Raw genomic sequence first — 56430 nt, 5'->3', positions numbered from 1 at the left:
ACGAAGGCGAGGATCAGCGCCGGCTCGCCCATGCCGACCTGCACCGACTGCAGCGCGCCGACCATGGCGCCTGCAAGGCCGGCGAGCGCGGCACCCAGCGCAAACACCACCGTGTAGAGCGTGCGGATGTCGACGCCGAGCGCGCCGATCATCTCGCGGTCGGACTCGCCGGCGCGGATGCGCATGCCAAGGCGGGTCCGGGTGATGAGAAGATAGAGGCCGATGGCGACCAACGCGCCGACGCCAATGATGGCGAGGCGGTAGAGCTGGTAGCGCGAGCCGCCCGGCAGCGGCACCGTGCCCTGCAGCAGCGGCGGAATGTCGAGATAGAGCGGGAACGAGCCGAACAGCCAGCGCGTGCCTTCGGAGAATATCAGGATCAGCGCGAAGGTCGCCAGCACTTGATCGAGGTGGTCACGCTGGTAGAGCCGCCGGATGACGAGGATCTCGATGATCGCGCCCGCGGCTGCGGCGGCTGCCAGGCTGGCGACCAGGCCGAGCCAGAACGAGCCGGTTTGCGCGGCGACGATCGCGCAGGCGAATGCGCCGACCATGTAGAGCGAGCCATGGGCGAGGTTGATCAGGCCCATGACGCCGAAGATCAGCGTCAGTCCTGCGGCCATGAGAAACAGCATCACGCCGAGCTGCAGCCCGTTGAGAAGCTGTTCGATGAAAAGCGCGGTTTGCAAGGGTCGAATGTCCCTTCGACTGCAGGTCTCGTTTTTGTCGGCATCGCGGCGACTGGGTTAGACGCGGCGCCCCCCACCCCTAACCCCACCCCACAAGGGGGAGGGGGATCAGGTAGGTGCATGTCAGCCGCGATGACCGGTCAGGCATGTCTCCCAGTTCCCTCCCCCTTGTGGGGAGGGGTAGGGGTGGGGGTATCTGTCACGCGATATCCTTCGCGGATGACACTCCCAACGCCTGTACTTTTGTCAGCCCTCGCTTACTTCATCGAGCACTGGTCGACATAGGCGTCGCCGTGATCGGTGAAGGCGGTGGCGATGATCTTGTTGGTCAGCACGTCGCCGTCCTTCACAACCTCACGGACATAAATGTCTTGAATCGGGTGGTTGTTGGTGTTGAAGGAGAACTTGCCGCGGACCGACTCGAACTCGGCAGCCTTGAGCGCTGCACGGAAGGCTTCGGCGTCCTTGACACTTGCCTTCTGCGTGGCGGAGACGACGAGCAGGCCGGTGTCGTAGGCCTGGGCCGCATAGATCGAGGGCAGGCGGCCGTACTCGGCCTTGAAGGTGTCGACGAACTTCTTCGAAGCCGGGTTGTCGAGATCCTGCGACCAGGAAGCCGAGTTCTTCACGCCCAGCGCTGCATCGCCGATCGCCGGCAGCACGTCCTGGCTGAATGAGAAGCCCGGGCCGATGACCGGAATGTCGACGCCCGACTGCGCGTACTGCTTCATGAACGAGATGCCCATGCCGCCCGGCAGGAAGATGAACAGCGAGTCGGCGCCCGAAGCGCGGATCTGCGCGATCTCGGCGGCGTAGTCGGTCTGGCCGACCTGGGTGTAGACCTCACCGGCGAGCTCGTTCTTGTAGTAGCGCTTGAAGCCGGTCAGCGAGTCGGTGCCGGCCGGGTAGTTCGGCGCCATGATGAAGGTCTTCTTGTACGTCTGGTTGGCGTACTGACCCATCGCCTCGTGGAAGTTGTCGTTCTGGTAGGCGACGTTGAAGTAGTTCTGGTGGCACTGCGCGCCGGCGAGCGGCGACGGACCGGCGTTGACCGAGATGTAGAACTTGTCCTGCGCGACGGCGCTCGGCACGACGGCCATGGCGAGGTTCGACCAAATGATGCCGGTCAGGATGTCGACCTGGTCGGACTGGATCATCTTGTCGGCGATCTGGACCGCGAGTTCCGGCTTCTGGCCGTCGTCCTCGACCACGACCTCGATGTCCTTCGCAGCGTCGCCGGCGTTCTTCAGCGCCAGCAGAAAGCCGTCGCGTGCATCGACGCCGAGGCCTGTGCCGCCGCCCGAAAGCGTGGTGATGACGCCGACCTTGATCGGATCAGCGGCGGCCACCCCGGCGACGCTGATGGCAAGCGCGGCTACGCTTGCGGCAAGAAACTTTTTCATTCTCAACTCCCGTTGTTACCTGGCACCCTCTGGGGTCCCACACGATGCTCAAAATTTGGCCGCAACGCCAGTCTGCGGCAGTCTTTTTGTTGGGCTGTTATGCAGCCAGGTTCCCCTTGTCCAGCTTCATGTTCCGCCCAGCTCGCGCAGGCGGAAGCGCTGGATCTTTCCGGTTGCTGTTTTTGGCAGCGCGTCGACGAATTTTATCGACCGAGGATATTTGTAGGGCGCGATGGTCGCCTTCACGTGCTCCTGCAGGAGCCGCATCGTTTCGTCGGTGCGCGGCGCCCCTTCCGCCAGCACCACATGGGCCTGGACGACCTGCCCGCGCTCCTCGTCCGGCGCGCCGATCACCGCGCATTCGACCACAAGGTCGTGCGAAAGCAGCGCGGCCTCGACCTCGGGGCCGGCGATGTTGTAGCCGGCCGAGACGATCATGTCGTCGGCGCGCGCGGCGAAGTGGAAGCGGCCGTCCTCGTCCTGGTAGAAGGCATCGCCCGTGAGGTTCCACCCGTCGCGGACATACTCGCGCTGGCGCTCGTCTGCGAGATAGCGGCAACCGGTCGGCCCGCGCACCGCGAGACGCCCCACCGTGCCGCGCGGCACCTCGTTCATGTCGAGATCGACGATCTTTGCCTCGTAGCCGCCGACCGGGCGACCGGTGGTGCCGGGCGCGTGGTCGTTCAGCCTGTTGGTGATGAAGATGTGGAGCATCTCGGTCGAGCCGATGCCGTCGAGGATCGGCTTGCCAGTCTTGCGGGTCCATTCCTCGTAGACCGGGGCGGGCAGCGTCTCGCCCGCGGAAACCGCGATGCGCAGAGACGACAGGTCCGCTCCTTCGTCCATTGCCTTCATCATCGCCCGGTAGGCGGTCGGCGCGGTGAAGGAAATCGTCGCCCGGTACTTCTCGATGATCTCGATCATGTTGGGCGGTGTCGCGCTTTCGAGCAGCGTCGCGGCGGCGCCGAAGCGCAGCGGAAAGACGGCAAGCCCGCCGAGGCCGAAAGTGAAGGCAAGTGGCGGCGAGCCGACGAACACGTCGTCCGGCGTCACGTTCAACACTTCCTTTGCGTAGCCGTCGGCGATGATCAGCACGTCGCGGTGGAAGTGCATGGTCGCCTTGGGAACGCCCGTGGTGCCGGAGGTGAAGCCGAGCAGGCAGACGTCGTCGCGTCCCGTCTTCACCGCCTCGAAGGTGACCGGCTTGTCGAGAGCGACGCGGTCGAGCTCGGCGTCATGGTTGGCGGTGCCGTCGAAGCCGACAACCTGCTTCAGGAAGCGGCTTTCCTTGGCGCAGGCGATCAGCTCGTCCTTGATGCGCGTGTCGCACAGCGCGAGCGAGATCTCCGCCTTGTCAACGATCTTGGCGAGTTCGCCGGCGCGCAGCATCGGCATGGTGTTGACGACGACCGCCCCTGCCTTGGTCGCCGCCAGCCAGCAAGCCACCATCGCCGGATTGTTGGGTGAGCGGATCAGCACGCGGTTGCCGGGCTTCACGCCGTAGTTCTCAACCAGAGCGCGGGCGAGGCGGTTGGTCCAGTCGGCCAGCTCCTTGTAGGTGCGCCGGCGCCCGTTGCCGATCAGCGCGGTGCGGTCGCCAAAACCCTTCTCGACCAGACGGTCGGTGAGCTCGACGGCGCAGTTGATGTATTCCGGATATTCAAACCCCGCCGGCGGCAGCTCCGGCCACTGGTCGAATGGCGGGAGGTTGTCGCGACAGAAGGTGTCTACGTGCGCGCTGGGGCCAAGGTTCATGCTCGCCCCCCTGCTGAGGCGTGCGAGCGAGGCGACCCCCACCCCTTACCCCTCCCCACAAGGGGGAGGGGGATTCTGGGATGCCGAACCCGATTCTTCAGCGTTGTGAGAGGTGCTACCTCTCCCAATTCCCCTCCCCCTTGTGGGGAGGGGTAAGGGGTGGGGGTATTGCCGCGCACGTGCCGCCCCAAAAATCTCCGCCCTGTCACCCGCCGACCGCCAAAGCGAGGCGAGGCTTCTCCAGTTTCCCCTCCCCCTTGTGGGGAGGGGTAAGGGGKGGGGGTATTGCCGCGCCCAMCCGCCGCCGTCTCGCGCAACCCGTCCTCGGTGATGCAGCCTACCTGGCTGCCAAACTGGCTCATTTCGTCATGCTCCCATTGTTTGCCGGGCGATCACCACCTTCTGGACGTCTGACGCGCCCTCGTAGATGCGGAGTGCCCGGATTTCCCGATAAAGGCTCTCGACGATGTGCCCCTTTTTCACACCGTCGCCGCCATGAAGCTGTACCGCCTTGTCGATCACGGACTGGGCCCGGTCGGTGGCGTAGAGTTTTGCCATTGCCGCCTCGCGGGTAACGCGCGCAGCCCCAGAATCCTTCGTCCACGCGGCGCGGTAGACGAGAAGTGCCGCCGCATCGACGTCGAGCGCCATTTCCGCGACATTGCCCTGCACCATCTGCAGGTCGAACAAAGGCGCGCCGAACAGCTGGCGCTGGCTGACGCGCGCCAGCGTCTCGTCGAGCGCGCGGCGGGCAAAACCGAGCGCCGCCGCGCCCACGGTCGAGCGGAACACGTCGAGCACCGACATGGCGATCTTGAACCCTTCGCCCGGCTTGCCGATCATCGCGGAGGCGGGAAGGCGCATATCATCGAAGACGAGCCGCGCCAGCGGATGCGGCGCAATCGTCTCCAGCCGCTCGGCGATCTTCAGGCCGAGCGTGTCGGCCGGCACGAGGAAGGCGGAAATTCCCTTCGCACCCGGGGCTTCGCCGGTGCGGGCAAAGACGCAGTAGAGATCGGCGATGCCGCCGTTGGAAATCCAGGTCTTTTCGCCGGAAAGGATGTAGTCGCCGCCATCGCGTGTCGCGGTCATTTCCATGTTGGCGACGTCCGAGCCCGAGCGCGGCTCGGTCAGCACGAAGGCGGAGATCGCCTTGCCGGTGCGGGTCTTTTCCAACCACCTCTGCTGCTCGGGCGTGCCGAACAGGCTGATCGCGCCGGTGCCAAGTCCCTGCATGGCGAAGGCGAAGTCGGCGAGCCCGTCATGCCGCGCCAGCGTCTCGCGCGAGATGCAAAGGGTGCGCACGTCGAGCGGTTGCGGATTGCTGGGGTCGATCGCCGTCGGCAGCAGGAACCCCGCCTCGCCGAGGGTTTCGACCAGCTTGCGGCAGGCCGCATCAACGTCATGGTGATCGACGGGAAGATTGGCCGCACACCATTCCTCCAGCCTTTCGGCATGCTCGCGATGGCGCTCCTCGAAGAACGGCCAGGAAAGGAAGCTGCGATCAGCCATGGGCAAGGCTCCTCGGGACGCCTGTGCGCGCTTGCCGGCGCTGGATCCTCCCCAGTTTACGGGGGAGGGGGACCATGCGCAGCATGGTGGAGGGGGCGAGGGTGAGCGCCAACGTGTCCGCTATCTCTCGTGCATTGCACGCCCCCTCCGGCGCTTCGCGCCACCTCCCCCGCTGCGCAGGGGAGGATCCGGGCGTCGCGCATGTGAGCATCGTCCGTGCCCATGTCATCGGCGTTCCGGCATGGATGCCCCGGTCAAGCCCGGGCATGACGAAGAAAGTCCGGTGCTCAGCCCAATCGCGACGCCCTTCGTTGTTCCGCAAACCTTCCCGCCTCGTCATCCTCGGGCTTGACCCGAGGATCCAGGCCTGACCGTTTCCGGCTTCGCGATTTCCTTGCCACCAGCGCTGGATCCTCCCCCGTTTACGGGGGAGGGGGACCATGCGCAGCATGGTGGAGGGGGCGGCGGTTCGCATCTCAGTTCCCTTCGAACACCGGTCGTTCCTTGGCGACGAAGGCGTGGTAGGCGCGCTCAAAATCCTTGGTCTGCATGCAGATCGCCTGCGCCTGCGCTTCGGCTTCGATCGCCTGTTCGAGCCCCATCGACCATTCCTGGTTGATCTGGGTCTTGGTGATGCCGTGCGCGAAGGTCGGGCCAGCGGCGATCTGCCTAGCCAGCCTGATCGCCTCGGCTTCGAGCTCGCCTGCCTCGATCAGCCGGTTGTAGAAGCCCCAGCGCTCGCCTTCGGCCGCGCTCATGGTGCGGCCGGTGTAGAGAAGCTCCGCGGCGCGGCCCTGGCCGATGATGCGCGGCAGCATCGCGCACGCGCCCATGTCGCAGCCAGCAAGGCCGACGCGAGTGAATAGGAATGCCGTCTTTGCCTCCGGCGTCGCGAGCCTCAAGTCCGAGGCCATGGCGATGATGGCGCCTGCGCCGACCGCCACGCCGTCGACCGCCGAGATTACCGGCTTGCCGCAGGCGATCATCGCCTTGACGAGGTCGCCGGTCATGCGGGTGAAGGCGAGCAGGCCCTTCATGTCCATGCCGACCAGCGGGCCGATGATGTCATGCACGTCGCCGCCCGAGCAGAAATTGCCGCCGTTCGGCAGGAAGACGACGACGTCCACATCATCCGCATAGGCCAGCGCGCGAAACGTGTCGCGCAGCTCGGCGTAGCTGTCGAAGGTCAGCGGGTTCTTGCGTTCCGGCCGGTTGAGCCGGATCGTCGCGGCACGGTCCTCGACCTGCCAGATGAAATGCTGCGGCTTGAGGCCGGCCATGTTGGTCAATGTTCGCTCTCCCAGTTGCTGCGGAACGCCTTCAGCATCGATGACAGCTCGCGCGCGTCGTCCTCGCTGATGTCGTGCAGGAGTTCCTCCACCCAGCTGCGGTGGGCTTCCGCCATTGCGGCAAAACGTTCGACGCCGGCATCGGTCAGCCGTACGATCGAGGTGCGGCGGTCGCCCTCGCGGCTCGAGCGGACAACGAGTCCCTCGCTCACCAGCCGGTCGACGATGCCGGTCACGTTGCCGTTCGAGACGAGCAGGAAGCGCGACAGGTCGCTCATCAGCATGCCCTCGCGTTCGCGGTAGAGCGCGGACATGACGTCGAAGCGCGGCAGCGTTGAATCGAACTCGCGCTTCAGCCGCTCGCGCAGCTCGCCCTCGACGATGCGCGCAACGCGCAGCAGCCGGATCCACAGGCGTAGCCGCTCGCGGTTGTTCTGCTGGGCAGCCGGCTCCGCAGCGGGTGCGTCCATCACTGCTCGCCTCCGGTGATCGCGATGGTCTGGCCGGTCACGGAGCGCGCGCCGTCCGAGCACAGCCACATGACGGCGTCGGCAACTTCCTGCGGCTCGATGATGCGTCCCTGCGGATTGCCGCGGGCGACTGCCTCCCGCGCGGTCTGCTCGTCGCGGCCGGTCTTCTCGATGATGTTGGCGATGGTGCGCTCGAGCATCGGCGTCTCAACATAGCCGGGGCAGACGGCGTTGACGGTCACCGGCGTGCGCGCGAGCTCGGCAGCCATTGAGCGCATCAGCCCGACGACGCCGTGCTTGGAGGCGGTATAGGCGGCGATGTACGGCGCGCCCTTGAGCCCGGCGATGGAGGCGATGAACACGATGCGTCCCCCACCAGCCCGCTTCATCGTGTCCATCGCCGGACGGACGGTCAGAAACGCGCCCGTCAAGTTGACCGCCAGTGTCTGCTGCCACATCGCCAGCGAGGTCTTGCCCACCGGCGCGCTGGTGGCGATGCCGGCATTGGCGATGATGACATCGAAATTGCCGCGCGCCGCCTGTGCGGTTTCGTAGAGCGCGGCAACGGAGTCTTCGTCAGTGACGTCGCAGGTGAGCGTATGGATGCGCGGATTGCGCGATGCCACCTTTTCGAGCGGCTCTATGTTGCGCCCGCAGATGGTGACTTCCATTCCGGCGCCCGCAAGGCTTTCCGCGATCGCCTGCCCGATACCGGTACCGCCGCCCGTTACCAATGCGTGCTTGAATCTCGTCATGCGGAAATCTCCGAATTGGGGCGGCTGGCCATCATCACACCTTCCCCGTCATCAGCTCCGGCCCGCGTTCGGCGAGGCGGTAGAGCTGGTCGCGGCCGGGCAGGTACGGGTTCGGCCAGGTCACGCCCTTGTCGCCGAGCTTCGCGGCCGCATGCAGCGTCCAGTAGGGATCCGCGAGGTGCGGGCGGGCGAGGCAGACGAGGTCGGCGCGGCCGGCCATCAGGATCGAGTTGACGTGATCCGGCTCGTAGATGTTGCCGACCGCCATGGTCGCCATGCCGGTCTCGTTGCGGATCCGGTCGGAGAACGGCGTCTGGAACATGCGGCCATAAACGGGGCGCGCGCGCTTCGAGGTCTGGCCGGCCGAGACGTCGCAGATGTCGACGCCGGCAGCCTGCAGCATCCGGGCGATCTCGACCGCCTCCTGCGGCGTCACGCCCTCGTCGCCGACCCAGTCATTGGCCGAGATGCGCACCGAAATCGGCTTGTCGTCGGACCAGACGGCGCGCACAGCGTGGAACACCTCTAGCGGGAACCGCATGCGGTTTTCCAGCGAGCCGCCATATTCGTCGGTGCGCAAATTGGTGAGCGGCGAGATGAAGGACGACAGCAGGTAGCCGTGCGCCATGTGCAGCTCCAGCATGTCGAAGCCGCAGCGGTTCGCCATCTCGGCGGAAGCGACGAACTGGTCGCGCACCATGTCCATGTCGGCGCGGTCCATCGCCTTCGGCACCTGGTTGCCTTCCTGCCACGGTGTCGCCGAGGCTGAGATCAGCGGCCAGTTGCCTTCGGGCAGCGGGCAGTCGGCATCTTCCCAGCCGACCTGAGTCGAACCCTTGGCGCCGGAATGACCGAGCTGCGCGCAGACTTTTGCGGTCGTCTCGTTATGGACGAAGTCGACGATGCGCTTCCACGCCGCCTCGTGCTCCGGCTTGTAGAAGCCGGGGCAGCCCGGCGTGATGCGCCCCTCGGGTGACACGCACGTCATCTCGATGGTGACGAGGCCAGCGCCGCCCTTGGCCCGCTCGCCATAATGGACGAGGTGCCAGTCCGTCGGCGTGCCGTCGACGGCCTTGTACTGCGCCATCGCCGAGACGACGATGCGGTTCTTGAGCTCCAGCCCGCGCAGCCGGAAGGGTGCGAACATCGGCGCGCGCTGCGTGCAGTGCGGGGCACCGGCCTTCTGCTGGAACCATTTTTCGGCGTCGCCGAGCCAGCTGGCGTCGCGCAGGCGCAAATTCTCGTGGCTGATGCGCTGCGAACGCGTCAGCAGCGCGTAGTTGAACTGCACCGGGTCGAGGTCGAGATAGCGTTCGACCTCCTCGAACCACTCCATCGAGTTGCGCGCCGCCGACTGCAGCCGCAGCACCTGCGTGCGCCGTGCGTCCTCATACTTGGCGAACGCTGCCTCGAGCGTGGGCTCCGAGTGGAGATAGTCGGCAAGCGCAATGGCTGATTCCAGCGCGAGCTTGCTGCCCGAGCCAATCGAGAAATGGGCGGTCGCTGCCGCGTCGCCCATCAGCACGACGTTCTTGTAGGACCATCGCTCGCACAGCACCCGCGGAAAGTTGATCCAGGCCGAACCGCGAATGTGGTTGGCGTTCGACATCAGGCTGTGGCCGCCGAGGTGGTCCCTGAAGATCCGTTCGCAGGTGCCGATCGACTCTTCCTTGGTCATCTCGCCGAAGCCGAACTTCTCCCAGGTCTGCTGCGTGCACTCGACGATGAAAGTCGCCGTGTCGGCATCGAACTGGTAGGCGTGCGCCCACACCCAGCCGTGCTCGGTCTTCTCGAAGATGAAGGTGAAAGCGTCATCGAACTTCTGGCGCGTGCCGAGCCAGACGAATTTGCACTTGCGCACGTCGATGTCCGGCCTGAAGTGCTCGGCAAAGGTGGCGCGGGTTTTTGAGTTGAGGCCGTCGGCGGCAAGGACGAGGTCGTAGCGCGCCATCAGCTCTTCGTGGTCCTCGACCTCCGTCTGGAAGCGCAGGTCAACGCCGAGCTCGCGGGCACGCTCCTGCAACAGGATCAGCAGCCGCATACGGCCGATGCCGCAGAAGCCGTGGCCGGTCGAGACCGTGCGCACGCCCTTGTGAACGACCGCGATGTCGTCCCAGTAGGCGAAGTGTTCGCGGATTGCTGCTGCGCTCTTTTCGTCGTTGGCGGCAAGATTATCGAGGGTCTCGTCGGATAGAACCACACCCCAGCCGAAGGTGTCGTCGGGCCGGTTTCGCTCGAAGACTGTGACCTCATGCGAGGGATCACGCAACTTCATCGAGATGGCGAAATACAGACCCGCAGGCCCGCCGCCAAGGACGGCAACCTTCATTCTCCGCGTTCCCCAATATTGTGTTTTTTATTCTGTAAGGCAGGATGACACTGAAAAGGGCATCCTTCAAGCATAAAACTTCAAGGTTGAAATATTTCTGGCTGGACAGGAATGCGGCGTCTGCGCGATTGGTCTTGCGGTTCAAGGGGAGCAGCGCCGCATGATCTTTCACCGCATTACCGACTGGGATGACGCCTACGCGAATGCGCCCAACATTCCGCGCGGCGAGGAATGGCCGCAGCGCTGGGCCGACCTCTCCGGACCCTTCCGTACCAAGATGGAGGAAGCAGGCCGCGCCAAGCTCGCGCTGAGCTATGGCGAGCGTCCACGCAACCTGTTCGATCTGTTCCTCCCGGAAGGAGCACCGAAGGGCCTGGTCATCTTCATCCATGGCGGCTTCTGGATGAAGCTCGACGGGACGATCTTTTCGCATCTCGCTGAAGGGCCGATGGCACATGGCTTTGCGGTGGCGGTGCCCAGCTACACGCTCTGTCCCGACATCCGCATTTCCGGCATCGTCAAGGAGATCGGCGCGGCGGTGGAAGCTGCGGCGGCGCTGGTCGAAGGTCCCATATATCTTACCGGCCATTCCGCGGGTGGGCATCTTGCAACACGGATGATCTGCACCAATTCGCCGCTCGGCGAAGAGACACGCGCGCGCATCGCCGACGTCGTCTCGATCTCGGGCGTGCACGACCTTCGCCCGCTCCTCAACACGAAGATGAATGCGAGCCTTCACCTCGACGCGGCAGAGGCGCGGGCCGAAAGCCCGGTGCTGCTCGAGCCGGTCAGCGGCGCAAAGCTCTGCTGCTGGGTCGGCGCGGGCGAGCGCTCCGAATTCATCCGCCAGAACGCGCTGCTTGCGAATGTCTGGACTGGCCTTGGTGCGACGGCCATGACGGTGGAGGAACCCGACCGCCATCACTTCAACGTCGTTGATGGTCTTGCCGACCCGGAGCATGCGCTGACGCGCACGCTGCTGATGGGGTGACGGCGCACGTCAACTCTGGCAGATAGGACTGAGCAGTTTTTACCGGAGCAGGTTTGATGAGAGCGGTTTTCGTGCAGCTTCAGGTTTCGCCGGGCCGGACCTACGAGGTCGCCGACGAATTGTTCAAGCGCGAGGTCGCGTCGGAGCTTTACTCCACCAGCGGCGACTACGACCTCCTGATGAAGATCTACATCGAGGACGGCGTCGATATCGGCAAGTTCATCAACGACAACGTCGCCAACGTGCCGGGCATTGTCCGTTCGCTGACGACGCTGACTTTCAAGGCCTTCTGACGCGTCAGGCTGGCAGCCGCTGCGCAGGTCGTCCGCGGAGGCGAGCGGACGGCCGGATGCCGCGCACCCGGCGGCAGTTGCGGCAACGATCGCCGCATTCGACGGCGCAATTGAGCCGTCGGGCAGCCAGAGATTGTTCTCGAAGCCGACGCGGGCATTGCCGCCGGCATGCGCCGCGCGGATCATGAACTGCGTTTCCTGCGGCCCGAAGGCGCACATCATCCACTGGTGCCGGGAAATGTTTGCGGCGATGTAGGCGTTGAGCTCGGCGTCGGTCGCGCCCTGCTCGGTGTAGCGGCCGGCGACCGCCAGCACCGCGAGCGGCCCCTCGGGGAGGATGCCGCGCGCGGCCAGCTGATCGAGCCGCGCCAGCTCGGCCGCCTCGTAGATGATGATCTGGTAGAGCGTGCCGGCCTTTTCGATCCGTTCGAACAGTGCCGCCGCCTCGCGCTCATCCTGACCTTCGGGCAGGATTTCGCGCAGTGCGATCGATACTGATTCCGGCGTCAACGCATCGATCACCGCAATCTGCTCCTGCGGCGTGTAGCGGCCGACGGCTTCTGTGGTGATCTGGATGACGAGACGGTCGCCGACGGTTTCCTTCACCGCCGCCACCGCCTCGCGGTAGAGGTCGGCATCCAGCGTATGGGCACCGTTTGTGTCGCGCACATGCAGGTGGATCATCGCCGCCCCTGCTTCCAGCGCTTCGGCGGCGTCGCGCGCGATTTCTGATGCAGTCATCGGCAGTCGCGGGTGATCGGCCTTGGTGCGGCGCGCTCCGTTGGGCGCAACGGCGATGGCAAAGGGCTTCGTCATCGGGACGTTCCTGTATTTCTGTTTGGTAACTTCAGGCGGTGGCGGCGCGAGGCAGGCGCGTGCGCCACAGGATCAACAGCATGATCGCGATGTTGAGCACGTTCCAGCCAATGCCATTGAGGAAGGCTGCGGCATACGAGCCGGTGACGTCGTAGATCCAGCCAGACATCCAGCCGCCGACCGCCATGCCGACGATGGTGGCGAGGATCACCAGACCAACGCGCTGACCAGCCTCGTGCGCCGGCAGATATTCGCGAATGATGATCGCATAGGCCGGAACGATGCCGCCCTGCGACAGGCCAAACACCAGCGAAACGATGTAGAGCGAGGCAAGCCCGTCGAATGGGATGTAAGCGGTGAGCGCCAGGCACTGCAGCACCGAGCCGATCAGCAGCGTCTTCACGCCGCCGATGTAGTCGGCGAGGAAGCCTGAGGCGAGGCGGCTGAACACGCCACCGACCAGCATCAGCGCCAGCATCTCAGCGCCGCGCGCGACGCCGAAGCCGAGGTCGACGCAGTAGGCAACGATGTGCACCTGCGGCATTGCCATAGCCATGCAGCAGCCGATGCCGGCAATCGCCAGCAGGAGCTGCAGCGCGCGCGGCGAGAGGTCGATCTGCCGTGGCGGTGCAACCTGAGGGGTGCCAGCCGGGGCGCCGACATGCGGCGCGCGCCGGCGCAGCATCAGGGCAAGCGGCAGCATGCCGACGAGGCAGGCAATGCCGATGACCGCATAGGTGAAGCGCCATCCCTCGCTGGTTATTGTCATCTGCATCAGGATCGGCCAGATGGCGCCGCCAAAATAGTTGCCGCTGGCGGCCGCCGCGACGGCAACGCCGCGGCGCTTGTCGAACCAGTGCGAAAGGTCGGCCATCAGTGGGCCGAAGGTCGCGGCAGCACCAAAGCCAACCAGCGCCTGCAGAATGGCAAACAGCCAGATGGAGGTGACGACCGCAGCAGCGATGTAGCCAAGGAACAGCGCTGCGGTTGCCAGCAGCAGCGGCACGACAATGCCGGCACGGTCGGCGAAGCGGCCAAGCCAGACATTGCCGATCGCGAAACCCACCATCGTCATCGTGTAGGGCAGCGAAGCCGAGGCGCGGTCGACGGCAAATTCCGCCTGCACTTCCGGCAGCACCACGACGACGGACCACATGCCGACGCTGCCGATGGTGCCGATCAGGATCGACAGGATGAGTCTAAGCCAGGCGTAGCGGCCGTCGATGTCCGGGTGGCGGGATGACTGAGGCATGAGGTTTCCTGTCGCAGCCTTAAACTGCTTCACAAATTTTCTGCTTTGATTAGGGCCCATCAATCCTGAGCTCGACAGCGCCACAGAAGGCTATCGACCGCGCCAGAAGGGAAGCGCTATTGCGGGTTCTTCCATTTGATGGAACAGCCGATCGAAGGGATTTGCTCCGCCGGGCCCTTGCCCGTGCGGGCGATTTCGATCATCGCCTCGACGAGGTCGCGCCTGAGATCCGCCGGCGCGTCGCGATGGCGTGAGGCATCCAGCCGTCCGCGATACTGCAGCCGCATGTCGGCGTCGAAGCCGAAGATGTCGGGCGTGCAAACCGCCCCGTAGGCGCGGGCGACCGACTGGTCTTCGTCGTAGAGGTAGGGGAAGCGCATGCGGTGTTCGCGTGCGAACAACTTCATGTTTTCAAAGGAATCTTCCGGGTAGGCGGTCGCATCGTTCGAGTTGATGGCGACGAAGCCGACGCCGTGTGCGTCGAGAAATGCAGCGTCCGCGACCATGCGTTCGATCTGCCCCTTCACATAGGGGCAGTGGTTGCAGATGAAGGCGATGACGAGACCGCCCGGACCGCAGTGGGCGGAAAGCTGGTGATCGTTACCGTCGACGCCGGGCAGGATTGCGTCGATCCCTTTCCAGCCGATGTTGCCGGCTTCTGCCGTCACTGCCATCTCGTCCTCCCTCCGGATGAAGTCGGACGCATCTTAGAGAAAAACGCGCGGCTGCGAACCTCTCCGCGGCGGGAAATCCCCGGCATGCAACCGGGCATTGCACGGCCGCAATGTAACATTGTGACTCGATAATTGTCCGGCAGGGTCCGATCCCTGCCTGATTCCCTTTCTACGCGCGGGTCCAGGTTCAACAATCAGGAGCACCCCGGCGCATGAAGGCATCAAAGGCCGTTACCCTCGCAGCAGCATTTCTCTCTCTCTCGGTGGTTCAAGCCGCGGCCCAATGTGGTGGTGCATCCTGGTATGCGCTCGGGTCCAAGACGGCTTCCGGCGAACGCATGAACCCCTCCGCCATGACGGCGGCGCACCGCTCTCTCCCCTTCGGATCAAAAATCAAGGTCACCAACCAGCGCAACGGCAAGTCGGTCGTGGTGCGGGTCAACGATCGCGGCCCGTTCATCAGCGGCCGGGTGATCGATCTGTCGAAGGCAGCCGCGGCGGAACTCGGGTTCATCCGGGCCGGGCACACGAAGATCTGCCTGCAGAAGGTCGGCTAGGGGTCAGACCGCAATACGGGAACGTTTCTTGACGCCATAGACTTCGTGAAGGAAGGCCATGGTGAGTTCCGAGTTGTTCGGTTTTCCGAACAGGTAGCCCTGCCCGCCGGTGCATCCGAATTCCGTCAGCCGCGCAGCCTGGGCATCGGTCTCGATGCCTTCGGCCACTACGTTCATGCCGAGCCCCTCGCACATGGCAAGAATGGCGCGGATGATGTGCTCCGACGGCTTGTCCTCGAGGATCGACGAGACGAAGGCGCGGTCGATCTTCAGCTTGTCGAACTGGAAGTCGCGCAGGCGTCCGAGCGAGGACTGACCGGTGCCGAAATCGTCGAGCGAGATGCGCATGCCGACGCCGCGCAATTCGCTGATGATCTTCTCGGCGGAGCTCGCGTCGGTCATCAGGCCGGTCTCGGTGATCTCGATCTCGAGCCGGCGCGGGTCGAACTGGTTGCGGGCGAGCATCGACAGCACCTGGTAGGCGGTGTTCTGGTCGACCAGCTGCGAGGGCGACAGGTTGAACGACAGGAATAGCTCGTCAGGCCACTGATTGGCGGCGCGCGTCGCCTTCTCCAGGAGCAGCTGGCTCAGCGATCCGATGATGCCGCGCTCCTCGGCAATCGGGATGAATACGTCCGGCGGCACGAAGCCGAGGTCGCGATCGGTCCAGCGTGCAAGTGCCTCGAAGCCGATGACGCGGCGGCTGCGCAGATCGACGATCGGCTGGAAGAACGGCTCGACCTCGCCGGCGGAAACGGCGCGGCGCAACGCCTGCTCGATGCGGGTGATGCGCTTGGCGGCTTCTTCCATCTCACGGGTGTAGACCACCACCTTGCCGCGCCCGGAGCGCTTGGCGTGGTAGAGAGCAGTTTCCGCCTTCGAGACCAGCGTCTCGGTGTTTTCATCGCACGAGAACAGCAGAGAGCAGCCGGCGGAGGCGGAGAGCCGCGCGGTGCGGTTGCCGACGTCATAGGGAGCCGACAGGATCTCGATCAGCATGTTGGTGCGCTCGACTACCGCTTCCTCGCTGAACACCATCGGAAACAGGAAGGCGAACTCGTCCGCGCCCACGCGCGAGACCGTCGAGTGCGGGTCCATCGCCGCGCGCAGGCGCATCGCGACCTGCTGCAGGATGTCGTCGCCCGCCTTGCGGCCGAACAGGTCGTTGATCGGCTTGAAGCCGTCGAGGTCGAGGATGCCGATCGCAAACGGCGCCGGATCGTCGGCGCGCTCGACGATGAGGCGGTCGATCTTGTCGAAGAACCGCCGCAGATTGCCAAGACCCGTCAGCGGATCGGTGAAGGCAAGATCTGTACCCTCCGAAGCAACTGGTCCTATGGCAAACGGGTTCGGCATTGTCTCCCCTGACGCTAGGTACGTTTGGTTTTCCCCAGTAAGACCCTCTCACAAAAGTGTTTAGGAAGCGTATCGTTGCCGCAGATTTCCCTTTATTACCTGTCGCTTACATGAACCTGCCATATCAGCAGGGGTCCCGTTGCGGCAGTTTGGAGCCAGTCGGGAACCTGCCCGCCCGCAAGGCGCGCAACGAGCCCCTCAGGCGCCCATTTCACGAGCGCATTCGTCTCCGGATTGCCGGGGCAGAGCGCGACGTAGTCAACGCCCGTTTTCAGCGCCAGCTCCGCTGCTTCGTCAGCCTTCGCCATCATCAGGTCGAGATTGGCGACATTGCCCTGCTGGTTGCGATGATAGGGGCCTGCAAGTACCCGGTGCGGAGTGTTGGCAAGCACCGATGAACCGAGATTGGAGATGACGGCGATGGTTCCCGGCGGCAGCGCGGCAGCGGCCGCATAGTCGGCATGGGCATAGCATTCCGACGCGGTTTCCCCGGCGGCCGCTTCTTCTTCCGACAGAAACGGCATCGCGACCAGCTGCCAGACGAGGTTCGCCGAGACGATCCACGACAGCGCCATTGCGAACTGCGCCATTGGCGTCTTGTCCCGCTCGGCGCGGGCGCGCGCTTTGCCGATCCACGCGGCCAGCGCGATGGTTGCGAGGGGCACCGAGAAGGTCGAGCCTCGCACCTGCCAGATGCTGACCGCAAACGCCATTGCGAGGAATGCTGCGACGATCATCGCCTCGCGCCGCTTCTCAGCCCGCAGGATCATCGCGGCAAGCACCAGAATTCCAAGCAAGGGCGTCACATAGACGGTCAGCAGCTTTGCCGGTTCGTCGTGCAGCAGCGCGATGAACGACTGCGCCTCGACCACAGATCCCAGCCAGAATTCCTTCAGGCGCGGATCGAGATCGGCATAGGGCTCGCCAAGGCACTGCGGAAATCCAATGACGAGGATCGCGCCGCAAATGGCGCCCAGCGCTGCCAGCGCAATAAGCCGGCCAATCCACCGCGACTGCAGTGCCGGCACAGAGGCAATGGCCGCGAGTCCCGCCCCGCCAAGGACGCCCAGCAGCGCCTGCGGCAGCGAGAAGGCGTCGCATGCTGCGGCGAAATAGGACTGCGGGGCGATGGTGGCGAAGAAGACGGCGGCGCAGGCAGCTGCAAAGCCCGCCCCGAAACGTCGGGCAATCCGTGCGCCGCTTTCTCCATCAAACAGGAACCATACCGCCGCGATGACGCAGGCCGCGGCCGCGTAAGGTGCGGCCTCCATGCCGACCGCGAGCATTCCCGCCGCACAGATTCCTGCCCATGCCGGGCGCTTGCCGTCGATCAGGCAGGCGATCGCGGCAAGGGTCAGCACCAGCTGAACGTTGTGATGGTCGAGCGCGCCGGGCCGGAACACGCCAACGAAATAGAGCGAAAGCCCGCCGAGGATGAAGCCAGGCAGGATCGCAGCTTCCCCGCCGAGCGCGCGGGCGGCACGAAAAATCAGGTAGAGCGAAGCCGCGAACAGGAGGCTCGGCCAGATGATGAGCGCCACCGTTTCGCCGAACAAGGCGACCAGCAGCGCAATCGGCGCGTCGACCAGCCGCGACCAGTGCATCGCAAAGCCGCTCTCGAGCCCCATCCGGTACTGCGTCGGGTCATACCAGCCTTGTCCGCCAAGCAGGTCGCGGACCTGCACCAGCCGCAGCACGCTGTCATTGTCGCCGCCGCTGTCAGCCAGCGAGGGAAATCCGCGTGCTGTATGGAAGGCTAGCATCGCGGCTGTGCCGGCAAGCGCCATCGCGGCATGGCCGAGGGCATTCGAGCGGGAATTCCCGCCTGCACAGACATTGGCAATATCCATACTGCTCCCCCACCTTTCCCGCTGCGAAGCCTAGCCCGCACCGCTTCAGAAAGGGTAAAGCCGCCGCCCGCCGTTTCCCGCCGGTCTAGGCAAGAGCGCCGCAAGCATCTAAATGCGGAGAACGTCAGGAACACGGGAAGGTCACATGTCGCTCAAGGTCGCGGTCCAGATGGACCACATCTCTACGGTCAACATCGCCGGGGATACCTCGTTCGCGCTGTCCCTTGAGGCGCAGCGCCGTGGCCACAAGCTCTATCACTACACGCCTGACCGCCTGACCATGCAGGACGGCCGCGTCTTCGCCCGCATCGAGGAGATGGAAGTCCGCGACGTGAAGGGCGACCACTACACGCTCGGCGAGCCGGTCCGCACTGACCTCTCCGAGATGGACGTGATCCTGCTGCGCCAGGACCCGCCCTTCGACATGAACTACATCACCACCACCCACATGCTGGAGCGCATTCACCCGAAGACGCTTGTGGTCAATGACCCGGCCTGGGTGCGCAACAGCCCGGAGAAGATCTTCGTCACTGAGTTCCCCGACCTGATGCCGGAGACGCTGATCACCAAGGATCCGCGCGAGGTCATGGAGTTCCGCGAAAAGTACGGCGACATCATCGTCAAGCCGCTCTACGGCAATGGCGGCGCCGGCATCTTCCATCTGCCGGAGGCCGACCGGAATCTCTCGTCGCTGCTCGAGATGTTCGGCCAGATCTTCCGCGAGCCGTTCATCGTCCAGCGCTACCTCAAGGACGTGCGCAAGGGCGACAAGCGCATCATCCTGATCGACGGCGAGCCGGTCGGCGCCATCAACCGCGTCCCGGCCGAGCATGATGCGCGTTCCAACATGCACGCCGGCGGCCGCGCCGAGCCGACCGAACTCACCGAGCGCGAGCGCGAGATCTGCGACCGCATCGGCCCGTCGCTGCGCGAGCGCGGCTTCATCCTCGTCGGCATCGACGTGATCGGCGACTACATGACCGAAATCAACGTCACCTCGCCGACCGGCGTGCGCGAAGTGAAGCGCTTCGGCGGCGCCGACATCGCGGCTCTCTTCTGGGATGCGGTCGAAGCCAAGCGCTGATCTTTTCTCTTCCGCGCAGGCGCGCCGCAAGGCGTCGCCCGCCGCCGTTCTTCCGCATCTCCCGCGCTGACCAGTAGAAATGCTGGAGACGTTGCTGTTCCTAGAAGCAACGCATCAATAGGCGCGGCCAAATTTCCGAATGCATCAGGAACAAACGTTCCGGAACTGCAACCTTTTGCAACCTTCAAGCAAATTGTTCTGCAAATGTTCTTGTAAATTGGTTGTGCTTGTGCTTCTCTGAAGGCGTAAGGTTCCGTTCGGGGACACGCCGCCATGCGGCGGGGCAGGGGGCAGCATGATCGCACGCGTCACCACTGTCGCCTTCGAGGGCATCGAGGCCATTCCGGTCGATGTCCAGGTCATGGTCGCGCCCGGCAAGGTGGGCATGCAGATCGTCGGCCTCGCTGACAAGGCGGTGGCCGAAAGCCGCGAGCGGGTGCAGGCGGCGCTCCATGCCTCCGGCCTTGCCATGCCGGCCAAGCGCGTGACCGTGAACCTTGCGCCTGCCGATCTGCCGAAGGAAGGCAGTCATTATGACCTCCCGATTGCACTCGGCCTGATGGCTGCGCTCGGCGCGATCCCCCCGGATGCGCTGGCCGACTATGTCGTTGTCGGAGAACTCGCACTCGACGGCACCACCGCCCCGGTCGCCGGCGCTCTGCCTGCCGCGGTGGGCGCCAATGCGCTCGGCAAGGGGCTGATCTGCCCGCATGCCGTCGGTGCGGAGGCCGCATGGGCCGGCGCCGACATCGACATCCTCGCCCCGCGCAGCCTGATCGCGCTTGCCAACCACTTTCGCGGCCTGCAGGCGCTCTCGCGCCCCGAGCCCGCGATCCAGCCGCCGGCATCGAACCTGCCCGACCTTGCCGACATCAAGGGGCAGGAGAGCGCCCGCCGCGCGCTGGAGATTGCGGCCGCTGGCGCGCACAATCTTCTGATGGTCGGCCCTCCCGGTTCCGGCAAGTCCATGCTGGCTCAGCGGCTGCCGTCGATACTGCCGGCGCTGTCACCGCGCGAACTTCTGGACGTGTCGATGATTGCTTCAATGGCGGGCGCCATTCCAGGCGGGCGGCTGTCGGACCGCAGGCCGTTCCGTGCGCCGCATCATTCCGCGACCATGGCAGCCCTTGTCGGCGGCGGCATGCGGGTGCGTCCCGGCGAGGCCTCGCTTGCCCATCACGGGGTTCTCTTCCTCGACGAACTGCCGGAATTTTCGCCGCAGACGCTCGATGCGCTGCGCCAGCCGCTCGAGAGCGGCGAGTGCGTTGTCGCGCGCGCCAATGGCTGCGTCAGCTACCCGGCAAAGTTCCAGCTCGTCGCGGCGATGAACCCGTGCCGATGCGGCATGGCGGGCGAGCCCGGCCATCGCTGCGCGCGTGGCGACCGCTGCCGGGCCGATTATCAGGCGCGGCTGTCCGGCCCGCTGCTCGACCGTATCGACCTCAGGATTGAGGTGCCGGCGGTGACCGCCAGCGACCTCATCGCTCCGGGCCGCGCGGAATCAAGCGCGGTGGTTGCCCAGCGCGTCGCCCGCGCCCGTGAATTGCAGGCTGCGCGCTACCAGGCGCTGGGCATCAGGGATGTTACGGTCAATGCGCATTGCCCGACGGGACTGATTGAGGAGATCGTCAAGCTCGACCAGCCGGGATCAGCGCTGCTGCGCGATGCCAGCGACAAGCTCGGCCTTTCCGCCCGCGCCTACCATCGTGTGCTGAAGGTCGCGCGCACCATTGCCGATCTCGACGGCGCAGACAGCGTCGGCCGTATCCATCTGGCAGAAGCGATTTCCTATCGCATGGCGGGCGAGCGCATGCGCCAGGCTGCGTGAGGGGGAGACAGGGTACTCGCGACCGTTAGCGGGCAGCTCGAAGCCGCTCCGCCCGCGGGCAGAGGAAATGCGGAATGCTCAGTCCACCGAGCCGACCAGCATGTTCTGGTCGTCGTAGATCGTCACCCAGCGGCCGGTATGATTGGCGGCCTGCCGCTTGAGGAACTGGTAGCCCGTCTCGTTCCAGGCGCGCAGCTCGTCATTGAGGTTGTCGAGGATGAAGTCGCCGCGGTTGGTGCGAACCGTCAGCACTGCATGCCCCTCGCCGTCCGGCTTGCGCAGCACGGTGATCAGCAGGTTGGACAGCGAAATGCCGAGCGCGTTGAGCTGGCGACGCTTCTCGAGGACATAGTCCTCGCAGTCGCCGACGGACTGCTCCGGATACGCCCAGTATTCGTCCTGGCCGTAGACGTCATAGTCGCTCATCGGCTTCACAGCCGCGTTGACCGCCTTGTTGACTTCGCTGATCTGGTTCCACAGGGCGTCGGTGACGATCACCGGGCCGCTGTCGCGCGGACGGATCGAGCATTCGGAAGCGAAGCGCTTGCAGAATTCGTAGTGGCCAATCGGCTGGGAGGTGAGGCCGCCGGTGATCATCGCGCCGGCGCCGGACGCCTGCGTCGTCGATCCTGTCGCTGCTGCGATGAGCAGGAGAGAAGCCGTGAAAATCCCCGGCTGCCACCTGCGAAGCGTGGCCCACATACGCCCTAACCCCAAGATCACTGCGTGTTTTAGTCGTTAATGAACTGTTAACGACTGAACGGGGCGGAAGTCAATGAACGGAAGGGCTGGATTGAGCTTATGGTTACTGAAGCCACGTTACTGTTGCGCAAGGCACACAGTGGCATTCGCCATCAGCTACCTTTAGCGGGACGCTTGCGGCTTGTCGACGTCGTTGAGGTCGCACCTTGCGTCTGAGCGGCCATGAAGTCGACGATGCGAGGCACGATTTGCGAGCGGAAGCGCGAGCCGTTGAACACGCCGTAGTGGCCGACCTGCGGCTGCACATAGTGCGCGCGCTTTTCCTGCGGAATGTTGATGCAGAGGTCGTGCGCGGCCTGCGTCTGCCCGAGCCCGGAAATGTCGTCGTTCTCGCCTTCGACGGTGAAGAGCGCGACGTTGCGGACGGCGGTGAGGTCGACCTTCTCGCCCCGGTGCATCATCTGGCCCTTGGGCAGGTCATGGCGGACGAAAACAGTGTCCACTGTCTGAAGATAGAATTCTGCCGTCAGGTCCATCACGGCGAGATACTCGTCGTAGAACTCGCGGTGCTTCTCCGCCGAGTCGCCGTCGTTCTTCACAAGGTGCATGAAGAAGTCTTTGTGCGCGATCAGGTGACGGTCGAGGTTCATCGACATGAAGCCGGTGAGCTGCAGGAAGCCGGGATAGACGTCGCGGCCCGCGCCCGGGTTCGGCCACGGCACCTGCATGATGACGTTCTCGCGGAACCAGTCGATGCCCTTTTCCTCGGCGAGCTTGTTGACGGCTGTCGGGTTGCGGCGCGTGTCGATCGGCCCGCCCATCAGCGTCATGCTGGCCGGCGCAAACTTGTCGCCGCGCGCCTCCATGACGGCCACCGCAGCCAGCACCGGTACCGATGGCTGGCACACGGCCATCACATGCGTGTTCGGCCCGAGGTGGTGCAGCATGTCGATGATGTAGTCGACGTAGTCGTCGAGGCCGAAGCGCCCGTCCGAGGCAGGCACCATGCGCGCATCGGCCCAGTCGGTGATGTAGACGTCGGCATGCTCGGCCATTGAGCGCACCGTGCCGCGCAAAAGCGTGGCGTAGTGGCCCGACATCGGCGCGACGATCAGCAGTTTCGGATCCCGCTCCGCGCGCGCAGCCGGAAGGTCGCGCTCGAAGTTCAGCAGGCTGCAGAACGGCCGCGTCCACACCGTCTTCTCGCGGATCGCGACGCTCTTGCCGTCGACCGTCACGCTCTCGATGCCGAAGGCGGGCTTGGCATAGCGGCGCGTGGTGCGCTCGAACACTTCCGCCGCCGCCGCGACCGACCTTCCCATCGGCGTTGCCGCAAACGGGTTGAGCGGGCTTTGCGAAATGACGCGCACGGCGTCCGCATAGGCCCTCAGGGGCTGGAGGGCGGCATGGTTGAGTTCGTAGAGCTGATAGTACATTCGCGACGACCTCGGGGCCTTTACCGCGGCCGGCATGCACGAAGGCGGCCGGTCAGGAAAAATTTTGCCGCAGAAGCTAACAGGCTTTTGCTGCGATGCAATAGAGTTCAGACGTTAAACACCGGGCGGACCGGCAGGTTGCATACAGCATCCGGCTTTTTGCGGCAGACTACCCAGCGGCAAGCCGCAACATGCAAAAAGGGGCGCCGCGGCGCCCCTTCAGGATACTTTCTTGAAAAGAGGGTTCAGCCCTCGAAGCCGTCGATGATCACCATGTCGGCATCGGCGACGGTGACGCGAATGGCCTTGGCGGCCTGGTATTCGGGGCTGTTGTAGCAGTCGATTGCCGCCTGCATCGACGGGAACTCGATGACGACGTTGCGGGACCGGCCTGAGCCTTCCATCACCTCGTAGGTGCCGCCGCGTGCAAGGAACCTTGCGCCATAGCGCTCGAATGCAGGCTTAGCCGTTGCAACATAGTCCTTGTAGCGCTCCGGATCGCGGACATCGACATGCGCGATCCAATATCCCTTGGCCATGCTTTTCCCTCCCTTGGTTGATGGTGTCAGGCGGCTTGCATCTCGTCGAGGATCGCCTGTGCGGCAGCGCGCCGGTCCGGTGCGCCGATGATCGGACGGGCGACGACAAGGTGGGTCGCGCCGGCGCGCAGCGCATCGGCCGGCGTCATCACCCGCTTCTGGTCGCCCTTTTCCGCTCCGGCTGGGCGAATACCCGGAGTGACGATCGCCATGTCGCCGCCGAGGATCTCGCGCACCGCGGCGGCTTCCGCAGCCGAGCAGACGATGCCGCCCATGCCGGCCTCGCGCGCCTGTGCGGCGCGCTTGCGCACCAGCGTCGCCGGATCGTCGGCGTAGCCTGCTTCGCGCACGTCGTCGGCATCCATCGATGTCAGCACCGTCACGCCGAGGAGGCACAGGTCAGAGCCCTTCGCAGCGGCGACCGCCGCGCGCATCGCCTTCGGATAGGCATGCAGCGTCAGCATCGACACGCCCATCTTGGCGATGTTCTCGACGCCTTCGGCAACTGTGTTGTCGATGTCGAGCAGCTTCATGTCGAGGAAGACCTTCTTGCCTTCCGCCGCGAGGTCGCGGGCGAATTCCAGGCCGCCGCCAAAGACCAGCCGGTAGCCGATTTTGTAGAAGTCGACGACCCCGTCGAGCTCGCGCACCGCCTTCTCGGCCTCGGCTACGGTTGGAAGGTCGAGGCCGACAATCAGGCTTCCATTCATCAGCGTTCTCCTCGCGACTGCGCGGACAGAAGCCACGCATGTTCGGTAAGTGTCTTGCAGACCGTCTGCATCGATCTCAGCATTCTCTCCTCGACGAAATTGCCGTGTTCGTCAAAGGCATTTGCCCCGTCAGGCACAAGGCATTGCGGCGTGATGAGGTCTGCCTGCATGTGCGACAGGATCTGGCGCAGGTGCGAGACGGCGCGGATGCCGCCCCAGCGCCCGTCGGAGGAGCCGCACAGGGCGATGATTTTGCCGTTGAAGGGTTTCACCTTCTTGCCGTTGTCGGTGCGAATGCGGCTTACCCAGTCGATCGCGTTCTTGAGCAGCGGCGGCACCGAGCCGTTGTATTCGGGCGTCGCGATCAGCACGCCGTCATGGGCGATCATCAGCCGGCACAGCCGGTAGGCGTTCTCCGGAATGCCGTGCTCAGCCTCGTAGTCCTGGTCCATTATCGGCAGCGGGTAGTCGCCGAGCGAGATGCGGGTCACTTCCGCGCCGAGCAGCGCCAATTCCTTCTGCGCGACGTCGGCGGTCTTGCCGCTGTAGGCGCCGGTCCGGGTCGAGCCGGCGAAGACGAGTATTTTCGGATTCATGTGGCTGGCGATCCCGTTGCGTGTCCTCTCGATATAACCGAGGCAACGGGACCGTCAAAGGTGTGGCCCCCGGAAGGGTCAGGACGCCATCGGACGGCGGTAGACCCATAGCTGTGCGGGCGGAATGTTGCGCAGCACGAGGTCGAGATGCTCGACAACATAATTGCCCTTGTGAGCGGGCACCGGCGAGCGGGGCGAATAGGTGATCTGGACCACCGGCCGGCCGATCGGCAGACGGTCGAGCAGGGCTTCGACATAAGCGATCCGCTGGGGAACAGGGAAGCTCAACAGCGGCACGGCGGAAATCACCGAATCGAAGCGTTGGTCGTGCTTGTCACCGAGCGTCTTGTCGAGGTTGAACGCGTCGCCGTGGATGATGTTCACGTCCGGAAAGTGCTCGCGCAGGTGTTCGACGAAGTCGGGAGAATATTCGACCGACCAGAGGTCCTGCGGCGCGACGCCGGCCTCCAGAATCGCCTTGGTGATGACGCCTGTTCCGGGTCCCAGCTCCAGTACCGGCAGGCCCGAGGCGGGGTTGATGACGCTCGCCATCTTGCGGGCGGTAATGCTGCTGGTTGGCAGGATCGCGCCGACCGCCTTGGGCATCTCAATCCAGGTCCTAAAGAACTTCAGCTCTTCGTCGAATCGCTCAGCCAGAGACCTGCGGAGATTGCCTGCCATTTCGATGTCGCCTCCAGAACAGAAAATGTCGCAGGGCGTAACCTATGCGCAAGGCTATCCTTTGGGAACCCTCTGCGGGGATTTTTACCGGCCGATTTTACCCAGCGGCATGCTTGCGTTCAGGAGCCGCCGAGCGCCAGAAGACAGCGCCCTAAAGAAATTGAGCCCCTTGCGGGGCTCAAAACGTGTCTTGCTTAGGCGCTGGAGGAATCGAAGAATTCCTTCATCCGCGCGAAGAAGCCGGTCGACTGCGGGTGGTTCTCCTTCGAGGAGATGCGCTCGAATTCCTCGAGCAGTTCGCGCTGGCGCTTGGTCAGGTGTTGTGGCGTCTCGACCGCGACCTGAATGTAGAGATCGCCGACTGTCGACTGGCGCAGCACCGGCATGCCCTTACCGCGCAGGCGGAACTGCTTGCCGTTCTGCGTGCCTTCCGGAACCTTCACGCGCGTCTGCGTGCCGTCAAGCGTCGACACCTCGAACGAGCCGCCAAGCGCCGCTGTCGTCATCGAGATCGGCACCTTGCAGAAGAGATCCGCGCCGTCACGCTGGAAGATGTCGTGCGGCTTGATGGAGAGGAAAATGTAGAGGTCGCCGTTCGGCCCCCCGCGCAGGCCCGCCTCGCCTTCGCCCGCCAGGCGAATGCGGGTGCCGTCCTCGATGCCTGCCGGAATGTTGACTGAGAGCGTACGCTCCTCGGTAACGCGGCCCTGGCCGGAGCATTTTGGGCACGGATCGGCGATGATCTGGCCCTTGCCGTGGCAGCTCGGGCAGGCGCGCTCGATCGAGAAGAAGCCCTGGGTGGCGCGCACGCGACCCGCGCCGCCGCACATTTGGCAGGTCACGGGCTGGGTTCCGGGCTTGGCGCCCGAGCCGGTGCAGTCGTCGCAGACCACCGAGGCAGGAACGTGGATCTGCGCCGTCTTGCCCGTGAAGGCTTCCTCGAGCGTGATCTCCATGTTGTAGCGCAGGTCGGCCCCGCGCTCGCGGCCGCCCGACGAGCGGCCGCGCCGGCCCATCATGTCGCCGAAGATGTCCTCGAAGATGTCAGCAAATCCGCCGGCGCCAAAGCCGCCACCGCCGCCCATGCCCGCGTTCTCGAAGGCTGCGTGGCCGTAGCGATCATAGGCTGCCCGCTTCTGCGGGTCCTTGAGGCACTCATAGGCCTCGTTGATTTCCTTGAACTTGGCTTCGCATTCCGCATCCCCCGGGTTCCGGTCAGGATGATACTTCATTGCGAGCTTGCGGAACGCACTCTTGAGTTCCTTCTCGTCCGCTCCCTTCTGAACGCCGAGGATTTCGTAGTAATCCGCCTTCATGTTCGCCTTGGTCAACCTGCCTGGATTGCGCTGAGGTTGCGCTGTCTCGCGGGAAGCCCGCCGGAAATGCTTGCTCCCATTTAGTGAGCCCCGATGGCGTATGCTAGGGGAGGGCTCTCGTACAAGCAGCTTTTTGCCGGAACTGGGACGAAATGCGACTATTCTGCAGCAGAAAGGGACTGCTTGCGCTGCGTCAGCACACCCTCATGCCAGCCCACAACGGCCTGTCCGACGGGCCGCTCGAACCAGCGATTCGAGGCGAGGGCGACAAGAAGCACCGTCCCCATCGGGAAGAGCCAGTACACGAAGAAGGGCATGACGTCCTGCGGTTCGAGCACCATGCGCCAGATCACTGAAAACAGCCCGACCTCAAGCACTGGGTGAATGAGGTAGATGCCGAACGACACCTGGCCGAGCCCGTGCAGCGGCTTGAGGAAGTTCGCCCCGTCCGGATTGTTCTGTTCGGCAAGTGCGGCAAGAAACACGGCGCTGGCGAGCAAGGCGAGGGAGAGGTGGCCGTTCGCGCCGAAGTACATCGTGGCCAGCGACACGAAGAACAGCGTCCACGCAGGCAGGTGTGAACGCAGCATCCAGCGCGACCTTCTCACCAGCACAGCGATCAGCGCACCGACGGAAAAGTCGGCGAAGGCGCGGAACGCCGCCCATGAATTCGTCTTCAGCCAGGATCCTTCTGGGATCAACCCTGCGGCGCTGATCGCTTCGAGGGAGAGGATGGCGAGTGCAGCGATCACTGCGAGCCCGATGGCGCCGGAGAACTTGAATGCCGCCACCAGTAGCGGGAAGACGAGGTAGCAGAACCATTCCGCCGACAGCGTCCAGGCGACATAGTTGAAGGTCAGGTATTCAACGAGGCCCCAGCTCTGGATGAGCAGCAGGTTGTGCGGCAGGKATTCGAAGTCGAACCGGKGSGCCCATCCGGTCGTCACGTAGCCGAGCTGGACGGCAATGCCGATACCGATGAAGAAGAGAAGCGTCGCGAAGTAGAGCGGGTAGATGCGCGCAAAGCGGCGGACGATGAAGCGGCGAACCGAGCCGGCGCCCTCCAGCACGCTGTCGCCGTGATGCAGCATGATGAGGAAGCCGGAGATCATGAAGAACATGTCCATGACCGGCAGCAGCCGGTGGAGCGATTCCTCCATCCAGCGGAATTCGGCCGGCGCATAGCGCAGGAAGTGGAAGCTCATCACCCCCACTGCCGCAAACAGCCGCCAGAAATCCAGCACCCGAAAATGCTGCAAGCCCACCCCCGTCTTCGCATGCCGCGCGGGCGGTACCCCCGGGACATGCGAACCTGTTGCCTCTTGATGAGGATAGCAGGTTCGGTGACGGCCGCAGCCGTTACCTTTTATTAGCCTTAACGGCGGCGGGCCGGAAAAGAAAAACCCGGCATGAGGCCGGGTTCTTCAGGTTGATGGCGTTTGACCGGATCAGGCCGACTTCTTGTCGTCGTCGTCCTTGATCTCCTCGAAGTCGGCATCGACGACATCCTCGCCGTCCTTCTTCGCGTCGGCGCGGGCGTCAGCCTCTGCAGCCTCGGTCTGGCTTGCCTCGTACATCGCCTGGCCAAGCTTCATCGAAGCTTCGGCAAGGGCGTTGGTCTTTGCCTTGATGTCCTCGACGTCGTCGCCCTCGGCTGCAGTCTTCAGCGCGGCGATGGCATCCTCGATGGCCTTGCGGTCATCGGCCGATACCTTGTCGCCGTAGTCCTTGACCGACTTCTCGGACGAGTGGATCAGGGCTTCTGCCTGGTTGCGGGCCTCGACCAGCTCGCGCCGCTTCTTGTCGGCTGCGGCGTTGGCCTCGGCGTCCTTGACCATCTTCTCGATGTCCTCGTCGGAGAGGCCACCCGAAGCCTGGATGCGGATCTGGTGCTCCTTGCCGGTGCCCTTGTCCTTGGCCGAGACGTTGACGATGCCGTTGGCGTCGATGTCGAACGTGACTTCGATCTGCGGCACGCCGCGCGGTGCGGGCGGGATGCCGACGAGGTCGAACTGGCCGAGCAGCTTGTTGTCGGCAGCCATCTCGCGCTCACCCTGGAAGACGCGGATCGTCACGGCGGACTGGTTGTCCTCTGCCGTTGAGAAGACCTGGCTCTTCTTGGTCGGGATCGTGGTGTTGCGCTCGATCAGGCGGGTGAACACGCCGCCCAGCGTCTCGATGCCCAGCGACAGCGGGGTCACGTCGAGCAGCAGCACATCCTTGACATCGCCCTGCAGAACGCCCGCCTGGATCGCCGCGCCCATGGCCACAACCTCATCCGGGTTGACGCCCTTGTGCGGCTCCTTGCCGAAGAACTGCTTCACGACTTCCTGGATCTTCGGCATGCGGGTCATGCCGCCGACCAGAACCACCTCGTCGATCTCGCCAGCCTTGAGGCCAGCATCCTTGAGCGCTGCCTTGCACGGCTCGATGGTGCGCTGGACGAGGTCATCGACCAGCGACTCGAACTTCGCGCGGGTCAGCTTCATCGTCAGGTGCTTCGGACCGGTCGCATCCGCCGTGATGAACGGCAGGTTGATCTCGGTCTGCGAGGCAGCCGACAGCTCGATCTTCGCCTTCTCGGCAGCTTCCTTCAGGCGCTGAAGTGCGAGCTTGTCGTTCTTGAGGTCGATGCCCTGTTCCTTCTTGAACTCGGTGGCGAGGTAATCGACCAGGCGCAGGTCGAAGTCTTCACCGCCGAGGAAGGTGTCACCGTTGGTCGACTTCACCTCGAACACGCCGTCACCGATCTCGAGCACCGAGATATCGAAGGTGCCGCCGCCAAGGTCGTACACGGCGATGGTCTTGCCGTCCTTCTTGTCGAGGCCGTAGGCGAGCGCGGCAGCGGTCGGCTCGTTGATGATGCGCAGGACCTCGAGGCCGGCGATGCGACCGGCATCCTTGGTTGCCTGGCGCTGTGCGTCGTTGAAGTATGCCGGAACGGTGATGACGGCCTTCTCGACCTTCTCGCCGAGATAGGCTTCCGCCGTTTCCTTCATCTTCTGCAGGATCATCGCCGAAATCTGGCTCGGCGACTGCTTGCGGCCGCCAGCCTCAACCCATGCGTCGCCATTGTCGCCATTGACGATGCGATACGGGACAAGCTCCTTGTCCTTTGCGGTAACCGGGTCGTCAAAACGGCGGCCGATGAGGCGCTTGATCGCGAACAGCGTGTTTTCCGGGTTGGTGACCGCCTGGCGCTTGGCCGGCTGACCGACAAGGCGCTCGCCGTCGTCGGTGAACGCCACCATGGAAGGCGTGGTGCGCGCGCCTTCGGCGTTCTCAATCACCTTGGCGTCCTTGCCGTCCATGACGGCGACGCAGGAGTTGGTTGTTCCGAGGTCGATGCCGATAACTTTCGCCATGTTCAATCTCTCCATTAGCAGGCCGTCAATGGACCCTATGAGGCGTTCCTGGGACGGCCCCTTACACGTAAATTTCACGGCGAGCCTCATGGTCGATGACCTCCCCGTGATGATGTCGCGTATATAAGAACCGTCATGTTGCGCTGCAAGCACTTGCGCCGGTCAGTTCTGTGTTTGATCTGCGTTAGTTGGCGCAGTTGACAACTGGCAACACCGGGCGCCCTGACTGGGCCCGTCGACACGAGACGGACATGACGATGACGAACCGCTTTTTCATCTTTGCCGGCGGCATTTCCGGCGCAACCGGCGTCGCCCTTTCGGCCGCAGCGGCGCATATCGGCGGCGGCACGGTCGAGACCGCCGCGCACTTTCTCTTGGCCCACGCGCCTGCCTTCCTTGCCCTCGGCTTTCTTGCCCGCATGAAGATCCTGACCGCCGGTGCCTGGCTGCTCCTGGTCGGCGTTCTGGTCTTCAGCGGCGACCTTTTGATGCGCAACTACGTCGGCACGCGCCTCTTCCCCATGGCCGCCCCTACCGGCGGCACGGCGATGATCCTCGGCTGGCTGGTGATCGCCGCCGGCGCATCTTTCGCGCGAACGGAGGGGTGAGCAGGCTCGGATGGCGAGGCTTCTTTGACAGAACGTCCTGGGAGGCCTGCTGCTCAGCTGACCTGTGCGAGCGGCCTTCTGTCCGTCCCGTTTATGTTTCGATCGAATTGATCCCGCCGCGCTGGCCGGAACGGTTCCGGAWTGGATGCCACGGTCAAGCCGTGGCATGACGAAGGGGTTAGGCGGCAGCGCAACCGCAGGGCACTCCATTGGCGGATGCGCCGCCGGAGAAGCATATGACCGGAGAAGGATATGACGGTGCCTATCCACCTCGTCATGCCCGTGCTCGACACGGGCATCCATGCCTGAACAGCGAAGAAGCCACGACGGTGGAGAATTTGCGCGTCGCTTCTGGTTCCTTCCCAGCGCAGTGCACTTCACGCCCCCTCCGGCGCTTCGCGCCACCTCCCCCGCTTCGCAGGGGAGGATCCACGTTGGCGCGTTTCATGGGCGCAGCGCTTGGAAAGCGATTCACAGCCGCATGGGCCTAAGTGCACACGCCCAAATAGTGCCTCAAAACTGAACCGAGCGCGGATGAAGGCCTCGGCCTTAGGATCCTCCCCCCACTCCGTAGGGGAGGGTCCACGTTCGCGCGTTTCAGGAGCGCAGCGCTTCGCCAGCAATGCACTGCCGCATCGGCCCAAGTGAACACTACCCAAACAGCGCCTCAAAATTGAACGCGAACGCGGATGAAGGCCTCGGCCTCGGGAGTCCTCCCCTACGAAGTGGGGGAGGGGGACCATGCGAAGCATGGTGGAGCGGGCGGGACGGGCGCTACATTGCAAAAATCTCTGGGGCGAACGTGGCGCACCATTCAGGCCGGCGTCACGGTGTGCGAGGCAGCTACCAGCTCGGCACTCCTCCCAAACCGCCATCTGTTCAAAGGTTGGCACGTTCCCACATCGCTCCGGTAGCTCCCCCAAAACAAAACCGCCGCCTCGGGGAGGCGACGGTCGTATTCAATGAGCAGTAACGGACAGAAAATCAGCCGCGCAGGACGCCGCCGGTCTGCTTAGCGACGTTCTCGACGATCTTCCGGGCGAGTGCCTCAAAGTCCTCGTCGGTGAGCGTGCGCTCGACCGGCTGGATCGCGACCTCGATTGCGACCGACTTCTTGCCCTCGCCGAGGGACGAACCCTCGAAGATGTCGAAGACGCGAACGCCGGTCACCAGCTTCTTGTCGGCGGCGCCGGCCGCCTTGCTGACCGCGGCCGCCTCCACCGTCTTGTCGACCACGAAGGCGAAGTCGCGGCGCACGGCCTGGAACGGCGACAGCTCAAGCCGCGGCTTGGTGCGGGTGGGCTTCGCCTTCGCTTCCGGAATTGCGTCGAGATAGACTTCGAAACCGCAGAGCGGGCCGGATGCGTCGAGCGCGTCGAGCGTCTTCGGATGGAACTCGCCGAACGTGCCGAGGATCACCTTGGGCCCGAGCTTGATCGTGCCCGAGCGGCCCGGGTGGTACCAGGACGGCCCGCCGGCCTCGACCTGCAGGCGATCGACTGGAGCACCCGCAGCTTCCAGCGCGGCAAAGGCGTCGGCCTTGGCGTCGAACACGCCAACCGGGCCCGCATTGCCACCCCAGTGGCGGCCGTGGCCTTCCATCTTCGCGGTACCGCGGCGCACGCCGCCGGCAACGCGGCGCTGAAGGTCGGGCGTATCGCCCTCATAGGTGCCGGAGACCTCGAACAGGGCCACGTCGCCGAAGCCGCGGTCGGCATTGCGCTGCGCGGCCGCGATCAGGCCCGGCAGCAGCGACGGGCGCATGTCCGACATGTCGGCCGCGATCGGATTGGCGAGCTTCAGCTCCTGCTGGCCGCCGCCGAACAGTTCCGCGTGCTTGGCCGGGATGAACGACCAGGTGACGGCCTCCATCATGCCGCGCACGGCGAGCGCGCGCTTGGCGTTGCGGGTGCGGATCTGGATCGGCGTAAGGATGCGGCCGTTGACGGCGTCGTGACTGGTCAGCGGCTGCGGCTCGATGCGGTCGACGCCGTGAATGCGCATGACCTCTTCAACCAGATCGGCCTTGCCCTCGACGTCGGGGCGCCAGGACGGAACCGAAACTTCCGCCGTCTCGCCGTTGCCCTTCGCGGCAAAGCCGAGGCGGGTGAGGATGGAGCGGCTCTCGTCGGCCGAGACCTCGATGCCGGTCAGGCGCTTCACTTCCGAGAACGGGAAGGTGATCGTCTTCGGCGTGTAGCCGGCATAGCCGACCACTTCGGCCTCGCTCGGCGTGCCGCCGCAAAGGTCGAGCACCATCTGGGTGGCGAGCTCGAGGCCCGGCACCATGAACTCCGGATCGACGCCGCGCTCGAAGCGGTAGCGTGCATCGGTGATGATGCCGAGGCTGCGCCCGGTGCGGGCGATGGTGATCGCGTCCCACAGCGCCGATTCGATCAGCACGTCGGTGGTGTTCTCGTCACAGCCCGAGTGCTCGCCGCCCATGATGCCGGCGATTGACTCGACGCCGTTGTCGTCGGCGATGATGTAGTGCGACGAAGCGAGCGTGTACTCGCGCCCGTCGAGCGCCAGCACCTTCTCGCCCTCCTTCGCGGCGCGGACGACCAGATTGCCGGCCACCTTCTTCAGGTCGAAGACGTGCAGCGGGCGGGCGCGGTCGAACGTCATGTAGTTGGTGATGTCGACCAGCGCGTTGATCGGACGCAGACCGATCGAGATCAGGCGCTGCTGCAGCCACTTCGGCGACGGGCCGTTTTTCACGCCGCGCACGAGGCGAAGCGCGAAGCCCGGGCAGAATTCCGGAGCCTCGATGACGACCTTGGTCGGGCAGGGGCCTTCGCCCTTGATCGCCGGAAGCGGACGCTCCTTGAGCGTGCCGAGGCCGGAGGCGGCGAGATCGCGCGCGATACCGTAGACGCCGGTGGCGTCAGGACGGTTCGGCGTCAGGTTGATCTCGATGACCGGGTCATCGAGCTTCGCCCAGCCGGCGTAGCTCTGGCCGACCGGCGCGTCTTCCGGCAGCTCGATGATGCCATTGTGCTCGTCGGAAAGCTGCAGCTCGCGCTCCGAGCACATCATGCCGTGGCTTTCGACGCCGCGGATCTTGCCGACCGACAGGGTCACATCGATGCCGGGCACATAGGTGCCGGGCGCCGCGAAGGCGCCGACGAGGCCGGCGCGTGCGTTCGGTGCACCGCAAACGACCTGAATCGGTGCGCCCGCGCCGGTGTCGACCGACAGCACCTGCAGCTTGTCGGCATCGGGGTGCTTCTGGGCGGTCAGCACCTTGGCGATGATGAACGGCTTCAGCACCGACTTGTCGTCGACGCTCTCGACCTCGAGGCCGATCATGGTGAGACGCTCGACGATCTCCTCCAGCGAGGCATCGGTGTCGAGGTGTTCCTTGAGCCAGGAAAGTGTGAACTTCATCGTGGTCTTTCCTTGGAAATTACTGGCTCAGGCCGCCGAACAGGGTCGGCAGGTCGAGCGGACGGAAGCCMTAGTGCGACAGCCAGCGGACATCGGCGTCGAAGAAGGCGCGCAGGTCCGGCATGCCGTACTTCAGCATGGCGATGCGGTCGATGCCCATGCCCCAGGCAAAGCCCTGGTACTCGTCCGGATCGAGCCCGCCGTAGCGCAGCACGTTCGGGTGCACCATGCCGCAGCCGAGGATCTCCATCCAGTCGTTGCCCTCGCCGAAGCGGACTTCGCCTGGACGCGAGCGATCGCACTGGATGTCGACTTCCAGCGACGGCTCGGTGAACGGGAAGAAGGACGGCCGGAAGCGCATCTTGACCTGCTTGACCTCGAAGAAGGCCTTGCAGAACTCCTCCAGCACCCACTTCATGTTGGCGACGTTAGCCGTCTTGTCGATGACGAGGCCCTCGACCTGATGGAACATCGGCGAGTGGGTGGCGTCGGAATCCTGACGGTAGGTCTTGCCCGGGATGACGATGCGGATCGGCGGCTTCTGCTTCTCCATGGTGCGGATCTGCACCGGCGAGGTGTGGGTGCGCAGAAGCTTGCGCTCGCCGTTCTCGTTCGGGTTGAAGAAGAAGGTGTCATGCATCTCGCGCGCCGGGTGCCCATCCGGGAAGTTCAGCGCGGTGAAGTTGTAGTAGTCGGTCTCGATATCCGGACCCTCGGCGATCGAGAAGCCGAGATCGCCGAAGATCGCGGTGATCTCGTCGATCACCTGGCTGATCGGGTGGATGCGTCCGCGCTCCGCCGGGGCGTCGCGGACCGGCAGCGTCACGTCGACGGTTTCCGCCTTGAGGCGGGCGTTGATGGCGACGTCGCGCAGCTCGGTGCGGCGGGCGGTCAGCGCCTGGGTGACCCGATCCTTGAGGCCGTTGATCGCCGGGCCCATCACCTGCCGCTCTTCGGGGCTCATTGCACCCAGCGACTTGAGCTTTTCGGAGATGCTGCCCTTCTTGCCGAGCGCGGCGACGCGGACCGCTTCAATAGCCGCTTCGTCGGAGGCCGCAGCGATGGCATCGCTTATCGAGCGTTCCAGTTGTTCGAGTTCACTCATGTGGGCGTCCTGATTTCATCCGTTGGCATGCGGACGGCGCGCGGCCGCTGTCAGTTCTGGAGTTTCAACAAGGAAAAACCCGCGCCAGCCCTGCCGGCGCGGGTTTCCCAATTCAGATTGCGAAAGCTTGGGAAGCGCGGCGGCCTTAGGCTACTGCGCTCTCAAACTGGTTCGGCGTGGTGTCCTTGAGATACTCAAGCGCGGTCTTCGACTTCGCGACGAGCGCGGCGAAAGCCTGCGGCTCGTGGATCGCGATGTCGGACAGCACCTTGCGGTCGATCTCGATACCAGCCTTGTTCAGACCATCGATGAAACGGCCGTAGGTCAGGCCGTGCTCGCGGACAGCCGCGTTGATGCGCTGGATCCACAGAGCGCGGAAATTGCGCTTGCGGGCCTTGCGGTCGCGGTAGGCGTACTGGAGCGACTTCTCGACTGCCTGCTTGGCAATACGAATGGTGTTCTTACGGCGGCCGTAGAAACCCTTAGCCTGGGCAAGAACCTTCTTGTGCTTGGCGTGGGCGGTAACGCCCCTCTTCACGCGTGCCATCTGATGATCTCCTTAAACTCGTTACCAGCCGGCTCTCAGAGGCCGCCGCCGTTAGGCAGGAAGTACGTCTTGACCTTCTTGGCATCGGGTTCAGCGAGAACCATCGTGCCGCGAGCGTCGCGGATGAACTTGTTGGAACGCTTGATCATGCCATGGCGCTTGCCGGCAGCGGCGGACAGAACCTTGCCGGTGCCGGTGATCTTGAACCGCTTCTTCGCGGCAGACTTGGTCTTCATCTTGGGCATTTTGCTTTCCTTTCTCTGCGCTCCGTTGCCGGAGCAGGTCTGCTTCAGGCCGACCAAAGCCTGAGAAGCATAAGAAACCGCCACGGCATGCCCTGCCGGGCGGCTCTTCGAACGCGCGCTCTATAGCGGAGTGCCCGCAAAAGCGCAACCTGACTCCGTTTCTTACTTCGGGGCCAGAACCATCATCATCTGCCGGCCTTCGAGCTTCGGCTCGGCTTCGACCTTCGCGATCTCGCTGACCTCAGCCTTGACGCGGTTCAGAAGCTGCATGCCGAGCTCAAGGTGCGCCATCTCGCGGCCACGGAAGCGCAGGGTCAGCTTGACCTTGTCGCCATCGTCGAAGAAGCGGCGGACCGCCTTCATCTTCGTCTCGTAGTCGTGGTCGTCGATGTTCGGACGCATCTTGATCTCCTTGATCTCGATGGTCTTCTGACGCTTGCGCGCCTCCGCAGCCTTCTTCTGGCTTTGGTACTTCATCTTGCCGAGATCGGTGATCTTGCAGACAGGCGGCTGTGCGTGCGGAACGATCTCCACGAGGTCCATGCCTGCATCTTCGGCCAGGAGCAGCGCCTCGTTGATCGACACGACGCCTCGGTTCTGTCCTTCAGCATCGATGAGCTGAACCTGGGGCACGCGGATCTCAAGGTTGGAACGGGGGCCTTCCTTGACAGGCGCCGTGGCTTTGAATGGTCTGCGAATGGTCGTAGTCTCCTCGAATCGTTGATATGCCGGGATGAAATCTCGCCGCGCTCGCCGATTCAGCGCGCTGCAGCGCATGTGCATTTATCACAAGAGCTGGAAAGAATCACGCGCTCGCCGAAGAATCAGGGTGTACGCGACTACATTTTTTTGCAGATTTCACTCGCCAACAGATAGGAAAGTACCGAACGAATGTCCACCACGCCGGCTGAGCCAGAGTTCATCGACGTCGACGGAGAGCGCATCGCGCTGCGGCAGGTCGCGGGCGCGACCCCCGGCGTGATGTGGCTGGGCGGCTTCAAGTCGGACATGCTCGGCACCAAGGCGGAGACGCTTTCAGACTGGGCACAGGAGAAGGGCCACGCCTTCATCCGCCACGACTATTCCGGCCATGGCGAGTCGGGCGGCCGCTTTGTCGATGGCACCATTTCGCTGTGGCTCAAGCAGAGCCTCGAGGTGCTGCGCCGGCGAACGGAAGGCCCGCAGATTCTCGTCGGCTCGTCGATGGGCGCGTGGATTGCACTGCGTATGGTTCAGGAGTTGCACAGGGCAGGCGAGGGCGGCCGCCTTGCTGGTCTTCTTCTTCTCGCGCCCGCGCCTGACTTCACCACGGACCTGATGGAGCCGCAGCTCACCGACGAGCAAAAGCGCGACCTCGAGGAGAAAGGTTATTTCGAGGAGCCGTCGGAATACTCGCCGGAGCCGAACGTCTACACCAAGGCGCTGTTCGATGACGGGCGAGCCAACCGCGTCATGACTGGCCTCATCGACACCCACTGTCCGGTGCACATCCTGCAGGGCATGGCCGATCCGGACGTGCCCTACCACCACGCGCTCCGGCTGGTCGAACATCTGCCCGCCGATGACGTGACGCTGTCGCTGATCCGCGACGGCGACCACCGCCTGTCGCGGCCGCAGGACCTGGCGATGATCATCTCGGCCCTGGAGGGGCTGATCGAACGGACAGGGCAGGCCTGATGCGTTTTTCGGCGGCGGCTTCGGCCTTTGTTGCAGCGGTCGTCGGGTTCGGCGGCACGCTTGCGTTGATCATTGCGGCCGCCGATGCGGTTGGCGCAACGCAGGCGCAGACCGCAAGCTGGGTCACCGGCATGTGCATTGCCATCGCGCTCGGCTCGCTGATCCTGTCATGGCACTACCGCACGCCGATCATCACAGCCTGGACGACGCCGGGCGCAGCGCTCATCGGCGCAAGCTCGGGTTTCACGATGGCGGAGGCCGTCGGTGCGTTCATTGCGGTTGCGGTGCTGCTGGTCATCACCGGCATGTTCCGTCCGTTGACGCGGCTGATCTCGCGTATCCCCTCGTCGGTATCTTCAGGCATGTTGGCCGGCATCGTCGTCAGCTTCGTCATGGCGGCCGCTAAGAGCGCGACGGTTGATCCGGTGCTGATCTTGCCGCTTATTGTTGCCTTCTTCATCTTCCGATTGATCAATCCGGCCATGTCGGTGCTGTTTGTTCTGATCGGCGGCGGCTTGGCAGCATGGCTGACGGGACGCGTTGGACCATTGCCCGCGCCTGAAATCTCGACCCTCGTCTGGACGACACCGGAATTCACCGTCGGGGCGTTTTTCGGCCTCGCGATTCCGATTTTTCTTGTCACCATGGCCTCGCAGAACCTTGCTGGCCTCGCGATCCTCCGCGCCGCCGGCTACGAGCCGCCGGCAGGCAGGTTGGTTGCGCTGACGGGGCTGTTTTCACTCCTGACCGCGCCGTTCAATGCGTTGACGACCAATCTGGCCGCAATATCGGCCGCGATCTGTACGTCGCCCGATGCGCATCCTGATCCAAAGCAGCGATGGCTGACGGCACCGTTCTACGCGCTTACCTATTCTGTCTTTGCGTTCTTTGGTGCCTCGCTTGTGGCGATCTTTGCGGTCCTGCCGGCGAACCTGATCATTCTTGTGGCAGGTCTTGGCCTTCTCGCGCCACTGACCAACGCGCTGACGCTGGCCATGAACGATCCGCAGGAGCGCACGGCGGCGACGGTTGCGTTTGCGGTCACAGCGTCTGGCCTCGCCGTCTTTGGCGTCGGCTCCGCCTTCTGGGGGCTGGTCGCAGGCATTGCAGTTCTGGGCCTTGAACGGGTCAAGTCCCGCAAGACGAACGTCGCTCTCGCGGAAGCAACTGCGAAGTCTTCTTGAATCGCCGTTTTCGCGTTCCCATGTGTTTTTCATGCAGCCATAGGGGCTGACTGGAAGACAAGGAACGCAACGCAATGACCAAGACTGCCCTGATCCGTCCCGCGTGGACACCGGCAACCATCGCGCTGATGGTCGTGGGCTTCATGGTTTTCTGGCCTCTTGGCCTTGCCATGCTTGCCTACATCCTGTGGGGCGACCGCCTTGAAGACGTCAAGGGCGACCTGAGCAAGGCCCGCGACAAGTTCTGCTCCTTCAGGAAAGGTTCGGGTATGCACTCACACCAGCGTTTGGGACGTACCGGCAACGTCGCTTTCGACGATTGGCGCGAGGCTGAACTCGCCCGCATCGAGGAAGAGCGCCGCAAGCTCGACGCGATGCGCGAAGAGTTCGACAGCTACCTGCGTGAGCTTCGTCGCGCCAAGGACCAGGAAGAGTTCGATCGCTTCATGGCGGAGCGTTCGAAGTCGGCTCCGGCTTCCGACGCGCGCAAGCCGAGCAACGGCGACAATCTCCTCGACGACGTTTGATCACACCGCGCCACGCGCGCGAAATGAAGAAGACGGCGCTGGACCACCGGCGCCGTTTTTGTTTGCCCGAATCAATCTAAGATGGCCCGCATGGCATTCGGCTTGTTCTCCAGCCCGAGGAAGAAAAAGGCGCCGCGCTCCATCACAATGGAGGAGCGCACCCATGTCGTTGCCGATCGCGAACTGCCGCTCAGGATCTTCGAGAACCACCGCGCCAAGCGCCTGACCCTGCGCATCGACGCCGGGGGCAGGGGGCTGCGCATCACCGTTCCGCCGGGTCTAGCTCGCGGTGAGGTCGAACGCTTTCTCGACCGTCATCAGGGCTGGCTCGAAACAAGGCTCGCAAAGCTTCCCGATCAACCGCAGGTGCGCCCGGGCGTGAAGATGCCGCTGCGCGGCCGCCCGCATCTCATCATCCATGAGGCCGGCAAGCGCGGTACCGTCTCAGTGGGCGAGTTTGAGGGGCAGGATGCGCTGTTCGTGCACGGCGATCTGCAGCACCTGCCACGCCGGCTGGCGGATTTCTTGAAGCGCGAAGCCAAGCGCGACATCGAGGCGCTGGTTGCGAAGCACACGCAGGCGGTCGGCCGCAAGGCAAAGGCAATCCGCTTCAAGGACACAACCTCGCGATGGGGCTCGTGCACCTCGGACGGCACGCTCTCCTTCAACTGGCGCATCATGATGGCACCGTTGACGGTGGTCGACTATCTCGTCGCGCACGAAGTCGCGCATCTGAAGGAAATGAATCACGGCCCGAAATTCTGGGCGCTGTGCCGGGAGCTTTGCCCGCGCACCGACGAAGCGCGCGCCTGGCTCAAGCGCAATGGCGGCGCGCTGCAGGCAATCGAGTTCGGCTGAAGTCAGTCGTCGTTCGTCGCGTTGAGGTCTTCGGGCCGTATGCTTTCTTCTTCCGGCTTCGGCCAGGGCAGGAAAGCCGGGTCGAAGTGGTCGCTGTTAAAATATTCAAGGGCGCGCTTGCCCTCGCCACCGAGGACGTCGTCCTTGCCCGTCAGCTGGGCGATGACCGCCGCCGCCTGGCGCAATTTCGCCTTGAGTATCTCAACATCATCTTCCATACCGCCATAACGCGGCTCGCCTGCAAACGTTGCGTGCCTTGATGTTCGCGCAATTTTGTGCGGTTAAGGACGCATGACCCTCGATATCAAGATTTGCGGCCTCTCGACGCCCGAAGCCATTCGCGCAGCCATCGACGGCGGGGGGAGCCATGTCGGCTTCATCTTTTTCGCAAAGAGCCCGCGCAACATCGCGCCCGCGCACGCGCGTGAATTGAAGAAGGTGGTCGACGGCAGGGCGAAGACGGTCGCGGTCGTGGTCGACGCGGACGACGCTTTCCTCGACGAGATCGTTGCCGAGCTGTCGCCGGACATCGTCCAGCTGCACGGCAAGGAGACGCCGGAGCGGGTGGCGGAGGTCAAGGCGCGCTATGGCCGCCCGGTGATGAAGGCGTTTTCGATCAGCGAGGCGGCGGATCTTGCGAAGATCGAGCCGTTCCGCGGCGTCGCCGATCGCTTCCTTTTCGACGCCAAGCCGCCGAAAGGATCGGAGCTTCCGGGTGGAAACGGTGTTTCCTTTGACTGGCGGCTGCTCCCAGCCCTTGACCCCGGCATCGATTACATGCTTTCCGGAGGATTGAACGCCGCCAATATCGGCGATGCGCTGCGTCTTTCCAATCCGCCCGGAATCGACATCTCGTCGGGAGTGGAAAGCGCGCCGGGCATCAAGGATACGGCGCTGATCGAGGAATTCTTCAAGGCAGTCCGGACCGCGCAGGCAATGGCGGCCTGATGCCCTATCGTGCAGGAGACCGGCCGTGAACCAGCCCGTGGCACCGAATTCGTTCCGCACCGGACCCGATGAACAGGGCATGTTCGGCATCTATGGCGGCCGTTTCGTCGCCGAGACGCTGATGCCCCTGATCCTCGACCTGGAAAAGCACTGGAACGAGGCCAAGAACGACCCGGCCTTCAAGGCTGAGCTCCAGGCGCTGTCGACGCACTATGCCGGCCGTCCGTCCAAGCTCTATTACGCCGAGAACCTGTCGAAGCACCTCGGCGGCGCAAAGATCTATTTCAAGCGCGAGGACCTGAACCACACCGGTTCGCACAAGATCAACAACTGCCTCGGCCAGATCCTTTTGGCCAAGCGCATGGGCCGCAAGCGCATCATCGCCGAGACCGGCGCCGGCCAGCATGGCGTCGCTTCCGCGACCGTCGCAGCCCGCTTCGGCTTCCCCTGCGTGGTCTACATGGGCGCGACCGACGTCGAGCGCCAGAAGCCGAACGTCTTCCGCATGAAGCTCCTCGGCGCCGAGGTGAAGGCGGTTTCCGCCGGCCACGGCACGCTCAAGGACGCCATGAACGAGGCGCTGCGTGACTGGGTCACCAATGTCGAGGACACCTATTACCTGATCGGCACCGCCGCCGGCCCGCACCCGTATCCGGAGCTCGTCCGCGAGCTGCAGTCGGTGATCGGCCGCGAGGCGCGCGAGCAGATCCTCGAGCAGGAAGGCCGCCTGCCGGACGTCGTGATCGCCGCTGTCGGTGGCGGCTCGAACGCCATCGGCATCTTCCACCCGTTCCTCGATGACAAGGACGTGCGCATCATCGGCATCGAGGCCGGCGGCCGCGGCCTTGATGGCATCGAGCACTGCGCGTCGATGAATGCCGGCAAGCCGGGCGTGCTGCACGGCAACCGCACCTACCTTTTGCAGAACGATGACGGCCAGATCCTCGACGGCCACTCGATCTCGGCCGGCCTCGACTATCCGGGCGTCGGTCCGGAGCATTCGTGGCTGCGCGACACCGGCCGCGTCGAATACCTGCCGATCCTCGACGACGAGGCGCTGGAAGCGTTCCAGCTGACCACGCAGAAGGAAGGCATCATCCCGGCTCTCGAATCCTCCCACGCCATCGCGCATGCGATGAAGCTCGCCCCCACCATGAGCAAGGATCAGATCATCATCGTCAATCTGTCGGGCCGCGGCGACAAGGACGTCCATACCGTCGCCGGCATGATGGGCATGGAAATCTGAGACCGCCGGACGACACCGCCAAGAGACTTCCCGGAGACACCGCATGACGACCCGCATCGATCGCCGGATGGCGAAGCTCAAGGCCGAGGGACGGCCGGCGCTCGTGACCTATTTCATGGGCGGCGACCCCGACTATGAAACCTCGCTGCGCGTCATGAAGGCCCTGCCGAAGGCCGGCTCCGACGTCATCGAGCTCGGCATGCCGTTCTCCGACCCGATGGCGGACGGCCCGGCGATCCAGGCCGCTGCGCTGCGCTCGCTCAAGGGCGGCCAGACGCTCGCCAAGACGCTGCAGATGGCCTCCGAATTCCGCAAGGAAGACGACGAGACGCCGATCGTCCTGATGGGCTACTACAACCCGATCTACATCTACGGCACCGAGCGCTTCCTGGCCGACGCCAAGGCCGCCGGCATCGACGGCCTGATCGTCGTCGACCTGCCGCCGGAGATGGACGAGGAGCTCTGCATCCCGGCTGTGCGCGCAGGCATCAACTTCATCCGCCTCGCAACGCCGACCACTGACGACAAGCGCCTGCCGAAGGTGCTCGAGAACACGTCGGGCTTCGTCTACTACGTCTCGATGACCGGCATCACCGGTTCGGCCCTGCCGGACACCAGCAAGGTCGCAACCGCCGTCGACCGCATCAAGCAGCACACCGACCTGCCGGTCTGCGTCGGCTTTGGCGTCAAGACCGCCGAGCAGGCCCGTGCCATCGGCGCCTCGGCTGACGGCGTCGTCGTCGGCACGGCAATCGTCAACGCTGTTGCAAATGTGCTCGGCCCGGACGGCAAGACCGTTGCCGATCCCGCCGAAGCAGTCGCCACCCTGGTGACCGGCCTTGCACAGGGCGCGCGCAGCGCCCGCCTTGCTGCGGCCCAATAGCTCCTTATCTTCTCCCAGAACGAGAGCGGAGAACGCCATGAACTGGATCACCAACTATGTCCGGCCCAAGATCAATTCGATCCTCGGCCGTCGCGATATGCCCGAGAACCTCTGGATCAAGGATCCCGAGACCGGCGAGATGGTGTTTCACACCGACCTCGAGAACAATCAGTGGGTGATTCCCGGCTCCGGCTATCACATGAAGATTGCCGCCAAGGAGCGGCTGAAGCACTTCTTCGATGACGGCGCCTACGAGCTTCTGGAGAACCCGAAGGTTCCGGTCGATCCGCTGAAGTTCCGCGACGAGAAGCGTTACATCGACCGCCTCAAGGAATACCGCACCAAGACCGGCCTCGAGGACGCCGTCCTCTCCGCCCTCGGCAGCATCGAGGGTCTGCCGATCGTCGCTACCGTGCAGGACTTCGCCTTCATGGGCGGCTCGCTCGGCATGGCCGCCGGCGAGGCGATCATCAACGGTTTCGAGACCGCGATCGCGAAGAAGCGCCCGCTGGTACTGTTCTCGGCATCGGGCGGCGCGCGCATGCAGGAAGGCATCCTGTCGCTGATGCAGCTTGCCCGCACCACCGTTGCGGTCGACCGCCTCAAGGAGGCGGGTCTGCCCTATATTGTCGTCCTGACCAACCCGACCACCGGCGGCGTCACCGCCTCGTATGCGATGCTGGGCGACGTCCACATCGCCGAGCCAGGTGCGGTCATCGGCTTTGCCGGCGCGCGCGTCATCGAGCAGACGATCCGCGAGAAGCTGCCGGAAGGCTTCCAGCGCTCCGAATACCTGATGGAACACGGCATGGTCGATATGGTCGTCTCGCGCCTCGAGATGAAGCAGACCGTCGCCCGCCTCCTGAAGATCCTTCTCAAGCAGAAGGAAGCATCGGTTCAGGCTGCCGCCTGAGCGGCAACCGGCAAGGTTTGGAAGCTTGGTCATGAGCACCGGAACGCAGGCGGCTGATCGCGAGATCGAACGGCTGATGAGCCTCCACCCGAAAGGGTTCGATCTCTCGCTGACGCGCATTTCCCGCCTGCTGGAACGCCTCGGCAACCCGCAGGACCGCATGCCGCCGGTGATCCACATCGCCGGCACCAACGGCAAGGGCTCGGCTTCCGCCTTCTCGCGTGCTCTGCTCGAGGCCGGCGGTTATACCTGCCACGTCCATACCTCGCCGCACCTCGTCAACTGGCACGAGCGCTATCGCCTCGGCGCCGAGGGCGGCGGTAAGCTGGTCGAGGATGCGGTGCTGGCCGATGCTGTTGCCCGCGTCGCCGCGGCCAACAATGGCGAGACCATCACCGTCTTCGAGATTCTCACCGCGGTGATGTTCCTGCTCTTCTCGGAGCACCCGGCAGACGCCGCGATCGTCGAGGTCGGCCTTGGCGGCCGCTTCGACGCGACCAACGTGATCGCGAAGCCCGCCGTTTCCATCATCATGCCGGTGTCGCTCGATCACGAAGCCTATCTCGGCGACCGCGTCGAACTGATCGCTGCCGAAAAGGCCGGCATCATCAAGCCCGGCTGCCCGGTGATCGTCGGCGCACAGGAGCACGATGAGGCACTTGAGGTGCTGGTCGAGACCGCGGAGCGGCTCGGCTGCCCGTTGCAGGTCTATGGGCAGGACCTCGTGGCCTACGAGGAAAACCGCCGCATGGTCTATCAGGACCAGTTCGGCCTCTATGATCTTTCGCTGCCGCGCCTGCCCGGCCGCCACCAGTACGCCAACGCCGCCGCGGCAATCGCGGGTGTGCGCGCTGCCGGCTTCCGCATGAGCGAGGAGATTGCCGAAAAGGCGGTGACGTCGGTCTCCTGGCCCGGCCGCATGCAGCGCCTGACCGAGGGCCGCCTCGTCGAGCTTGCTCCCGAAGGTGCCGAGATCTGGATCGACGGCGGTCACAATCCGGGCGCCGGTATCGTCATTGCCGAGGCGCTCGCCGAGCGCGAGGACAAACGGCCGCTGCCGCTGTTTATGATCGCCGGCATGATCAACACCAAGGACCAGACCGGCTATTTCCGCAACTTCGCCGGGATGGTCCGCCACGTCTACACCGTACCGGTCAACGAGAGCGACGCGGGCGTCGCGAACGACGAGCTCGCGGCCCGCGCCGCTGCGGCCGGACTTTCAGCCGAACCGGTCGCCTCGATCGAGAACGCGCTGCTTCTCTTGCGTGACAGCTGGGTGGACAAGGCCCATCCGCCGCGCATCCTGATTTCCGGCTCGCTCTATCTGATGGGCGAAGTGCTGCGCAAAAACGAAACCCCGCCGACCTGAGCCGGCGGGGTCTTTGTCCCGACTATTTTTTGACGTTTAAGAGGCCGTGGCCGTTGCCGGCTGAGGGATCGGGCACGACACGCCCGTGCCGCGCAGGCCGCAATAGCCGTTCGGCACCTTCGACAGGTACTGCTGGTGATCGGCCTCGGCGAAGTAGAAAGCCGGCGCCGGCGCGATCTCGGTGGTGATTCGCGACAGGCCCTTTTCCATCAGTGCCACGCCATACGCTTCACGTGAATCAAGCGCCTCCTTCAGCTGCTCGTCCGTCGTCGTGAAGATCACCGAGCGATAGGTCGTGCCGACATCGTTGCCCTGGCGCATGCCTTGCGTCGGGTCGTGGCTCTCCCAGAAGATATGCAGCAGCTTCGAAAAGCTCACCTTGGTCGGGTCATAAACCACCATCACCGTCTCGGCGTGGCCGGTCAGCCCGGTGCAGGTCTCCTGATAAGTCGGGTTCGGCGTGATGCCGCCCTGGTAGCCGACGGCGGTGACGATCACGCCCGGCGTCTGCCAGAACAGGCGCTCGGCGCCCCAGAAGCAGCCCATGCCGAAATAGGCGATCTCGGAACCTTCAGGGTATGGCCCATGCAGCGGCAGGCCCGAGACGTCATGATGCGTCGCCGTCGGGATCGGCTGCGCGCGGCCGGGCAGGGCTTCCTCGGGAGCCGGCAGCTTCAGCTTCTTGTTCAGCATGTCGCTCAGGAAGAACATTCATCTCTCCTTTCCCCCTGACGGGGTTCAGCGTCCGACAGCAAACCTGCTCGGAGCAGCGGGCCGCCTGCCGATCATCGCGAACAGCAGCGCAAGCACCGTAAAGATCGCAAAGCCGGGCTGGCTCAGGATCGTCGTCATCACCGGGTCCCATAGGAACGGCGGCAGCGAACGCGTCATCGACTGCTCGAGACCTTCAAGCAGCGAGGGCGCAACGTCGCGCCATGACGAAATCAGCGGTGTCATCACCAGCGTCTCGGCGGCAACCGAACGTGTGGCGTCGATCACGGCCATGATGACGGCAATCGAAAGCGCAATCATCGACAGCAGGCGAAACAGAGCTCTGAACATCGTGCGCCTTCGCGAAAGCAGGTTCTGGCGGAGGTTTTCCTTGCCAAGAGATAGGCGTCGCGCGGTTTCTTGGCAATGATCGACACGACAAGTTGAGCCTGCGGCACCTTATTCCAGAAAGCGCCACAAGGCGTCTTGGCATCCGGCGCGAGATCGACTAAGTGAGCGCATCAACCTGTTTCGCTTCGGCGAAACATGGCTGCGGAGAGGTGGCCGAGTGGTTGAAGGCGCACGCCTGGAACGCGTGTATACGGGAAACCGTATCGAGGGTTCGAATCCCTCTCTCTCCGCCATTATCTTGTAGCGAACCCGAGATGAGGCTCCCGCCCGGGGCCTTTTTCTTTTTGTTCCAAAGGCGCTTAGCCGAGACGCCCGAACCTCGGAGACTGGCGCCGGGTCCAATTTCCGTCTCGAACAGCCCTCCGTCTCTAACCGAGCGAACCTCGTCCGGCCCGGTTCGGCTTCGCGAAGGCCAGCGTTTTCAGCCAGTTCCGCCATTCGAACGGCGCATCTTCTGCTGGGGTTCTCCCAGCTGGGCGTCTTCACCCAGAGAACGCGAGGTAGGCGTATTTGGGGAAGCCGTGGGATGAGTCATCCGGGAAAGGGGAACTACGGCCAGCAGGCGATTTGCGCAACGGAGCCAAGGGGAGTGTCAAGGCAATTCAGTCTGTGCCAAGCTTGATCAGATACGACCTTACAGTTTTGATCTTTGCTGTCTTTGCTCCGCCAGTAAAAATTAGAACATGGCAAAAGGCGTAGGACTGACCGTCCTTGGTGGTAAACTTTCCATCAACGCCGCAATCTGTCCCATGCGTGATGATTTTATCGATGCAGAGGCGCTCGACCTCAGCGTTACGGAGCAGATGTTCCCGAACCATGGCTTTACCGGTGGCGGACCATGACCCAACCATCTCCCAGTGTACTGCGTCACTTAGATAATTCAGGGCTGTATCAAGTTCCTCGTATAGAGCGATAACAAATTCCCTGATGGTGCGTTTTCGGGGAGCATTGCCACAATCCTCAGGAGCGTCGACAATTATCAACTCGCTACCTCCGGTCAGAGATCTAAATATGCGTACGGAAAGCGCACTATACTGCGTTGCTAACGTCTACGTCCATTCGTCACACCGCAACACGATTAATGCGTTCCGGCAGACGAGTGAGCGACGATGGAGGCGGCCGGGCGCGCTGATTTCGCGCGGAAGGCCCATTGGGTGTCCGAGGGGATGGTGAAGGCTACGATATCGCGAGTTTCACGCCAGACGGTCAGACACGCTTGATCGAGGTGAAGACCACAAACGTGTGGGAACGGACGCCCTTCCACATCACCCGCAACGAGCTTGCGGTGGCAGACGAGCGCCGATCCGAATGGCGCTTGTTCCGGCTTTGGAACTTCTCGCGTGAGCCGAGGGCCTTCGAACTGTATCCGCCGCTCAATGCCCACGTCACACTCACGGCCACAGCATTCGTGGCAGGCTTCCATTGATGGCAGGGCGCCGGCGCGCTCAGTCAAAAACCATGTCCATCTGCTCCGCCCACGGCCGATCGGCAACTGTGACGAGGTTGTTCAGCGAAAGCGCCGGTGGTACGCGCCTGATGACCGCAGGGACATCTGGCTAGAAATCTCGATCCGGTGAACCTTGAATTTTCCGGCAATGGCACTTGCGGCCTCGGCCACCTTGGGATGGCGGATCATCGGGACATATGCGGCGTCTTCGGCGACCAGCGATAGCACCGACATCAAGTGCGACTTACCGGTCCCGTAGTTGCCGACAACCAGCACGCCCTTGTGGTCTACAGCCTCGTCGAACGAGAGCTGGGGGATCATTTGCTTGGCGATCCGCTCGGCCATGTCGTCGGAAATGACGTAGGTCGAAACAAGCTTCTTGGCCTCATCCGGACGATTGGCGTCCAGAAGCTGAATGACCGACTCGATCGGTTCAAACTGAATGAGATCGCCATAATGCATCGGCATCCCGAGTTCCCCCTTCAATGAATTTTGAACGGGACCAGGCCGTCGATGCCGTAGTCCTGATGTTCTGGATGTCCTGTCGTGGCATAGGAAAGCCGGCCTTCCTGCAGCTCTCCTGGCCACACTGCAACGACGCGACGTGCGTGAGCATGCCGCTTCAGTAGATCTAGCGGGCTGAGTTGAAGTGTCCGATCGAACAGGAGTTCGATGTTATCAAGGAGCAAGAGCCCCTGACTGGCACATCCATCCGCGAGCTCTTTCAGTCGATCAGCCGCCTGTAGGTGTCTTCGGGTGCCAGGCACCGTGAGCAGTTCACGACCGAGGGCAGCGCCAACGCTCAAGACGCGCGCCTGCCGCCGCTCGGCCAACTGCCCAAGCAGATTGCTTTTCCCTGATCGCGGCGGACCGATCAGAAGGATCAGCTTGCTGTTCAGGCCGGATACATCCTCGACCAGTTGATCCAGCTTCTCGATCATCTCAGCCCTCCATCCGAGACTCGGCTGACCTGGCCTGAGTCTTGGTGCTGAGTTCGGCCGCGTTAAGCAGCACGATTTGCTGGTCTTGGGGGCGCCGCGCTGTGGGGTCGGTGTCCAGCCCCAGCCGCTTGAGCGCGTAATAGACAAGCGCCTTGCGCACGGGAATCTTGGCCCGTCCGCCTCGCATCCCATAATCTAGGGCAATGACCTTCTGCTGGGTCTCTGACAGCTCTGGGTGCGGTCCAATCTCCAATGTCACCTGCTCGTTCCAGTCCGCGTCGCCGTCGGCATCGATCTCGCTCGGCTTGGTGCCGCGCGTCTCGATGATCCGCGAGAGAAGGAAGTCCTTGAAGCTCTGGTCGGTGAGACAGAAGGCCCGTGTATGCCAGCGGAAACCATCGAACCCGATCGCGTGTGGCGCGATCCAACGCCAGCGCGGCTCCGGCCGGGACAGCGACTGATACTTGACCTCGATCGCCTCTGATCGCCGGATTGCAGCAACCACCGAACGTAGGGTCTTGGCATTCACTCCTCGAGCAGGTGTCGGTGCGGCGTCGTAGGCGGGGAACTGTCCAATCCAGACGTCAGCGCGGTCGAGAATGCCGTCGGCGACAGAACGAAGCTGAGAGAGGTAACGGCTGGCGTCCGGCTTCAGGAACAGGGGATCGAAATTGCCGCCTCTAATGTAGGTCCGGGCGCTCTTGTCGTAGACCATGTTGTCTGGAGCCATTCCGATGTAGCGGTTCAGGTCTGTGGACGCTTGATTCACCGAAACACCGAACGCAGACGTCAGGTCGCCACGGTTGACGCGCCCGTCCCAAAACAGTCGGAACTCGATGAATTCGATCCGCCTCTCGACTCCCCATCGGAGATTGGCCTTCTCTGTTACCACCATGCACTCCCAGTGACATGATCCGTCCCGAAACTAGGCCAGCCCAGTTTCTGGATTTTCCATCAAGCTATCTGAGAAGCTGTGCGGGTTCAATCGAAATTGGTAGTGTCTGCAAGCAAGGGAGAGGGCGGAATGGCGGCTGGGCCTCGGCCAACCGCCATCCTGGAGCTATAGTCAAGCGCCCGCTTGCTGAGCCTGGCCACGGTCGGAGGTGCTGGAGCGGACAATCGACTGCTCGTATTCCTCGACATCGGACAGGCGATAGACCACCCGGCCGCCCACTTTGAGGAACTTCGGCCCTTCACCAGTCCAACGCCACCGCTCAAGTGTGCGGTGGCTGATCCCCCAGCGCACCGCCAGTTCAAGTTGGTTCATGCATGTTGCCTTCATTTTCGTGTCCTTTCGTCCTGGCAAGTTGGAATGCGACACGACGAAGGCGTGGCCGGAAAACACTATCAAGGTAATACTGGCGGGAGCGCCAAACACCGGGCGCTGCGCTGCCTTGTCTTGGACAAGGAATTTCTGCGGGGGCGAAGATTTTCTTAAGAATACGAAGTCGTTCTGGCGCGCTGTGGGCCATACTTCGAGCGAGTTTGTCGAAGAGTCCTTTCCCTCCGCCAGTTTCTCCAAGCAATTTCATTCTTCCTTCGCACCGGTAACTGCGTCTTCAGTCCAATTCGCCCGAAACGCCGCCGGCAGGAAGTTTCCCTCCCGCCGGCGCAGCCAAGGTTAGCCGATGGGCTCCAGCGCATCTTCCCCCGCCACCTCGGATGCAGCATCGGCGGCGGGTTTTGTTGCGAAGTAGATGTGGTGGAATGCATCCGCCCGGCCGCCGTCGAGGCAGATGTCCTCGCGGTGCCAGCACCACGGAAGCTGGTCGAGCCGCTCCTCGAACTCGTCCGAGATCGTTGCGGACCAGAACGCGGCGAGGCCGCCTGCCGCAAGCCGGTTCCAGACCGAACGGAGGCCGGGATTCTCATAGATTGCGCCGTTCGTCTCCCGGACCGTATAGTCGGGGCCATTGTCCGTATCCATCAGGATCATCTCGTAGCCCCCGCTCGCCTCGCGCAGCACGTCCAGCACGTCACCGACCCGCAGCTCGACGCGACGGTCGTTGAGCGGATGGCCCGCAAGATGCCCGAAATGGCGCCGGTTCCATTCAATGATCTCCGGCACGAGCTCGCAAACTGTTACCTTCCCGTCCGGCTCGAGCCAGTCGAGCATGGTGCGAAGCGTAAAGCCCATGCCGAGACCGCCAATGAAGACGCGCCGAGCCGGCCCCCCGTATAAGCGGGCGCTGCGCTCGGCCAGCATCGTCTCGGACTGGTGGTTGAGGTTCGACATCAGCTCCAGCCCGTTGAAGCGAATCTCGAAGACGTTGCCGCGCTGGCGCAGGATTATCTGGTCGCCGGACTCCGTCCGGTGACGCGCAACTTCCGTCCAAAGTGTCATGTCCAATGCCCATTCGTGCCACAGCCTCAGCTGCAGCATCACAAACCATTCAGCAGTGTTGGGTGGTGCTTGCGCGGTTGCCGTCGGCGATCAGCGCCGCGGCAACCGAGGCGCATGGTTTGCGCTGGCTCCGATGATCAGCGGAAAGAGAACGCTATCGCAGGCAGTCATAACGAAGTCCGTCCTCGGGTTGCGTCCGGATCCGGCTTCCGCCAGCATCCGGCGGTGAGCTTGTTGACGCTCTCCATATCGGCCGGGCAGGCCGCCGAGTCAAATCCGGGTGACCTCCTGCCTCGGCTAGCCGCGGAAGTGAGAGGAGAATGATAAAGAGGCGCCTGCTCGCCAGAGCTCGCTGCTGTCTGCTTCTTGGCGACTTGCCCTCAGATCACCCTCACCATGGCCCCGCTGGCGACCCGGTCATAAAGGTCGATGACGTCCTCATTCAGCATGCGGATACAGCCTGACGAGGCTTCGGTGCCGATGGTCCAGGGCTCGGACGTGCCGTGGATGCGATAAAGCGTGTCGCGCCCATCCTGGTAGAGATAGAGCGCCCGCGCGCCGAGCGGGTTGTGCGGCCCGGGCTCGATCCGCTGCGGCAGGCCGGGCGTTTCGTTGCGCATATCGTCGGTCGGGTGCCAGCCGGGCCACTTCGCCTTGCGGCCGATCGTGGCCGTACCCGACCACGCATGCCCCGACGCGCCGACGGCCACGCCATAGCGCCGCGCCTTCCCGCCTTCTTCAACCAGATAAAGAAACCGTTCGCGGGTATCGACGAGGATCGAGCCGACCGGCATGCCCTGCGGTGCCGGAACGATCGTCGGCCGGAACCGCGCATCGAATTTTTCGCGGTTCACGATCCGCACTTCATAAGGCTCGTTGGCATAGGCGAGCTTCAGCTGTTCCAGCGAGGGGCCGGTTTCGCTGCGGGTCGAGCACGCCGCCAGCAAGAGCAGACCGAGCGGCAGGAATGCCGCCCGGATCTGCTTGCCCTTCGACAGGATCGTCACCCGGCGCCTACCACTTCACGCGCAGGCCGATCGTTCCGGCGACGGAGTGGCTGTCGCCGAAGTGTTCGAGGCTGGTGGCAACGGACGCCTCGCCATAGACCGAGAACCTGTCGTCATTCCAGTTGAGCGTCCCACCGACGCCAATACCGCCCCACAGCCGGTCGTTGCGGCTCGTCACCTCCCCATCGGCGATCGCGACGCGGTAGCCGTCGAGGAACTCGTGGTAGAGGTTGGCGATGCCGTAGAGGCTCGCGCGCGACTTCGTCCCGTTTGCCGCCGTCCAGCGGGTTTCGTATTCGGCGGCAAGGCCGACGCGGGCACGCAAGGAGTCGCCGTCGCGCAGGGCAACGGTTGCACCGAACGGATCGGTGAAGTCGTCGAAGTCGATGCGCGAATAGACGAGCTGTGCCTGCGGCGTCAGCGACCAGGTCTCGTTGAGCGCGAACTTGTAGCCGGCCTCGATGCCGAGCGCGTAGCCAAGTCCGTCATTGCCGTCGGCGAGCACGGTTCCGAGCGTGGTCGAGCTGATGTCGCTGTTCAGCCAGCTCACCTGCGCCTGCGCATCGACATAGAACCCGTTCATCCCGTACCAGGTGAGGCTGCCGCCGACGCCATAGCCCTGCGCATCGATCTCGCCGAGCCCGGACGCAGAGGCAATGTCGCCATTGACCTGTCCGTAGTGTACGGAAAGCCCCGCGATCAGCCGGCCCTTGTCGCTCTCATGCAACAGGCCGTCAATGCCGGCCTGCAGCCGCCACAGCGTCTCGTCATATTCCGCTTCCGCCGTTGCCGACGCAGCCTCGTAATGGCCGCGCGCGCCCTCGATCCGGCCCCAGATGCCATTGGTTTCGAGCACGACGCTGCCGTCATTGCCGACATAGTAGCTTGCCTGCTCCTCCGTGACGGTGCAGCGGAAGTTCTGGCTCGCGTCCTTGCAGAACACGGTCTCGGCGGGAGCCACGTCTGCCGGATCACGCCAGTGGCGGTTGCCCACACGCTGCTGCCTTGTCGGCAGGTCGACGAGCGGGACGAGCACCTTCGGATATTCCTGATAGACAGGCACGGTCGGCGTGAAGGCGACATTGCGCAGGTACCAGTTGCCGTCGGCTGCGCCGCCGATGCCGTGGTGATAGAGGGCGTAGCTGTAGAGGCCGGCGAGAATCCGCTGTTCACCATCGACCGCATAGTCGCCCTGCAGCGTGAACACGCCCGGCGCCGAGGCTGCCGCATTGCGCACCTCGACCAGCAAAATGCCGTTGTCGACAGTCTGGGCGCCGGCGCCCTCGCGCCGGTCGATGACGATCGTCGTCGGCGCGCTGCCGAGCGAGGTGGCATCGACCACCAGCACGTCCGAATAGGAGCCGCTGCCGCCGCCGGCCGCCACCCCCTCGTTGAGCACGGTGTTGAGGAGGAGCGTGCCGCCATTGGAGGTAAAGACGCCGGTACCGGCCGCACCGCCAGCCGTCGCATTGCTTGTCATCACCAGCGTGTTGCCGGTCTGCGGCCCGCGCAGGTCGATGACGCCGCTATGGCTGAAGGCGCCGAGATTGGTGAACTGGCCCTGGACAATGCCATTGCGCGAAAGGTTGTAGTAGCTCGCCTCGAGCGGCGTATTGCCCGCGCCCGTCGTCGGCACGTAGTAGCCGGCCGGGTCGGTCGCCGCATTGCCGCTGACGGGAGCAAGCCGCACCAGTGCGCCTGCCTGGTTGTCGAAGCTGCTCGAGGCCGCGCCAAAGTCGGAGATCGCGACGCGCTTGGTGTCGCGGGTGCCGTCGCCATCGGTGTCGGCAAAGTGGCGCACGTCGAACAGGCCGCCCGCCGTATTGGCAAAGCTGTTGCCGGCAACCGCTGCGAGTTCCAGAAAGCCGGTCACCGTCCCGCCGTTGGTGGTTGCGACCGCGCCCCGCGCAGCCTCCCAGCGGCCAACGTCGGCGATCGCGCGGTCGGACGCGGCGGTGATCGTGCCGGCATTGGTCAGCGTGCTTGCCATCGACCTCAGCAGCACGCCGGAGGAGGGCCGGTTTGAGCTTGGTCCCGCGCCGGTCGCATCCGCCTGCCAGCCACCGGTAACGGTTGCGCCGCTGGCAATCTCGACACTTGCAGCGCCCGAGACCGAATCGACGATGATGCCGGTGCCATACTCGCCGCTGGCGGTCACGCTGCTGAAGTTCGTGACGATGGCGTCTCCCACCGTGGCGAATGACGTCAGGCCGCCGGACTGAGAGCCGGTCGCAAGAACGCTGCCGAGATTCGTGACGCGCGCTTCCCCGGAGCCAAGATTATACGACCATGCACCATAGGATTGTTCACCTCGCACCCAGACGGAGCCCGCCTCGTTGATGTCGATCGTTGCATTGGCGCTGCTGCTGCCATTGTTCACCAGCGAGAGGGCGCCGTCGAGTAGATCTGCGCGGTTTCGATGGAGCCCGAGACGTCGATCGTGGCCGCCCCGAAGCCATAATTCAGGGCGTAGATGCCAACGCCTTCCTCGCCGTCGGTGAACACGCTGCCGGTATCAGCAAGATATCCGGCAACCGCGCCAGTTGCCGACGGGTTGAGGTTCCACGAGCTGATGGCAAAGGCCGATGATCCGGCCGTGAGCACGTCCCCGAATGCCTCGACCCTCACGGGACCCAGCCCGTAATGGATGCCATAGATACCGAAGCCGGAACCGCGCACGTCGATCGTGCTGCCGGCAAGTTGCCGAATCAGGATGCTGCCGTCGCTGGTCGTAATGAGGTCGGCCGCGGAAGTGTCATCGATTCGCCCGATGATGCCATGTGACTCGAGCGAATTGAGTATGGTCACGTTGGCGCCGGAGATGATCTCGATGTCACTGTTGCCGCCATTGGCGTGCACCTGGACACCGTCCGCTACCGTGCCGTCGGTTGAAACCGAGACGCCAGTGGCGATCGTGACCCGCAACAGGTCGTCCCCGAAGCCGTCGAGGTGGATGCCGTCAAAGTCGTAGCCCGGATCACGATCGACGACGATTCCGCTGCCGACGGCGAGGTCGAATCCTGTCGTCGTCGTATAGTTGATGCCCCCGGCATAGGGATTGAGAGCCGTGTCGGCACAGGTGATCGACGGTGGTGTGCCGCTCGCGGCGCCGCATTAGTCAGCGGCGCGTGCCTGATCGCCCGCCGACAACAAGCCCAGTCCGCCGAATACCGATGCAGCCAGTGCCTGTTTTAGCCGCCGGTTGACCCTGATCTCATGTGCTGATGGAGGAAAATTCTGCGCAAAGCGCGGGGGGAGCCAGAAACTCTCGTTCATAAGCTGTCACCGTTGCCCAGCGCCCCCACGCTTGAAGATGAGGCTAAACGGTCTAAAGAAGGAAATAAAGCCTAATGTTGTATTCCGGCTTCAGGTTGTATCGCCTCAACTTAGAAATCTTTGCATCCGTCAGCGGGTCTCTCCGCTCCATCCCCGACTTGTTGACATACCTTACTGCCACTCCCTGTCCTTTGCTGGCTGGTATATTGCAGCGTTTGGCGCCAACTCTTGAGCGGATACTTAGTCTCCCGCCCTTCTCCGAAAGCCCTGGGAACGCCCTTAGAAATTTCCGCAGAAAGATGATTTTTCTCGCAGAATGTCGTTGACATGGTTGGGGAGTGGAGCCTATATACGCCTCACCAACGACGGCGGCGGCGCTGCTGGCGGCGAAGAGCTTCGCTCTTGTGATCCGCGAGTTGGACGACATTCAAGCGAGCCGCGTGAGCGAACCTCGTCGGGCTGAAGCCGATGGTGATGGAGCCCGGGACACTGTTTTGTGTCTGATCTTTGACAACTGAATAGCGAAGAAAGAGAAACGTGGGCGG

Annotated in this window: 55 protein-coding genes, 1 tRNA gene and 1 pseudogene (1 of these 57 only partly in view); 18 read left to right on the top strand and 39 right to left on the bottom strand. The window is 63.8% G+C overall.

Translation table 11 applies throughout. The annotated features are described in order from the left end of the window. The 8 genes from L610_RS02910 to L610_RS02875 form a co-directional block, all read right to left on the bottom strand. On the bottom strand, nucleotides 1-689 hold the 5' portion of the coding sequence (locus L610_RS02910; RefSeq protein WP_024847045.1) for a branched-chain amino acid ABC transporter permease. Its footprint begins 235 nt before the window's first position; only the first 689 of its 924 coding nucleotides appear in the window; it begins with the start codon at nucleotides 687-689; the stop codon falls past the left edge of the window. Between the two features lie 257 nt (nucleotides 690-946). Continuing rightward, on the bottom strand, nucleotides 947-2092 hold the full coding sequence (locus L610_RS02905; protein ID WP_144702342.1) for an ABC transporter substrate-binding protein: 1146 nt from the start codon (nucleotides 2090-2092) through the stop codon (nucleotides 947-949). 126 nt (nucleotides 2093-2218) lie between these two features. Further along, nucleotides 2219-3847, bottom strand: a complete 1629-nt coding sequence (locus L610_RS02900) for an AMP-binding protein (protein ID WP_144702339.1) — start codon at nucleotides 3845-3847, stop codon at nucleotides 2219-2221. A gap of 366 nt (nucleotides 3848-4213) precedes the next feature. Next, on the bottom strand, nucleotides 4214-5359 hold the full coding sequence (locus L610_RS02895; protein ID WP_144702336.1) for an acyl-CoA dehydrogenase family protein: 1146 nt from the start codon (nucleotides 5357-5359) through the stop codon (nucleotides 4214-4216). Nucleotides 5360-5835: 476 nt separating this feature from the next. After that, on the bottom strand, nucleotides 5836-6648 hold the full coding sequence (locus L610_RS02890) for an enoyl-CoA hydratase family protein (RefSeq protein WP_024847040.1): 813 nt from the start codon (nucleotides 6646-6648) through the stop codon (nucleotides 5836-5838). After that, nucleotides 6645-7118, bottom strand: a complete 474-nt coding sequence (locus tag L610_RS02885) for a MarR family winged helix-turn-helix transcriptional regulator (protein ID WP_024847039.1) — start codon at nucleotides 7116-7118, stop codon at nucleotides 6645-6647. The genes L610_RS02890 and L610_RS02885 overlap by 4 nt, the downstream gene beginning before the upstream one ends. Beyond that, nucleotides 7118-7873, bottom strand: coding sequence for an SDR family NAD(P)-dependent oxidoreductase (locus L610_RS02880; protein ID WP_024847038.1), 756 nt, complete (start codon nucleotides 7871-7873; stop codon nucleotides 7118-7120). The genes L610_RS02885 and L610_RS02880 overlap by 1 nt, the downstream gene beginning before the upstream one ends. Nucleotides 7874-7907: 34 nt before the next feature. Then, nucleotides 7908-10202, bottom strand: a complete 2295-nt coding sequence (locus tag L610_RS02875; protein ID WP_144702333.1) for a bifunctional salicylyl-CoA 5-hydroxylase/oxidoreductase — start codon at nucleotides 10200-10202, stop codon at nucleotides 7908-7910. Between the two features lie 160 nt (nucleotides 10203-10362). Between L610_RS02875 and L610_RS02870 the strand changes: the two genes are divergently transcribed. Further along, nucleotides 10363-11193, top strand: coding sequence for an alpha/beta hydrolase (locus L610_RS02870; RefSeq protein WP_024847036.1), 831 nt, complete (start codon nucleotides 10363-10365; stop codon nucleotides 11191-11193). 56 nt (nucleotides 11194-11249) lie between these two features. Next, nucleotides 11250-11486 carry an Lrp/AsnC ligand binding domain-containing protein gene (locus L610_RS02865; RefSeq protein ID WP_024847035.1) on the top strand — a complete coding sequence of 79 codons (237 nt, stop codon included), beginning with the start codon at nucleotides 11250-11252 and terminating at the stop codon, nucleotides 11484-11486. A gap of 30 nt (nucleotides 11487-11516) precedes the next feature. Here L610_RS02865 and L610_RS02860 read toward each other — a convergent pair. The 3 genes and pseudogenes from L610_RS02860 to L610_RS02850 form a co-directional block, all read right to left on the bottom strand. Then, nucleotides 11517-12302: pseudogene (locus L610_RS02860) on the bottom strand (3-keto-5-aminohexanoate cleavage protein); the annotation flags it as partial. A gap of 31 nt (nucleotides 12303-12333) precedes the next feature. Next, nucleotides 12334-13554, bottom strand: a complete 1221-nt coding sequence (locus L610_RS02855) for an MFS transporter (protein ID WP_034329341.1) — start codon at nucleotides 13552-13554, stop codon at nucleotides 12334-12336. Nucleotides 13555-13670: 116 nt separating this feature from the next. Next, nucleotides 13671-14228, bottom strand: coding sequence for a thioredoxin family protein (locus L610_RS02850; RefSeq protein WP_024847032.1), 558 nt, complete (start codon nucleotides 14226-14228; stop codon nucleotides 13671-13673). A gap of 212 nt (nucleotides 14229-14440) precedes the next feature. On the opposite strand from L610_RS02850, the gene L610_RS02845 reads away from it, so the two are divergent. Then, the gene (locus tag L610_RS02845) at nucleotides 14441-14785 is read left to right on the top strand and encodes a septal ring lytic transglycosylase RlpA family protein (protein WP_024847031.1); all 345 of its coding nucleotides are present in this window, start codon (nucleotides 14441-14443) and stop codon (nucleotides 14783-14785) included. 3 nt (nucleotides 14786-14788) lie between these two features. Here L610_RS02845 and L610_RS02840 read toward each other — a convergent pair whose 3' ends face one another. Then, nucleotides 14789-16141 (bottom strand): bifunctional diguanylate cyclase/phosphodiesterase, encoded by a 1353-nt coding sequence (locus L610_RS02840; protein ID WP_024847030.1) that lies wholly within the window; start codon nucleotides 16139-16141, stop codon nucleotides 14789-14791. A 95-nt stretch (nucleotides 16142-16236) separates the two neighbouring features. Beyond that, complete coding sequence (locus L610_RS02835) at nucleotides 16237-17991, bottom strand: GtrA family protein (protein ID WP_144702330.1); 1755 nt, start codon at nucleotides 17989-17991, stop codon at nucleotides 16237-16239. A 145-nt stretch (nucleotides 17992-18136) separates the two neighbouring features. Between L610_RS02835 and gshB the strand changes: the two genes are divergently transcribed. Both gshB and L610_RS02825 read left to right on the top strand, forming a co-directional pair. After that, nucleotides 18137-19075, top strand: coding sequence for a glutathione synthase (gene gshB, locus L610_RS02830; protein WP_144702327.1), 939 nt, complete (start codon nucleotides 18137-18139; stop codon nucleotides 19073-19075). A 295-nt stretch (nucleotides 19076-19370) separates the two neighbouring features. After that, entirely contained in the window at nucleotides 19371-20903 is a 1533-nt protein-coding gene (locus L610_RS02825; protein WP_144702324.1) for a YifB family Mg chelatase-like AAA ATPase, read from the top strand. A 78-nt stretch (nucleotides 20904-20981) separates the two neighbouring features. Here the strand turns inward: L610_RS02825 and L610_RS02820 are convergent, their stop codons facing one another. From L610_RS02820 to dnaK, 9 genes are all read right to left on the bottom strand, one after another. Beyond that, nucleotides 20982-21605, bottom strand: coding sequence for a transglutaminase-like cysteine peptidase (locus tag L610_RS02820; RefSeq protein WP_144702320.1), 624 nt, complete (start codon nucleotides 21603-21605; stop codon nucleotides 20982-20984). A 152-nt stretch (nucleotides 21606-21757) separates the two neighbouring features. Continuing rightward, the gene (locus L610_RS02815) at nucleotides 21758-23041 is read right to left on the bottom strand and encodes a polyhydroxyalkanoate depolymerase (RefSeq protein ID WP_144702317.1); all 1284 of its coding nucleotides are present in this window, start codon (nucleotides 23039-23041) and stop codon (nucleotides 21758-21760) included. Nucleotides 23042-23286: 245 nt separating this feature from the next. Next, entirely contained in the window at nucleotides 23287-23580 is a 294-nt protein-coding gene (locus tag L610_RS02810; protein WP_144702314.1) for a DUF1330 domain-containing protein, read from the bottom strand. Between the two features lie 26 nt (nucleotides 23581-23606). Further along, nucleotides 23607-24290 carry an orotidine-5'-phosphate decarboxylase gene (gene pyrF, locus L610_RS02805; RefSeq protein ID WP_144702311.1) on the bottom strand — a complete coding sequence of 228 codons (684 nt, stop codon included), beginning with the start codon at nucleotides 24288-24290 and terminating at the stop codon, nucleotides 23607-23609. After that, on the bottom strand, nucleotides 24290-24886 hold the full coding sequence (locus L610_RS02800; protein ID WP_144702308.1) for an NADPH-dependent FMN reductase: 597 nt from the start codon (nucleotides 24884-24886) through the stop codon (nucleotides 24290-24292). The genes pyrF and L610_RS02800 overlap by 1 nt, the downstream gene beginning before the upstream one ends. Nucleotides 24887-24964: 78 nt before the next feature. Then, nucleotides 24965-25567 carry a phospholipid N-methyltransferase PmtA gene (gene pmtA, locus L610_RS02795; RefSeq protein ID WP_144702305.1) on the bottom strand — a complete coding sequence of 201 codons (603 nt, stop codon included), beginning with the start codon at nucleotides 25565-25567 and terminating at the stop codon, nucleotides 24965-24967. 194 nt (nucleotides 25568-25761) lie between these two features. Beyond that, complete coding sequence (gene dnaJ / locus L610_RS02790) at nucleotides 25762-26883, bottom strand: molecular chaperone DnaJ (RefSeq protein WP_024849462.1); 1122 nt, start codon at nucleotides 26881-26883, stop codon at nucleotides 25762-25764. A gap of 158 nt (nucleotides 26884-27041) precedes the next feature. After that, nucleotides 27042-28142: an acyltransferase gene (locus tag L610_RS02785; protein WP_144702302.1), complete on the bottom strand. Its 1101-nt coding sequence runs from the start codon at nucleotides 28140-28142 to the stop codon at nucleotides 27042-27044. A gap of 189 nt (nucleotides 28143-28331) precedes the next feature. Further along, a complete protein-coding gene (dnaK, locus tag L610_RS02780; protein WP_024849464.1) occupies nucleotides 28332-30248 on the bottom strand; it encodes a molecular chaperone DnaK in 1917 nt (638 codons plus the stop codon). 251 nt (nucleotides 30249-30499) lie between these two features. Between dnaK and L610_RS02775 the strand changes: the two genes are divergently transcribed. Further along, nucleotides 30500-30856 (top strand): DUF423 domain-containing protein, encoded by a 357-nt coding sequence (locus L610_RS02775; protein WP_144702299.1) that lies wholly within the window; start codon nucleotides 30500-30502, stop codon nucleotides 30854-30856. Nucleotides 30857-31840: 984 nt separating this feature from the next. Here the strand turns inward: L610_RS02775 and pheT are convergent. The 5 genes from pheT to infC form a co-directional block, all read right to left on the bottom strand. Further along, on the bottom strand, nucleotides 31841-34246 hold the full coding sequence (gene pheT / locus L610_RS02770) for a phenylalanine--tRNA ligase subunit beta (protein ID WP_144702293.1): 2406 nt from the start codon (nucleotides 34244-34246) through the stop codon (nucleotides 31841-31843). Nucleotides 34247-34265: 19 nt separating this feature from the next. Beyond that, a complete protein-coding gene (gene pheS / locus L610_RS02765; protein ID WP_144702290.1) occupies nucleotides 34266-35351 on the bottom strand; it encodes a phenylalanine--tRNA ligase subunit alpha in 1086 nt (361 codons plus the stop codon). Nucleotides 35352-35496: 145 nt separating this feature from the next. Then, nucleotides 35497-35898, bottom strand: a complete 402-nt coding sequence (gene rplT, locus L610_RS02760; protein WP_024849468.1) for a 50S ribosomal protein L20 — start codon at nucleotides 35896-35898, stop codon at nucleotides 35497-35499. A 35-nt stretch (nucleotides 35899-35933) separates the two neighbouring features. Continuing rightward, a complete protein-coding gene (gene rpmI / locus L610_RS02755; protein WP_024849469.1) occupies nucleotides 35934-36143 on the bottom strand; it encodes a 50S ribosomal protein L35 in 210 nt (69 codons plus the stop codon). Between the two features lie 162 nt (nucleotides 36144-36305). Further along, nucleotides 36306-36842, bottom strand: coding sequence for a translation initiation factor IF-3 (gene infC / locus L610_RS02750; protein ID WP_024849470.1), 537 nt, complete (start codon nucleotides 36840-36842; stop codon nucleotides 36306-36308). 192 nt (nucleotides 36843-37034) lie between these two features. Here infC and L610_RS02745 point away from each other — a divergent pair, with 192 nt between their 5' ends. The 4 genes from L610_RS02745 to L610_RS02730 all read left to right on the top strand — a co-directional run bounded on the left by L610_RS02745 (nucleotide 37035) and on the right by L610_RS02730 (nucleotide 40389). Next, complete coding sequence (locus tag L610_RS02745; protein WP_024849471.1) at nucleotides 37035-37820, top strand: carboxylesterase; 786 nt, start codon at nucleotides 37035-37037, stop codon at nucleotides 37818-37820. After that, on the top strand, nucleotides 37820-39004 hold the full coding sequence (locus tag L610_RS02740; RefSeq protein WP_024849472.1) for a benzoate/H(+) symporter BenE family transporter: 1185 nt from the start codon (nucleotides 37820-37822) through the stop codon (nucleotides 39002-39004). Before L610_RS02745 ends, L610_RS02740 begins: the two co-directional genes overlap by 1 nt. Nucleotides 39005-39078: 74 nt before the next feature. Beyond that, a complete protein-coding gene (locus tag L610_RS02735) occupies nucleotides 39079-39531 on the top strand; it encodes a DUF2852 domain-containing protein (RefSeq protein WP_024849473.1) in 453 nt (150 codons plus the stop codon). 90 nt (nucleotides 39532-39621) lie between these two features. Further along, complete coding sequence (locus L610_RS02730) at nucleotides 39622-40389, top strand: M48 family metallopeptidase (RefSeq protein WP_024849474.1); 768 nt, start codon at nucleotides 39622-39624, stop codon at nucleotides 40387-40389. Nucleotides 40390-40391: 2 nt separating this feature from the next. Here the strand turns inward: L610_RS02730 and L610_RS02725 are convergent, their stop codons facing one another. Then, a complete protein-coding gene (locus tag L610_RS02725) occupies nucleotides 40392-40607 on the bottom strand; it encodes a hypothetical protein (RefSeq protein WP_024849475.1) in 216 nt (71 codons plus the stop codon). Nucleotides 40608-40680: 73 nt separating this feature from the next. On the opposite strand from L610_RS02725, the gene L610_RS02720 reads away from it, so the two are divergent. From L610_RS02720 to L610_RS02700, 5 genes are read left to right on the top strand one after another with little or no spacing between them, the layout of a single operon-like run. Further along, entirely contained in the window at nucleotides 40681-41337 is a 657-nt protein-coding gene (locus L610_RS02720) for a phosphoribosylanthranilate isomerase (RefSeq protein ID WP_144702287.1), read from the top strand. A 25-nt stretch (nucleotides 41338-41362) separates the two neighbouring features. After that, nucleotides 41363-42583 carry a tryptophan synthase subunit beta gene (gene trpB / locus L610_RS02715; RefSeq protein ID WP_024849477.1) on the top strand — a complete coding sequence of 407 codons (1221 nt, stop codon included), beginning with the start codon at nucleotides 41363-41365 and terminating at the stop codon, nucleotides 42581-42583. Nucleotides 42584-42626: 43 nt separating this feature from the next. Further along, entirely contained in the window at nucleotides 42627-43466 is an 840-nt protein-coding gene (gene trpA, locus L610_RS02710; RefSeq protein WP_024849478.1) for a tryptophan synthase subunit alpha, read from the top strand. A gap of 37 nt (nucleotides 43467-43503) precedes the next feature. Then, nucleotides 43504-44379 (top strand): acetyl-CoA carboxylase, carboxyltransferase subunit beta, encoded by an 876-nt coding sequence (gene accD / locus L610_RS02705; RefSeq protein ID WP_024849479.1) that lies wholly within the window; start codon nucleotides 43504-43506, stop codon nucleotides 44377-44379. Between the two features lie 31 nt (nucleotides 44380-44410). Then, the gene (locus L610_RS02700; RefSeq protein ID WP_024849480.1) at nucleotides 44411-45748 is read left to right on the top strand and encodes a folylpolyglutamate synthase/dihydrofolate synthase family protein; all 1338 of its coding nucleotides are present in this window, start codon (nucleotides 44411-44413) and stop codon (nucleotides 45746-45748) included. Between the two features lie 36 nt (nucleotides 45749-45784). Here the strand turns inward: L610_RS02700 and msrA are convergent, their stop codons facing one another. After that, nucleotides 45785-46459, bottom strand: a complete 675-nt coding sequence (gene msrA, locus L610_RS02695) for a peptide-methionine (S)-S-oxide reductase MsrA (RefSeq protein WP_144702284.1) — start codon at nucleotides 46457-46459, stop codon at nucleotides 45785-45787. A 27-nt stretch (nucleotides 46460-46486) separates the two neighbouring features. Continuing rightward, nucleotides 46487-46810, bottom strand: coding sequence for a hypothetical protein (locus tag L610_RS02690; protein ID WP_024849482.1), 324 nt, complete (start codon nucleotides 46808-46810; stop codon nucleotides 46487-46489). Between the two features lie 203 nt (nucleotides 46811-47013). Here L610_RS02690 and L610_RS02685 point away from each other — a divergent pair. From L610_RS02685 to L610_RS20400, 3 genes are all read left to right on the top strand, one after another. Next, nucleotides 47014-47103: transfer RNA gene (locus L610_RS02685), tRNA-Ser, on the top strand. A 450-nt stretch (nucleotides 47104-47553) separates the two neighbouring features. Further along, complete coding sequence (locus L610_RS20290; RefSeq protein ID WP_210245991.1) at nucleotides 47554-47712, top strand: hypothetical protein; 159 nt, start codon at nucleotides 47554-47556, stop codon at nucleotides 47710-47712. 374 nt (nucleotides 47713-48086) lie between these two features. Further along, nucleotides 48087-48296, top strand: coding sequence for a DUF3883 domain-containing protein (locus L610_RS20400; protein ID WP_371712936.1), 210 nt, complete (start codon nucleotides 48087-48089; stop codon nucleotides 48294-48296). Between the two features lie 81 nt (nucleotides 48297-48377). Here L610_RS20400 and L610_RS02675 read toward each other — a convergent pair whose 3' ends face one another. The 9 genes from L610_RS02675 to L610_RS20285 all read right to left on the bottom strand — a co-directional run. Then, nucleotides 48378-48785, bottom strand: a complete 408-nt coding sequence (locus tag L610_RS02675) for a DUF6079 family protein (RefSeq protein ID WP_246658902.1) — start codon at nucleotides 48783-48785, stop codon at nucleotides 48378-48380. 14 nt (nucleotides 48786-48799) lie between these two features. Beyond that, nucleotides 48800-49258 carry a BREX-3 system P-loop-containing protein BrxF gene (gene brxF / locus L610_RS02670; RefSeq protein WP_144702281.1) on the bottom strand — a complete coding sequence of 153 codons (459 nt, stop codon included), beginning with the start codon at nucleotides 49256-49258 and terminating at the stop codon, nucleotides 48800-48802. Between the two features lies 1 nt (nucleotide 49259). Further along, the gene (locus L610_RS02665) at nucleotides 49260-50153 is read right to left on the bottom strand and encodes a WYL domain-containing protein (RefSeq protein WP_144702278.1); all 894 of its coding nucleotides are present in this window, start codon (nucleotides 50151-50153) and stop codon (nucleotides 49260-49262) included. 171 nt (nucleotides 50154-50324) lie between these two features. Further along, nucleotides 50325-50780: an AlpA family transcriptional regulator gene (locus L610_RS20395; RefSeq protein ID WP_246658901.1), complete on the bottom strand. Its 456-nt coding sequence runs from the start codon at nucleotides 50778-50780 to the stop codon at nucleotides 50325-50327. Between the two features lie 99 nt (nucleotides 50781-50879). Beyond that, a complete protein-coding gene (locus tag L610_RS02655) occupies nucleotides 50880-51602 on the bottom strand; it encodes a hypothetical protein (RefSeq protein ID WP_144702275.1) in 723 nt (240 codons plus the stop codon). A gap of 380 nt (nucleotides 51603-51982) precedes the next feature. Further along, complete coding sequence (locus L610_RS02650) at nucleotides 51983-52609, bottom strand: L,D-transpeptidase (RefSeq protein WP_024849484.1); 627 nt, start codon at nucleotides 52607-52609, stop codon at nucleotides 51983-51985. 7 nt (nucleotides 52610-52616) lie between these two features. After that, on the bottom strand, nucleotides 52617-54989 hold the full coding sequence (locus tag L610_RS02645) for an autotransporter outer membrane beta-barrel domain-containing protein (RefSeq protein WP_144702272.1): 2373 nt from the start codon (nucleotides 54987-54989) through the stop codon (nucleotides 52617-52619). Continuing rightward, nucleotides 54986-55534 (bottom strand): hypothetical protein, encoded by a 549-nt coding sequence (locus tag L610_RS02640; protein WP_024849486.1) that lies wholly within the window; start codon nucleotides 55532-55534, stop codon nucleotides 54986-54988. The genes L610_RS02645 and L610_RS02640 overlap by 4 nt, the downstream gene beginning before the upstream one ends. Before the next feature lie 707 nt (nucleotides 55535-56241). Next, on the bottom strand, nucleotides 56242-56430 hold a 189-nt coding region (locus L610_RS20285; protein WP_210245990.1), incomplete at its 5' end, for a hypothetical protein.

Source organism: Aminobacter sp. J44 (assembly GCF_007829415.1).
GTDB lineage: Bacteria > Pseudomonadota > Alphaproteobacteria > Rhizobiales > Rhizobiaceae > Aerobium.
This window is presented reverse-complemented; position numbering and strand designations above follow the sequence as displayed.

Bases quoted from the DNA above. Each gene is read 5' to 3' on its own strand.
- L610_RS02905 (WP_144702342.1), bottom strand. From the start codon at position 2,092: ATGAAAAAGTTTCTTGCCGCAAGCGTAGCCGCGCTTGCCATCAGCGTC.
- L610_RS02900 (WP_144702339.1), bottom strand. From the start codon at position 3,847: ATGAACCTTGGCCCCAGCGCGCACGTAGACACCTTCTGTCGCGACAAC.
- L610_RS02895 (WP_144702336.1), bottom strand. From the start codon at position 5,359: ATGGCTGATCGCAGCTTCCTTTCCTGGCCGTTCTTCGAGGAGCGCCAT.
- L610_RS02885 (WP_024847039.1), bottom strand. From the start codon at position 7,118: ATGGACGCACCCGCTGCGGAGCCGGCTGCCCAGCAGAACAACCGCGAG.
- L610_RS02880 (WP_024847038.1), bottom strand. From the start codon at position 7,873: ATGACGAGATTCAAGCACGCATTGGTAACGGGCGGCGGTACCGGTATC.
- L610_RS02875 (WP_144702333.1), bottom strand. From the start codon at position 10,202: ATGAAGGTTGCCGTCCTTGGCGGCGGGCCTGCGGGTCTGTATTTCGCC.
- L610_RS02870 (WP_024847036.1), top strand. From the start codon at position 10,363: ATGATCTTTCACCGCATTACCGACTGGGATGACGCCTACGCGAATGCG.
- L610_RS02865 (WP_024847035.1), top strand. From the start codon at position 11,250: ATGAGAGCGGTTTTCGTGCAGCTTCAGGTTTCGCCGGGCCGGACCTAC.
- L610_RS02855 (WP_034329341.1), bottom strand. From the start codon at position 13,554: ATGCCTCAGTCATCCCGCCACCCGGACATCGACGGCCGCTACGCCTGG.
- L610_RS02850 (WP_024847032.1), bottom strand. From the start codon at position 14,228: ATGGCAGTGACGGCAGAAGCCGGCAACATCGGCTGGAAAGGGATCGAC.
- L610_RS02845 (WP_024847031.1), top strand. From the start codon at position 14,441: ATGAAGGCATCAAAGGCCGTTACCCTCGCAGCAGCATTTCTCTCTCTC.
- L610_RS02840 (WP_024847030.1), bottom strand. From the start codon at position 16,141: ATGCCGAACCCGTTTGCCATAGGACCAGTTGCTTCGGAGGGTACAGAT.
- L610_RS02835 (WP_144702330.1), bottom strand. From the start codon at position 17,991: ATGGATATTGCCAATGTCTGTGCAGGCGGGAATTCCCGCTCGAATGCC.
- gshB (WP_144702327.1), top strand. From the start codon at position 18,137: ATGTCGCTCAAGGTCGCGGTCCAGATGGACCACATCTCTACGGTCAAC.
- L610_RS02825 (WP_144702324.1), top strand. From the start codon at position 19,371: ATGATCGCACGCGTCACCACTGTCGCCTTCGAGGGCATCGAGGCCATT.
- L610_RS02820 (WP_144702320.1), bottom strand. From the start codon at position 21,605: ATGTGGGCCACGCTTCGCAGGTGGCAGCCGGGGATTTTCACGGCTTCT.
- L610_RS02815 (WP_144702317.1), bottom strand. From the start codon at position 23,041: ATGTACTATCAGCTCTACGAACTCAACCATGCCGCCCTCCAGCCCCTG.
- L610_RS02810 (WP_144702314.1), bottom strand. From the start codon at position 23,580: ATGGCCAAGGGATATTGGATCGCGCATGTCGATGTCCGCGATCCGGAG.
- pyrF (WP_144702311.1), bottom strand. From the start codon at position 24,290: ATGAATGGAAGCCTGATTGTCGGCCTCGACCTTCCAACCGTAGCCGAG.
- L610_RS02800 (WP_144702308.1), bottom strand. From the start codon at position 24,886: ATGAATCCGAAAATACTCGTCTTCGCCGGCTCGACCCGGACCGGCGCC.
- pmtA (WP_144702305.1), bottom strand. From the start codon at position 25,567: ATGGCAGGCAATCTCCGCAGGTCTCTGGCTGAGCGATTCGACGAAGAG.
- dnaJ (WP_024849462.1), bottom strand. From the start codon at position 26,883: ATGAAGGCGGATTACTACGAAATCCTCGGCGTTCAGAAGGGAGCGGAC.
- dnaK (WP_024849464.1), bottom strand. From the start codon at position 30,248: ATGGCGAAAGTTATCGGCATCGACCTCGGAACAACCAACTCCTGCGTC.
- L610_RS02775 (WP_144702299.1), top strand. From the start codon at position 30,500: ATGACGATGACGAACCGCTTTTTCATCTTTGCCGGCGGCATTTCCGGC.
- pheT (WP_144702293.1), bottom strand. From the start codon at position 34,246: ATGAAGTTCACACTTTCCTGGCTCAAGGAACACCTCGACACCGATGCC.
- rplT (WP_024849468.1), bottom strand. From the start codon at position 35,898: ATGGCACGCGTGAAGAGGGGCGTTACCGCCCACGCCAAGCACAAGAAG.
- rpmI (WP_024849469.1), bottom strand. From the start codon at position 36,143: ATGCCCAAGATGAAGACCAAGTCTGCCGCGAAGAAGCGGTTCAAGATC.
- L610_RS02745 (WP_024849471.1), top strand. From the start codon at position 37,035: ATGTCCACCACGCCGGCTGAGCCAGAGTTCATCGACGTCGACGGAGAG.
- L610_RS02740 (WP_024849472.1), top strand. From the start codon at position 37,820: ATGCGTTTTTCGGCGGCGGCTTCGGCCTTTGTTGCAGCGGTCGTCGGG.
- L610_RS02735 (WP_024849473.1), top strand. From the start codon at position 39,079: ATGACCAAGACTGCCCTGATCCGTCCCGCGTGGACACCGGCAACCATC.
- L610_RS02730 (WP_024849474.1), top strand. From the start codon at position 39,622: ATGGCATTCGGCTTGTTCTCCAGCCCGAGGAAGAAAAAGGCGCCGCGC.
- L610_RS02725 (WP_024849475.1), bottom strand. From the start codon at position 40,607: ATGGAAGATGATGTTGAGATACTCAAGGCGAAATTGCGCCAGGCGGCG.
- L610_RS02720 (WP_144702287.1), top strand. From the start codon at position 40,681: ATGACCCTCGATATCAAGATTTGCGGCCTCTCGACGCCCGAAGCCATT.
- trpA (WP_024849478.1), top strand. From the start codon at position 42,627: ATGACGACCCGCATCGATCGCCGGATGGCGAAGCTCAAGGCCGAGGGA.
- accD (WP_024849479.1), top strand. From the start codon at position 43,504: ATGAACTGGATCACCAACTATGTCCGGCCCAAGATCAATTCGATCCTC.
- L610_RS02700 (WP_024849480.1), top strand. From the start codon at position 44,411: ATGAGCACCGGAACGCAGGCGGCTGATCGCGAGATCGAACGGCTGATG.
- msrA (WP_144702284.1), bottom strand. From the start codon at position 46,459: ATGTTCTTCCTGAGCGACATGCTGAACAAGAAGCTGAAGCTGCCGGCT.
- L610_RS02690 (WP_024849482.1), bottom strand. From the start codon at position 46,810: ATGTTCAGAGCTCTGTTTCGCCTGCTGTCGATGATTGCGCTTTCGATT.
- L610_RS20290 (WP_210245991.1), top strand. From the start codon at position 47,554: ATGGCAAAAGGCGTAGGACTGACCGTCCTTGGTGGTAAACTTTCCATC.
- L610_RS02675 (WP_246658902.1), bottom strand. From the start codon at position 48,785: ATGCCGATGCATTATGGCGATCTCATTCAGTTTGAACCGATCGAGTCG.
- brxF (WP_144702281.1), bottom strand. From the start codon at position 49,258: ATGATCGAGAAGCTGGATCAACTGGTCGAGGATGTATCCGGCCTGAAC.
- L610_RS02665 (WP_144702278.1), bottom strand. From the start codon at position 50,153: ATGGTGGTAACAGAGAAGGCCAATCTCCGATGGGGAGTCGAGAGGCGG.
- L610_RS02655 (WP_144702275.1), bottom strand. From the start codon at position 51,602: ATGACACTTTGGACGGAAGTTGCGCGTCACCGGACGGAGTCCGGCGAC.